The organism is Hydrogenophaga sp. GW456-12-10-14-TSB4 (assembly GCF_059424305.1).
The window spans coordinates 1-55,591 of record NZ_JBWKZH010000002.1 but is presented as its reverse complement, the minus strand read 5'-3'; the positions used below and the strand labels follow the sequence as shown (position 1 = coordinate 55,591).

At 67.9% G+C, this 55,591-nt stretch carries 53 protein-coding genes (1 of these 53 cut by a window edge); 16 read left to right on the top strand and 37 right to left on the bottom strand.

What is annotated here, in order from left to right; all coding sequences use genetic code 11:
• Positions 1 to 4 carry the start of a hypothetical protein gene (locus AC07ZS_RS01620; RefSeq protein WP_494796884.1) on the bottom strand. It extends 158 nt beyond the left edge of the window, so 4 of the gene's 162 nt are visible here — the first part of the coding sequence; the start codon lies at positions 2 to 4; its stop codon lies off the left edge, out of view.
• Positions 1 to 1,191 carry a glycosyltransferase family 4 protein gene (locus AC07ZS_RS01615; protein ID WP_494796883.1) on the bottom strand — a complete coding sequence of 397 codons (1,191 nt, stop codon included), beginning with the start codon at positions 1,189 to 1,191 and terminating at the stop codon, positions 1 to 3. The genes AC07ZS_RS01620 and AC07ZS_RS01615 overlap by 4 nt, the downstream gene beginning before the upstream one ends.
• A complete protein-coding gene (locus tag AC07ZS_RS01610; RefSeq protein ID WP_494796882.1) occupies positions 1,176 to 2,717 on the bottom strand; it encodes a glycosyltransferase family 39 protein in 1,542 nt (513 codons plus the stop codon). Before AC07ZS_RS01610 ends, AC07ZS_RS01615 begins: the two co-directional genes overlap by 16 nt.
• Positions 2,718 to 2,720: 3 nt before the next feature.
• On the bottom strand, positions 2,721 to 3,926 hold the full coding sequence (locus AC07ZS_RS01605; protein WP_494796881.1) for a glycosyltransferase family 4 protein: 1,206 nt from the start codon (positions 3,924 to 3,926) through the stop codon (positions 2,721 to 2,723).
• Between the two features lie 13 nt (positions 3,927 to 3,939).
• Positions 3,940 to 5,055 (bottom strand): glycosyltransferase, encoded by a 1,116-nt coding sequence (locus AC07ZS_RS01600; RefSeq protein ID WP_494796880.1) that lies wholly within the window; start codon positions 5,053 to 5,055, stop codon positions 3,940 to 3,942.
• Positions 5,052 to 7,163 carry an NAD-dependent epimerase/dehydratase family protein gene (locus AC07ZS_RS01595; protein WP_494796879.1) on the bottom strand — a complete coding sequence of 704 codons (2,112 nt, stop codon included), beginning with the start codon at positions 7,161 to 7,163 and terminating at the stop codon, positions 5,052 to 5,054. The genes AC07ZS_RS01600 and AC07ZS_RS01595 overlap by 4 nt, the downstream gene beginning before the upstream one ends.
• Before the next feature lie 31 nt (positions 7,164 to 7,194).
• Complete coding sequence (locus tag AC07ZS_RS01590; protein WP_494796878.1) at positions 7,195 to 9,102, bottom strand: XrtA/PEP-CTERM system amidotransferase; 1,908 nt, start codon at positions 9,100 to 9,102, stop codon at positions 7,195 to 7,197.
• Between the two features lies 1 nt (position 9,103).
• Positions 9,104 to 10,339, bottom strand: coding sequence for a TIGR03087 family PEP-CTERM/XrtA system glycosyltransferase (locus tag AC07ZS_RS01585; protein WP_494796877.1), 1,236 nt, complete (start codon positions 10,337 to 10,339; stop codon positions 9,104 to 9,106).
• Positions 10,340 to 10,361: 22 nt separating this feature from the next.
• Entirely contained in the window at positions 10,362 to 11,414 is a 1,053-nt protein-coding gene (locus AC07ZS_RS01580) for a FemAB family XrtA/PEP-CTERM system-associated protein (protein ID WP_494796876.1), read from the bottom strand.
• Positions 11,407 to 12,267, bottom strand: coding sequence for an XrtA system polysaccharide deacetylase (locus tag AC07ZS_RS01575; protein WP_494796875.1), 861 nt, complete (start codon positions 12,265 to 12,267; stop codon positions 11,407 to 11,409). Before AC07ZS_RS01575 ends, AC07ZS_RS01580 begins: the two co-directional genes overlap by 8 nt.
• A gap of 16 nt (positions 12,268 to 12,283) precedes the next feature.
• Positions 12,284 to 13,402, bottom strand: coding sequence for an XrtA/PEP-CTERM system-associated ATPase (locus AC07ZS_RS01570; RefSeq protein WP_494796874.1), 1,119 nt, complete (start codon positions 13,400 to 13,402; stop codon positions 12,284 to 12,286).
• A 3-nt stretch (positions 13,403 to 13,405) separates the two neighbouring features.
• Positions 13,406 to 14,986: a TIGR03016 family PEP-CTERM system-associated outer membrane protein gene (locus AC07ZS_RS01565; RefSeq protein ID WP_494796873.1), complete on the bottom strand. Its 1,581-nt coding sequence runs from the start codon at positions 14,984 to 14,986 to the stop codon at positions 13,406 to 13,408.
• A gap of 22 nt (positions 14,987 to 15,008) precedes the next feature.
• Complete coding sequence (locus AC07ZS_RS01560; protein WP_494796872.1) at positions 15,009 to 15,938, bottom strand: XrtA-associated tyrosine autokinase; 930 nt, start codon at positions 15,936 to 15,938, stop codon at positions 15,009 to 15,011.
• A gap of 15 nt (positions 15,939 to 15,953) precedes the next feature.
• Positions 15,954 to 17,510 carry an XrtA system polysaccharide chain length determinant gene (locus AC07ZS_RS01555; protein ID WP_494796871.1) on the bottom strand — a complete coding sequence of 519 codons (1,557 nt, stop codon included), beginning with the start codon at positions 17,508 to 17,510 and terminating at the stop codon, positions 15,954 to 15,956.
• A gap of 81 nt (positions 17,511 to 17,591) precedes the next feature.
• A complete protein-coding gene (locus AC07ZS_RS01550) occupies positions 17,592 to 18,227 on the bottom strand; it encodes an XrtA/PEP-CTERM system exopolysaccharide export protein (RefSeq protein ID WP_494796870.1) in 636 nt (211 codons plus the stop codon).
• A 255-nt stretch (positions 18,228 to 18,482) separates the two neighbouring features.
• On the opposite strand from AC07ZS_RS01550, the gene AC07ZS_RS01545 reads away from it, so the two are divergent.
• Entirely contained in the window at positions 18,483 to 19,679 is a 1,197-nt protein-coding gene (locus AC07ZS_RS01545; protein WP_494796869.1) for an amino acid aminotransferase, read from the top strand.
• Positions 19,680 to 19,740: 61 nt separating this feature from the next.
• Here AC07ZS_RS01545 and ygiD read toward each other — a convergent pair whose 3' ends face one another.
• Positions 19,741 to 20,607, bottom strand: coding sequence for a 4,5-DOPA-extradiol-dioxygenase (gene ygiD / locus AC07ZS_RS01540; protein WP_494796868.1), 867 nt, complete (start codon positions 20,605 to 20,607; stop codon positions 19,741 to 19,743).
• A gap of 130 nt (positions 20,608 to 20,737) precedes the next feature.
• On the opposite strand from ygiD, the gene AC07ZS_RS01535 reads away from it, so the two are divergent.
• On the top strand, positions 20,738 to 22,117 hold the full coding sequence (locus AC07ZS_RS01535) for a polyhydroxyalkanoate depolymerase (RefSeq protein WP_494796867.1): 1,380 nt from the start codon (positions 20,738 to 20,740) through the stop codon (positions 22,115 to 22,117).
• 43 nt (positions 22,118 to 22,160) lie between these two features.
• Positions 22,161 to 22,823, top strand: a complete 663-nt coding sequence (gene rsxB, locus AC07ZS_RS01530; protein ID WP_494796866.1) for an electron transport complex subunit RsxB — start codon at positions 22,161 to 22,163, stop codon at positions 22,821 to 22,823.
• Between the two features lies 1 nt (position 22,824).
• On the opposite strand, the gene AC07ZS_RS01525 is transcribed toward rsxB, so the two are convergent.
• The 8 genes from AC07ZS_RS01525 to scpA form a co-directional block, all read right to left on the bottom strand.
• Complete coding sequence (locus tag AC07ZS_RS01525) at positions 22,825 to 24,345, bottom strand: methyl-accepting chemotaxis protein (protein WP_494796865.1); 1,521 nt, start codon at positions 24,343 to 24,345, stop codon at positions 22,825 to 22,827.
• 24 nt (positions 24,346 to 24,369) lie between these two features.
• Positions 24,370 to 24,657, bottom strand: a complete 288-nt coding sequence (locus AC07ZS_RS01520; RefSeq protein WP_494796864.1) for a hypothetical protein — start codon at positions 24,655 to 24,657, stop codon at positions 24,370 to 24,372.
• A 148-nt stretch (positions 24,658 to 24,805) separates the two neighbouring features.
• The gene (locus AC07ZS_RS01515) at positions 24,806 to 25,297 is read right to left on the bottom strand and encodes a VOC family protein (protein WP_494796863.1); all 492 of its coding nucleotides are present in this window, start codon (positions 25,295 to 25,297) and stop codon (positions 24,806 to 24,808) included.
• 3 nt (positions 25,298 to 25,300) lie between these two features.
• Positions 25,301 to 25,888 carry a class I SAM-dependent methyltransferase gene (locus AC07ZS_RS01510; protein ID WP_494796862.1) on the bottom strand — a complete coding sequence of 196 codons (588 nt, stop codon included), beginning with the start codon at positions 25,886 to 25,888 and terminating at the stop codon, positions 25,301 to 25,303.
• An 83-nt stretch (positions 25,889 to 25,971) separates the two neighbouring features.
• Complete coding sequence (locus tag AC07ZS_RS01505; protein ID WP_494796861.1) at positions 25,972 to 28,020, bottom strand: acetyl-CoA carboxylase biotin carboxylase subunit; 2,049 nt, start codon at positions 28,018 to 28,020, stop codon at positions 25,972 to 25,974.
• Positions 28,021 to 28,039: 19 nt separating this feature from the next.
• Entirely contained in the window at positions 28,040 to 29,572 is a 1,533-nt protein-coding gene (locus AC07ZS_RS01500) for an acyl-CoA carboxylase subunit beta (RefSeq protein ID WP_494796860.1), read from the bottom strand.
• A gap of 26 nt (positions 29,573 to 29,598) precedes the next feature.
• Positions 29,599 to 30,603, bottom strand: a complete 1,005-nt coding sequence (gene meaB / locus AC07ZS_RS01495; protein ID WP_494796859.1) for a methylmalonyl Co-A mutase-associated GTPase MeaB — start codon at positions 30,601 to 30,603, stop codon at positions 29,599 to 29,601.
• The gene (gene scpA / locus AC07ZS_RS01490; RefSeq protein ID WP_494796858.1) at positions 30,600 to 32,756 is read right to left on the bottom strand and encodes a methylmalonyl-CoA mutase; all 2,157 of its coding nucleotides are present in this window, start codon (positions 32,754 to 32,756) and stop codon (positions 30,600 to 30,602) included. Before scpA ends, meaB begins: the two co-directional genes overlap by 4 nt.
• A 131-nt stretch (positions 32,757 to 32,887) precedes the next feature.
• Here scpA and AC07ZS_RS01485 point away from each other — a divergent pair, with 131 nt between their 5' ends.
• Together AC07ZS_RS01485 and AC07ZS_RS01480 are read left to right on the top strand one after the other, a co-directional pair.
• Positions 32,888 to 33,523 carry a GntR family transcriptional regulator gene (locus AC07ZS_RS01485; protein ID WP_494796857.1) on the top strand — a complete coding sequence of 212 codons (636 nt, stop codon included), beginning with the start codon at positions 32,888 to 32,890 and terminating at the stop codon, positions 33,521 to 33,523.
• 67 nt (positions 33,524 to 33,590) lie between these two features.
• Entirely contained in the window at positions 33,591 to 34,466 is an 876-nt protein-coding gene (locus tag AC07ZS_RS01480; protein WP_494796994.1) for a Dyp-type peroxidase, read from the top strand.
• A 3-nt stretch (positions 34,467 to 34,469) separates the two neighbouring features.
• Here AC07ZS_RS01480 and dusA read toward each other — a convergent pair whose 3' ends face one another.
• Entirely contained in the window at positions 34,470 to 35,480 is a 1,011-nt protein-coding gene (dusA, locus tag AC07ZS_RS01475) for a tRNA dihydrouridine(20/20a) synthase DusA (RefSeq protein WP_494796856.1), read from the bottom strand.
• Between the two features lie 229 nt (positions 35,481 to 35,709).
• On the opposite strand from dusA, the gene AC07ZS_RS01470 reads away from it, so the two are divergent.
• Positions 35,710 to 36,204, top strand: a complete 495-nt coding sequence (locus AC07ZS_RS01470; RefSeq protein WP_494796855.1) for a hypothetical protein — start codon at positions 35,710 to 35,712, stop codon at positions 36,202 to 36,204.
• Between the two features lie 125 nt (positions 36,205 to 36,329).
• On the opposite strand, the gene AC07ZS_RS01465 is transcribed toward AC07ZS_RS01470, so the two are convergent.
• From AC07ZS_RS01465 to AC07ZS_RS01445, 5 genes are all read right to left on the bottom strand, one after another.
• Positions 36,330 to 37,268, bottom strand: a complete 939-nt coding sequence (locus AC07ZS_RS01465) for a hypothetical protein (RefSeq protein ID WP_494796854.1) — start codon at positions 37,266 to 37,268, stop codon at positions 36,330 to 36,332.
• A gap of 108 nt (positions 37,269 to 37,376) precedes the next feature.
• On the bottom strand, positions 37,377 to 39,095 hold the full coding sequence (locus AC07ZS_RS01460; RefSeq protein WP_494796853.1) for a cation:proton antiporter domain-containing protein: 1,719 nt from the start codon (positions 39,093 to 39,095) through the stop codon (positions 37,377 to 37,379).
• Positions 39,096 to 39,224: 129 nt separating this feature from the next.
• A complete protein-coding gene (phbB, locus tag AC07ZS_RS01455) occupies positions 39,225 to 39,962 on the bottom strand; it encodes an acetoacetyl-CoA reductase (protein ID WP_494796852.1) in 738 nt (245 codons plus the stop codon).
• Between the two features lie 84 nt (positions 39,963 to 40,046).
• Positions 40,047 to 41,225, bottom strand: a complete 1,179-nt coding sequence (locus tag AC07ZS_RS01450; RefSeq protein WP_494796851.1) for an acetyl-CoA C-acetyltransferase — start codon at positions 41,223 to 41,225, stop codon at positions 40,047 to 40,049.
• A gap of 35 nt (positions 41,226 to 41,260) precedes the next feature.
• The gene (locus AC07ZS_RS01445) at positions 41,261 to 43,105 is read right to left on the bottom strand and encodes a PHA/PHB synthase family protein (protein ID WP_494796850.1); all 1,845 of its coding nucleotides are present in this window, start codon (positions 43,103 to 43,105) and stop codon (positions 41,261 to 41,263) included.
• A gap of 131 nt (positions 43,106 to 43,236) precedes the next feature.
• On the opposite strand from AC07ZS_RS01445, the gene AC07ZS_RS01440 reads away from it, so the two are divergent.
• Positions 43,237 to 43,548 (top strand): hypothetical protein, encoded by a 312-nt coding sequence (locus AC07ZS_RS01440; RefSeq protein ID WP_494796849.1) that lies wholly within the window; start codon positions 43,237 to 43,239, stop codon positions 43,546 to 43,548.
• On the opposite strand, the gene pgeF is transcribed toward AC07ZS_RS01440, so the two are convergent.
• Both pgeF and maiA read right to left on the bottom strand, forming a co-directional pair.
• A complete protein-coding gene (pgeF, locus tag AC07ZS_RS01435; RefSeq protein WP_494796848.1) occupies positions 43,468 to 44,241 on the bottom strand; it encodes a peptidoglycan editing factor PgeF in 774 nt (257 codons plus the stop codon). The two genes, AC07ZS_RS01440 and pgeF, sit on opposite strands and share 81 nt — an antisense overlap.
• Entirely contained in the window at positions 44,241 to 44,882 is a 642-nt protein-coding gene (gene maiA, locus AC07ZS_RS01430; protein WP_494796847.1) for a maleylacetoacetate isomerase, read from the bottom strand. Before maiA ends, pgeF begins: the two co-directional genes overlap by 1 nt.
• Before the next feature lie 117 nt (positions 44,883 to 44,999).
• On the opposite strand from maiA, the gene AC07ZS_RS01425 reads away from it, so the two are divergent.
• Both AC07ZS_RS01425 and AC07ZS_RS01420 read left to right on the top strand, forming a co-directional pair.
• On the top strand, positions 45,000 to 45,542 hold the full coding sequence (locus tag AC07ZS_RS01425) for a hypothetical protein (RefSeq protein WP_494796846.1): 543 nt from the start codon (positions 45,000 to 45,002) through the stop codon (positions 45,540 to 45,542).
• An 11-nt stretch (positions 45,543 to 45,553) separates the two neighbouring features.
• Positions 45,554 to 46,144, top strand: a complete 591-nt coding sequence (locus AC07ZS_RS01420) for a hypothetical protein (RefSeq protein WP_494796845.1) — start codon at positions 45,554 to 45,556, stop codon at positions 46,142 to 46,144.
• 17 nt (positions 46,145 to 46,161) lie between these two features.
• On the opposite strand, the gene AC07ZS_RS01415 is transcribed toward AC07ZS_RS01420, so the two are convergent.
• Both AC07ZS_RS01415 and AC07ZS_RS01410 read right to left on the bottom strand, forming a co-directional pair.
• Positions 46,162 to 47,265, bottom strand: coding sequence for an alkene reductase (locus AC07ZS_RS01415; RefSeq protein ID WP_494796844.1), 1,104 nt, complete (start codon positions 47,263 to 47,265; stop codon positions 46,162 to 46,164).
• A 136-nt stretch (positions 47,266 to 47,401) separates the two neighbouring features.
• On the bottom strand, positions 47,402 to 48,121 hold the full coding sequence (locus tag AC07ZS_RS01410) for a GntR family transcriptional regulator (protein ID WP_494796843.1): 720 nt from the start codon (positions 48,119 to 48,121) through the stop codon (positions 47,402 to 47,404).
• 81 nt (positions 48,122 to 48,202) lie between these two features.
• On the opposite strand from AC07ZS_RS01410, the gene AC07ZS_RS01405 reads away from it, so the two are divergent.
• From AC07ZS_RS01405 to AC07ZS_RS01380, 6 genes are all read left to right on the top strand, one after another.
• Positions 48,203 to 49,582 (top strand): Rieske 2Fe-2S domain-containing protein, encoded by a 1,380-nt coding sequence (locus tag AC07ZS_RS01405; protein ID WP_494796842.1) that lies wholly within the window; start codon positions 48,203 to 48,205, stop codon positions 49,580 to 49,582.
• The gene (locus tag AC07ZS_RS01400; RefSeq protein ID WP_494796841.1) at positions 49,579 to 51,057 is read left to right on the top strand and encodes a glutamine synthetase family protein; all 1,479 of its coding nucleotides are present in this window, start codon (positions 49,579 to 49,581) and stop codon (positions 51,055 to 51,057) included. Before AC07ZS_RS01405 ends, AC07ZS_RS01400 begins: the two co-directional genes overlap by 4 nt.
• 8 nt (positions 51,058 to 51,065) lie before the next feature.
• Positions 51,066 to 51,389, top strand: coding sequence for a 2Fe-2S iron-sulfur cluster-binding protein (locus AC07ZS_RS01395; RefSeq protein WP_494796840.1), 324 nt, complete (start codon positions 51,066 to 51,068; stop codon positions 51,387 to 51,389).
• A 50-nt stretch (positions 51,390 to 51,439) separates the two neighbouring features.
• Entirely contained in the window at positions 51,440 to 52,144 is a 705-nt protein-coding gene (locus AC07ZS_RS01390) for a fumarylacetoacetate hydrolase family protein (protein WP_494796839.1), read from the top strand.
• Positions 52,145 to 52,250: 106 nt separating this feature from the next.
• Positions 52,251 to 53,297, top strand: coding sequence for a TRAP transporter substrate-binding protein (locus AC07ZS_RS01385; RefSeq protein WP_494796838.1), 1,047 nt, complete (start codon positions 52,251 to 52,253; stop codon positions 53,295 to 53,297).
• A 79-nt stretch (positions 53,298 to 53,376) separates the two neighbouring features.
• Positions 53,377 to 53,931 (top strand): NUDIX hydrolase, encoded by a 555-nt coding sequence (locus AC07ZS_RS01380; RefSeq protein ID WP_494796837.1) that lies wholly within the window; start codon positions 53,377 to 53,379, stop codon positions 53,929 to 53,931.
• Positions 53,932 to 53,935: 4 nt separating this feature from the next.
• On the opposite strand, the gene AC07ZS_RS01375 is transcribed toward AC07ZS_RS01380, so the two are convergent.
• Genes AC07ZS_RS01375 through AC07ZS_RS01365 form a run of 3 tightly spaced genes read right to left on the bottom strand, consistent with a single transcriptional unit; the run spans position 53,936 to position 55,257 of the window.
• Entirely contained in the window at positions 53,936 to 54,259 is a 324-nt protein-coding gene (locus AC07ZS_RS01375) for an ATPase with chaperone activity (RefSeq protein WP_494796836.1), read from the bottom strand.
• Between the two features lie 12 nt (positions 54,260 to 54,271).
• Positions 54,272 to 54,910 carry an ATPase gene (locus tag AC07ZS_RS01370; RefSeq protein ID WP_494796835.1) on the bottom strand — a complete coding sequence of 213 codons (639 nt, stop codon included), beginning with the start codon at positions 54,908 to 54,910 and terminating at the stop codon, positions 54,272 to 54,274.
• Entirely contained in the window at positions 54,907 to 55,257 is a 351-nt protein-coding gene (locus tag AC07ZS_RS01365; RefSeq protein WP_382158332.1) for a TA system antitoxin ParD family protein, read from the bottom strand. The genes AC07ZS_RS01370 and AC07ZS_RS01365 overlap by 4 nt, the downstream gene beginning before the upstream one ends.
• A gap of 91 nt (positions 55,258 to 55,348) precedes the next feature.
• On the opposite strand from AC07ZS_RS01365, the gene AC07ZS_RS01360 reads away from it, so the two are divergent.
• The coding region (locus AC07ZS_RS01360) for a cold shock domain-containing protein (RefSeq protein WP_494796834.1) at positions 55,349 to 55,591 on the top strand (243 nt) is incomplete at its 3' end.

Below are 55,591 nucleotides of genomic sequence, written 5' to 3'. Positions count from 1 at the left end.
TCATGCGAACCTCCTGAAGATGTCGAGTTGTCCCTGGGTGGTGGAGTCCCAGGAAAAGGTTTCCGCGTGCGCGCGCGTGGCGGCGCGCGTGGGCAGATCGCCCATCAACTGGCGCCAGGCCTGTGCCAGGGCGGGCCCGTCGCGGCGTTCCATGAGAAGGCCCGCCGCGGGCTGGCTGACCACCTCCGGCGTGCCCCAGATGTTGGTGGCGATCACCGGTGTGCCGCAGGCCATGGCCTCCAGCAGCACGTTGGCCCAGCCTTCGCGGCTGGAGCACAGGGCCAGCGCATCGGCCGCGCTGTACCACCACTTGAGTTCGGTCTGCGGCACCACGCCCACCCAGCGCACGCGCTCGGTCACGCCCAGGCGGGCGGCCAGCGCCTTCAGGGCGCCCTGCTCCGGCCCGCCCCCGGCCACCAGCAGCGTCACGCCCGGCAGGGCCGGCAGCGCCTCGATGGCGATGTGATGGCCCTTGCGTTCGATCAGGTGCCCCACCGACAGCAGGTACGGGCCCTGCCCGTCCAGGCCCAGGCGCTGCCTCGCGGCCTCGCGCGGCTCGGGGGTGAAGCGCTCGAGGTCGACGCCGTTGCGCAAGGTGTTGAGCTTGCCCGGGTCGGCACCCAGGGCGGCGAGCGAATCCATGAGCGCGCGGCACACGCCGATGGAGGCCTGCGCCTGTGCCGCGGTCTCGAGGATGAGCTTGCGCGGAAAGGGGTATTCGGGGATGAGGTTGAGGTCGGTGCCGCGCGCGGTCACGACGAAGGGCTTTTTCAGCCAGCGCGCCAGCAGCCCTGCGGCCACGCCGTCGGGGTAGTAGTAGTGGGCGTCGATCAGGTCGAAGTCGAAGCCCTGCTTCTGCAGGCGCCGCACCGTGGCCAGGGCCCCCAGGGCCATGGTGTAGGGCGCGAGGTTCATGCCGACCTTGGGCAGCAGCAGGTAGCGCGGGTGGTGCACCTCCAGCCCGTTGCGCTGCTCCCGGCGCGGCGTGGCGGCGAACTGCGCGTACTCGCCGAAGCGCGCGGACTTCAGTGGGAACCAGGGCACCGGCGCCACCACCTTGGCCTCGACCTGCCCGGTCTTGAGGAGCTCGCGCAGGCGGGTCTCGACGAAGATGCCGTGGATGGGCCGCACCTCGCTCGGGTACAGGCTGGAGAACAGCAGGATGCGAAGGGGCTTCAGGGATTTCTGCATTCAAACACCATCACACCTTCAAAACTTTGCCGGGCCGTCTCGCGCCCTTGCGGACAGGCCTGGGGTTTGTTGCGGTCGTTGTTGTCGCCCACGAGGTAGTAGCCGCGCGCCACCACCTCGTCGGGCAGCGGGCTGTAGCCGATCCACAGGCGGCCGTGGGGCGTGTCGATGAAACGCGCCGTGCCCTTCAGGTGCAGCCGCTCCAGCCAGGTGTCGCCCAGCTTCTGGTAGATGCGCCGCCAGGTATCGGAGTCGTCGATCTTCGCCGGGTCCTGGATCGCGAGCAGGCTGCCCCAGCCCGGGCCCTGGAGGTAACGGGCCATGGCCCAGTAGCGCACGTTCGAAGGCACGTAGATGTCGCGGCGCTCGGTGTTGTGCTGCGCGATGTGCCGGGCGACCTGGTGGAAGTCCATCTTGCGCGGGGTCTGCAACCGCTCCCAGCCGGCGCCGTAGAGCGCCCCGAAAGCCAGCAAGGCCACCAGCAGCGCCGCGCCCCACACCCGCAGGCGCGCGTCGGGCCGCAGGCGTTCGTGCAGGTGCACCGCCAGCGCCACGGCGAGGAAAGGCGCGGTGTAGGCCAGCGTGCGGTCCAGCCAGATCGGCCGCAGCACCAGCGAGATGGTGCCCACCACCAGCACCGGCATCACCACGAACGAGACCACGCAGGCCCTCACGTAGGCCGAGCCGAACACCAGCAGGTAGAGCACCAGGGCCAGCACCAGGGCGGCGGCCACGGCGTACTGCGTGGTCGAGGCGCCGGGAAAGTAACCGAGCAGCCAGCCGCCGATGGTCTGGGCCACGTTGTCCACGTTCGGCAGGCGGGTGTGCGAGACCGAGCGGAAGCTGGCGTTCGCCAGCCAGGGCAGCAGCAGCACACCCGAAATACCGATGAACCCCAGCAGGGGCTTGAGGCGGTGGCGCTCGCCGGCCACCCAGCAGCGGATCAGCGTGTAGCACAGCACCGAACCCACGGCGATGAAAGCGATGCTGTGCAGCATGGACAGCGAGAGCACCAGCAGGCACATGGCCCACCAGTGGCCGCGCCGGCCGTGCAGCAGCCATTGGTCGACGCAGTACCAGAGCAGCAGCACGTTGCAGCCCAGCATGGCGTACATGCGCAGGTCGGAGGCGTAGTAGATCTCGCTGCCCAGCAGCGCCGTGAAGGCCGCGCCCAGCAGCGCGGCGCTGCGGCCGGCCCGCGCGGCCACGCCGAGGTAGACCACCCCGATCGACGCCAGGCTCCAGAACACCGAGTTCAGGAGCAGCCAGGTGTCCTGTTTCGAGAACACGCCCCAGGCGTTGAGCTGCAGGTAGTACAGCGGCGGATGGATGTCGAAGCGCATCACCGCGACCACCACGTCCAGCGGATTCAGGTTGACGTAGCTCGCGCCGAAGACTTCATCGAACCACAGGCCGCCATCGGCCCGGATCGCCAGGAAGCGCAGGCCGAACGCGATCAGCATCACCAGCAACAGGCCGCCCAGGGCCGCCTTGCTCGAGAGAGAGTCGGTGCTTCGCGTCGTCATGGTTCACCTCGTCGGGGAAGCCTGGGCCAGGGAAGTCGACAGCGCCACCACCCGCCGGGCGTTGCCCGTCCAGGTGAGGCTGAGGCGGTCGATGGTGTCGTGCGCCGCGACAGCCAGCCGCTCGCGCAGGCCGTCGTCGGTGCAAAGCCGCGTCAGCGCGTCCTGCATGCCGGTGGGCACGGCCTCGTCGAACAGCAGGGCGTTGTCCTCGTGGGTCAGCACTTCGCGCAGGTTGGGGGTGGCGGGCGCGACGACGGCCTTGCCCAGCACCAGGTACTCCATCAGCTTCAGCGGCGACGCATAGGGCGTCACGGCAGGCTGCAGGGCGACATCGAAGGCGGCCACGTGCGCGGGCACCCGGTCGCGGTGGATCACACCGGTGAAGGTCACGCGGTCGGCCAGGCCCAGGCGCCGGGCCTGCTGTTCGAGCGCCTCGCGCACCGGGCCGTCGCCCACCACCAGCAGGTGGGTGTGCGAAGGCGCCTGGGGCGACGCCATCCAGTCGACGATGCGGTCCACGCCATGCCAGTCGCGCACGAAGCCGGTGAAGCCCAGCACCAGGCGGCCCTGCAGGCCCAGCTGCGCCTTGGCGGCGGCCTGGGTCGGCGCCTGGGCGAAGTGGGCGCGGTTGATGCCGTTGGGAATGACCTGGATGCGCGACTCGGGCACGCCCCGGGCGCGCACGTGGTCGGCCAGCACGTTGGTCACCGGCAGCACGCAGTCCGCGCCGCGCCAGGCCACGCCCTCGGCCCAGCGGGCCAGCGCCTTCAGGGCCAGGCCGCCGCTGTGCTGGGAGCGCTCGAACACCAGCGGCGAGTTCACCTCCAGCAGCAGGGGGATGCCCAGGCGCTTCTTGGCCATCAGCCCGCTGAGCAGGAAGAGGTTGTAGCGCTCGTAGATGACGTCGGGCTGGAAATCGCGCGCGGCCTTCATCAGCTTGCGGTAGGCCAGCAGGCTGTAGGCCAGCTCCATGAGTTCGTACACGGCCTTGGGCATCAGGGCCTTGAGGCGGTGCACCCAGCCCATGTCGCTGCCCATCTGGCCGTTGCCACCGCCCTGCCCCGGCGTCGCGCCGGCCTCGGGCTCGTCGCCGGCCGGGCTGACCACGCGCACCTCGTGCCCTTCGCCGCGCAGGGCCTCGATCATCTCTTCGATGTGGACGGCCTGGCCGTCCTTGGACGCCGTGCGGTGGTGGTACAGGATTTTCATGGGTCGAGCGGCCTCAGGCCGCCGGGGATCGGTGAAGTTGGCCGTCGAACACCCGCTTCCAGTGGGCGGTCATGAGGTCCTTGGAGTACGACGCCTGCACCTTCGCACGGCCTGCCCCGGCCCAGGTCGGCCACATCGGCCGGCGCTCCAGGGCGAGGGACAAGGCAGCGGCGAACGGGCCATCCTTCGGCTCGCACAGGTTGTCGGGCGAGACGTCCGAAAGAATGTCGCCCACATCGCCCACGCGCGTGGCCACCACGGGCATGCCCACGGCCATGGCTTCGAGCAGCGCGATCGGCAGTTGCTCGGTGTCCGACGACAGGGCGAACAGGTCGAAGTCGCTCAGGCGAGCGGACGGGTCCTTGAGGTAGCCGGTGAACTCCACGTCGGCGGCCACGCCGAGCGCCTGCGCCAGCGCCTGCAGCTCGCCGCGCTGCGCGCCGTCGCCGACCACGATGAGGCGGGCCGGCCGCAGGGCGCGCACGCCCGCGAACGCGCGGATGAGCCGCGCGATGTTCTTCTCGGGCCGCAGCCCGGCCACCGTGCCGATGCGCACCGGCCGACCGGCGTCGTCGGCCGCGCGCGCGCCGGCGGGAATGTCCACACCATTCGGGATGAAGCTGACCTGCTTCGCCGGCAGCTTCCACACGCCGGTGGCCATGCGCTCCAGGTTGCGCGAAGCCACCACCACCGAGACCCGGTTCCAGCCCAGCAGCACGCGCCGCATCCAGACCCGGCGCGGCAGCTGGCGTGCCGCCTCCTCGGGCCCGAAACCGTCTTCCACGTGCACGTGCGGCACCACGCGCGGCAGGTTCGCCGCCGCCCATTCGATGGCACCCCAGTTGTAGGACAGCAGCAGGTCGGGCTTCAGGCGCTGGAGCAAGGCGCGAAAGGCGCCCCGGTTGGCCAGCGCACCGCCCTTGACCACCTCCAGCCGCATCGGCTCCCAGGACACCGACGGGTCCAGCCGTTCACCGGCGTCGAAGCAGTTGTCCATCGCCACGATGAGGTGGCGGTAGCCCGGCCCCAGGGCATTGGCCAGCTGCACGAAACGCGCCTGCGGCCCTCCGAGCTTGAAGGTCGAGAAGGCGTGCAGCAGCACGCGCACAGGGCGTGCGCCCTCGCTCATGCAGAACCGTCCCCGGCATGCACCGCCATGGCCTGGCGGTGGAATTCGGCCGGATCGGCCACGGGCTTCCAGCCCAGGTCGTGCTTGGCGTTGCTGCAATCGATGCGGGCCAGCAGGCCGCGCGACATCAGGTCGCGCTTGAAGGGCCGGGGCACGGCACGGCCGGTCACGCGTTTGATCAGCCACTTGCCCATCTCCACCAGCCACAGGCCCGTGGGCGAGGACGGCACGAACTTCAGCGGCCGGCCGACGGTGCGCGACAGGTCGGCGAGGTACTCGCGCGCGCTCGGGCGCACATCGCCCACCAGGTTGTAGGCCCGCCCCGGTGCGGTCGGCGCGTTGACCGCCGCCACGATGGCCGAAGCGCAATCGCCCACCAGCACCCAGGGCAGCGCGTTCTGGCCGCCGTTCCAGCCCACGCAGTGCTGGTCGTTGTTGAAGAAGCCCAGGCCGCTGTGGAACGGCGAGGTACCCGAACCGACCACGAGGCCGGGGCGCATCAGCACGATGGGGAAACCGGTCTGGTGGTGGATGTCCATCAGGGCCTGGTCAGCCAGGGTCTTGGCGCGCGCGTAGTCGGCGCGCGTCTCGGGCCGGGGGTCCGGCGGCGTGGTGCCGGTGATGGTCTCGCCCGCGTCACCGAGGAACAGGCTGGCGATGGAGCCCACGTGCACCATGCGCTTCACACCGGCCTCGCGGCACACGTTGGCGACCATGACGGCGGAGTCCACCATCGCCGCGCGGATGGCCTCGAAGTTGGCGCCGCCCCCGCCGTGCGCGAGGTTGACCACATAGGGGGCACCGGCGATCGCGCGCTCCAGATCGGCCTTGTTCTTGACGTCGCCGCGCACGATCTCCACGCCGGGCCGGCTGAAGACGGGCTGCAGGTTGCTCACGCCGCGCGCCATCACGCGCACGGGGTGGCCCTGGTCCAGCAGGGCCGCCACGGTGTGCGAACCGATGAAGCCGGTGCCACCCAGCACCACGACCAGCTCGCCCGTGGGCGCGACTTTGGGTGCCGGTGCGGCGCGCTCGGGCAGGGGCTTGAAGCCTTCGACCATCTGCTCGCACACCGAGACCAGCTCGGCGCCGAAGTCCAGGTCGATGCGGGGCTTGCCCTGGCTCTGCAGCTCCCGGTAGAAGGCCTGCAGGCTGCCTTTCATGCCGAGGTAGAAGGGGTCGGAGCGCGGCTTGAGCTTGGCGGTGGCCATGACGTAGTCGCGCAGCACGGAGAAGCCTTGCGACACCACCTGCTTGCCGGTGGCGCGCGCCGACAGCCAGGCGTCCACCGGCTCCATGTAGGCGGTGCGCTCCAGGGTGTGGAACTGGTTGGCGAACATGTCGGCCACGGCCACGCCGTCGTCGCAGACCACGGTCATGCGGCAGACGGTGAATTCGGCGCCCACGTGGAAGCGCATGTGGGCCGGCATGCGCTCGCAGCGCAGCGACACCTGGCAGGCGTTGTGCAGGCCCACACCGGGCGAGATCTCCACCGGGTCCTCGGCCAGCAGCGAGAGCTCGCGCACCGAGCCGGCCAGGTCGAGCACCTGGGACAGCGGGTGCACCGCCTGCTCCAGCAGGATGTTGAGCGGCTTGCGGAACATCCAGTGACCGAACTGGCGCGCGGCCAGCTGGCGCAGCGGCACTTCGTACACGTAGTCGAGGTAACGCGGCTTGCCCAGGCGGCCCGAGGCAATGGCCTCCTTGAGCTGCACGTAGGCCGGGTTGAACACCAGGTTCTGGTTGACGCCGATCACGGCGCCGGAGCGGGCGGCGGCCTCGCGCATCTGCTCGCACTCGGCGGTGCTCACACCCACCGGTTTTTCCAGCAGCACGGTCTTGCCCGCCGCAATGAACGGCATGGCCGAGGACAGGTGGAAGTCCGGCGGCGTCAGCACGTGCACGGTGTCGGCCTCCGACGCAGCGGCTTCCTCGATGGTGGGGAACACGCGGCCCGCGCCGAATTCCTTGGCCAGGCCCTGGGCGGTGGCGGCGTTCACGTCGAACACGCCGTACAGCTCCACATCCGGGATTTCGCGCAGCGCGGCCGCGTGGGTCTTGGCGATGTTGCCGGCGCCGACCAGCAGCACCTTCTTCTTGTTGCTCACAAACTTCCTCCTGAAATGAATTCTGGGCCCGTCAGTCGGGCGCGCGCTTCTCGTTCTGTCGCAGGAACGCGTCGAACATGATCAGCATCCACAAGGGCGTGGAATGGTCGGACTGGCCGCTCAGGTGTTCTTTCACCATGCGCTCCAGCACGGGGGCATTGAAGTAGCCCGAGTCCAGCATGCGCGGGCTCAGCACCGATTCGCGCATGCGCTGCGCCAGCGGCCCGCGCAGCCACTTGGCCAGCGGCACCGAGAAGCCCATCTTGGGCCGGTACAGCACGTCGTGCGGCAGCAGCGGCTCGAAGGCCTTCTTGAACACCGCCTTGCCCTCCCCGCCCTGGATCTTCAGATCGCTGGGCAGCGTGGCCAGCCATTCGATGAGCTGGTGGTCCATCAGCGGCTCGCGCACTTCCAGCGAGTGCGCCATGGCGGCGCGGTCCACCTTGGTGTTGATGTCGCCCACCAGCCAGGTCTTGTAGTCCAGGTACTGGATCAGGGCCAGCGGGTCGTCGGTCTGCGCGCGCTGGGCGTGCTCGCGGAACACCTCGATGGCGTTGTAGCCGCCCAGCTCGCGCTGGAAGGCGGGCGAGAACAGGCGCGCGCGCTGGTCGGCGCGCAGGTGCGACATGCTGTGGTGGTAGGCCTGCACGCTGTCCATGGCCATGGCCTGGAAGGTGGTCTTGGCGCGGAACATGCGCGGCGCCCAGTCGGCCTTGGGGTAGAGCCGGCCCAGCGTGCCGAACACCGGCTGGCGCAGGCCCTGGGGCAGGCGGTTGCGCACGCGCTCCTCGCCCAGGTGCATGCGGTAGCGCCGGTAGCCGCCCAGGCTCTCGTCGCCGCCGTCGCCCGAGAGCGCCACGGTGACGTGCTTGCGCGCCATCTCGCAGACGCGGTAGGTCGGGATGGCGGAGCTGTCGGCGTAGGGTTCGTCGTAGAGCCAGGCCAGGGTGTCGATCAGGTCGAAGTCGTCGCTCTTGACGATCTCCAGCCGGTGATCGGTCTTGTAGCGGTCGGCCACCTGCTGGGCGAATTCGGATTCGTTGAAGCGCGGGTCGTCGAAGCCGATCGCGCAGGTCTGCACCGGCGTGTCGGACAGGCCGGCCATGGTCGCGACCACGGCGCTGGAATCGACCCCGCCCGAGAGGAAGGCGCCCAGCGGCACGTCGGCGATCAGGCGCAGCTTCACAGACTCGCGCACGCGCTCGCGCAGCTCGACCTCGGCGTCGGCCTGGTCGATCGGGTTGTCGTTGGTGAACTGCACGTCCCAGTACGGCACGGGCGCCGGCTGCCCGGCCTCGCCCCGGTGCAGCAGCAGCGTGTGCGCCGCCGGCAGCTTGTGGGCGTTGCGGTAGATGCAGCGCGGGTCGGGCACGTAGCCGAACGAGAAGTAGTCCTCCACCGCCTTGGGGTCGATCTCGCGCACGAAACCGGGGTGGGCGGTGATCACCTTGAGCTCGGAGCCGAAGATGAAGCTGCCGTCGGGCAGCCAGGCGTAGTGCATGGGCTTGACGCCCATGCGGTCGCGCGCGAGGAACAGCGTCTGCTGCGCGCGGTCCCAGATGGCGAAGGCGAACATGCCGCGCAGCCGGTGCACGCAGGCCGTGCCCCAGGCGGACCAGGCATGCACGATCACCTCGGTGTCGCTGCGCGTGCGAAACACATAGCCCAGGGCCTTGAGCTCGGGCACGAGCTCCTGGAAGTTGTAGATCTCGCCGTTGAACACGATGCCCACGCTGGCGTCGGCGTTGAACTGCGGCTGCTGGCCCGTGGCCAGGTCGATCACCGACAGGCGCCGGTGCCCCAGGGCAAGGCCGGGTTCGAGGTGCAGGTCGTCCTCGTCCGGGCCCCGGTGGGCCTGGATGTTGTTGATGCGGGAGACCAGCGCGCGGTCGTAGCTGCGCAGGCCCTGGGTGTCGAACAGGCCGGAAATGCCGCACATGTCAGTGCGCCTCCTGCACGGTGGCGTTGAGGTTGTGGGGATCGTCGAGGCAGGCGTCGATGCCGCTCAGGTGGGCCTGCCAGCTGAAGCCCTGCAGCACGAAGCGGCGGGCCTCGCGGCCAAGCGCGGCGGCCTGCGCCAGCGGCGCGTCGAGCAGTTGCTGGAGCGCCTGAAGGAAACCGTCGGCGTCCTCGGCACGCAGCAGGCCCTGCGCGCTGCTCGCGCCGATGGCCTCGGCGCACGAAGGCACGGTGATCACCGCCTGCTCCATGGCCATGGCTTCGAGGATCTTGTTCTGGATGCCGCGCGCCACGCGCAGCGGTGCCACCACGGCGGCGGCGTGCTGCAGGTAGGGCCGCACGTCGGGCACGGTGCCGGTGACCACCACGTGCTCGCCGGCCAGCGCCTGCACCTGTGGCGAGGGGCTGCGGCCCACGATGTAGAAGCGCGCCCGCGGCCAGTGCGCGCGCAGGCGCGCCAGCATGTCCGAGACGAACCAGCTCACGCCGTCGATGTTGGGCCAGTAGTCCATGGCGCCGGTGAACACGATCGCCTGCTCGTTGGCCGCGAACGGGTTGGTGCGCGCAGGGTCCGGGGCGAAGAAATCGGCGTCCACGCCGTTGCTGAGCGACTGCACCTGGCCTTGCGCCTCGGGTGCGTGCGAGAGAAACAGCGCGGTCTCGTTCGGGGTGACGAAAAACGAGCGGCGCGCCTGCGCGGCCACTTCGCGTTCGTAGGCCAGCAGGCGTTCGCCCTCGCGCCGGTACACGGCGGACATCGGCCAGCGGTGCGCGGGCGCGTACTGCGTCCACTTGGCCGAATCGACGTCGACGAAATCGACCAGCATCGGCACGTCCGGCGCCAGCGGCTGGGCGTACTGCGCCATGGCGCCGGAGAACACCACGCTGGCCTGCAGCTCGTGGGACCGGGCCACCTGCTCGACCCAGCGGCGCATGCCGGCGTTGCGGTAGTAGGCCAGCGTGAGCGCCTCGCCGCGCAGCAGGCCGGTGGCGCTCATGAGTTTGGCCTGGCGCGGCGCGATGCGCTCGACGTGCAGGTCCGGGCACAGGGTCTTCAGGGTGGGCAGGTGCTGCTCGTCATCGGGGTCGTCGATGAAGGTGCCCAGGAACACGCGGTGCTTCTGCAGCAGGTGGCGCAACAGGTGGTACGAGCGCACCTTGTCGCCCTTGTTGGGCGGGTACGGCAGTCGGTGAACAAGGTACAGCAGGTTGGCCATGGTGCGTCAAGGTGGCGTTCGGTCAGCCCAGATTGCGCACGATGAAAGGTCCCAGCCAGTTGGCCACGCCGATGGGCAGGCGCCGCCAGGTGGCGATCAGCAGCTTGTACTTGGCGTTCGCTGGGTTGTTCTGCGGAATGGCCTCGCGCTTGTACAGGCGGTACTCGTAGTTCAGCGGCGTGGGCTCGAAACCCCAGTTCTTCTTGAACGCATAGGGACCCGTGCCCTCCTTGCTGCGCCCGTAGTCGAACACCTTGAGCCCGCGCGCGCAGGCCAGGCGCATGAGCTCCCAGTACTTGAAGTCGTTGGCGGCCAGGTCGCGGGCAGCTTCGTCGTCGCCGGCGTAGTACGGCAGCACCTCATCACGGAAGTAGAAGCTGAGCACGCTGGACAGCGGGCGGCCCTCGGCCGAACACACGGTCAGCACCTCGGCGTCGGCGCCGAAGGTCTTGAGCAGGGTCGCGAAGTAGCGCTTGGGCATGGCCGGCGTGCCGTGGCGGTGCACGTTGTCGGCATACAAGGCGAAGAAGCGGTCGACGGTCGGGTCGATGTGCGAGGTCAGCGCGTTCTTGATGCCCTTGCGCACCATGGCGCGCTGCTTGCGCGGGATGGCCAGCATGTTGTCCTCTTCCTTGGGCAGGATCGCCTTGCGGAAGGTGACGTAGAGCTCCTGCACCGGCCAGTCGCTGTGGCGGCGCTCGATGTGGCGCAGCTCCAGGTGGTCCGTGCCCAGCTCGACGGCCAGGCGCTGGGCCTCGGCTTCGAGCGCGGCGGCGGCTTCGGGCGTGGCCGCGGCCGCACCGCCGTACACCGCGAACGGCAAGCCGGTCAGCGCATTGCCGAACAGGCGGCTGTTGACGTGCGCCAGCGGCAGCACGCCCTGGATCTCGCCGCCGGACTCGGCGTAGAGAAAGTAGGTGTCGTGGCGGAAGACATCGCGGATGACCGTCTGCCAGCCCGCGCGGTGGAAGAACGTGGCCTGCGGCTGCGCCAGGACGAAGGCGTCCCAGCGGGCGACGAGATCGGCTTGGGCGCTGTCGAGGCGGTGGATGCGCAGAGGAGCAGACTCAGACAACGGGCACCTCTTTGCGGTCACCCATGAAAATCTGGTCCATGCGGCCCCATTGGAAATCGTCCAGCAGGCGCGCGAGGCGCTGTTCGGTGCGGCCGATGTTGACGTAGTGGCGGAAGCGCGTCTTCAGGTCGATGCCGGCCACCCGCGGCTGGCCGGGGTCGATCTCCCAGGGGTGGAAGTAGAAGATGGCGGATTGCGCGTCCTGCCGGTTCACCTGCCGCAGCATCCAGCGAGACAGCGCATAGGGCATGAGGCGGAAGTAGCCACCGCCGCTGGACGGCAGGTTGCGGTTGAACAGGCGCAGCGTGGTCGGAGGCACTTCCATCATGCCGCCACGGGTTTCGTACGCGAAGCGCGGCGCGTCGGGCATGCCGTAGTGGTCGTGCTTGACCGGGTAGATGCTGGAGCTGTAGCGGTAGCCCGCCCGCTTCAGCGTGTCGAGCGCCCACAGGTTGTTCGCACCGATCGAGAAACTCGGCGCCCGGTAGCCCAGGACGGCCTGGCCGCCCAGGTCTTCCAGCAGGCGCTTGGAGCGCGTGATGTCGTCGAAGAACTCGGCCTCGGTGAGGTCGCTCACCCGCTGGTGCCCGTAGCCGTGGCTGGCCAGCTCGTGGCCCTCGCGCACGATGCGGCGCACCATGTCGGGGTAGCGCTCGGCGATCCAGCCCAGGGTGAAGAAGGTCGCATGGGTGTTCTTCGCCGCCAGCAGTTGCAGGATGCGGTCGATGTTGTGTTCGACCCGGCACTCGCAGCGGTCCCAGTCGGCGCGGTTGATGTAGGGCGCCATGGCCGAGACCTGGAAGTAGTCCTCGACGTCGATGGTCAACGCGTTGATGGGTGCTTGGGATGGCATGAAAAACCCCTTGGGATCAGTTGCTGCCGTTGTTGCGGGACTTGCGGGTCGCCGCGACGATCTTCTTCAAGGCGCCGAGGATTTCCAGGCTGACCCGCTCCTGGCGCAGCACGCTGCGCTCCATGCGCAGCAGGCGCGTGCTCAGCTGCTCGGCCGACACGCGGGTGAGTTCCTCGCCGATGCCGTCCACCACGTCGGCGTCGAGCTCCAGGTCTTCGGGACCGATGCCGTCGACCAGGGACGGTCGTTCGGCGGTGCCCGCCCCTGCCCTGGGCAGGTGCGCCCAGCGATCGTCGGTGGCGGGCGCCTCTGGCACAGGCGCCGCGTTCTCCGCGTGCATTTCGGTGACCACCTCGTTGAGCGCCTCCAGCGTCAGGGTGGGCGCTTCAGACAGGAAGCCTTGCAGCAGCAGGCGGTCGCACAGCGTGTTGATGCGGCGCGGAATGCCGCCGCTGTGCTGGAAGATGCCGGCAAACACCGCCGGCTCGAAGACCGGCTTGTCCACCGCGCCGGCGCATTTGAGCCGGTGCTCGATGTAAGCGCGGGTGTCCTCCTCGTCCAGCGGACCGAGGTGGCAGCGCGCGGTCACGCGCTGGCGCAGCTGCAGCATGCCCGGGCCCTGCAGGATGGTGCGGAACTCGGGTTGCCCGACCAGGAAGGTCTGCAGCAAGGCCTGCTCGCCGAACTGGAAGTTGGAGAGCATGCGCAGCTCTTCGACCGCCTGCGGCTGCAGGTTCTGCGCCTCGTCCACGATCAGCAGGCAGCGCTTGCCCTGGGTCGTCTGCGTGATGAAGAAGGCCTCCAGCGCCATCAGCATGTCGGCCTTGCCGGTGCCGCGCACCGGCACGCCGAACGCCGCGCAGACCAGCTTGAGCGCGTCTTCGGCCCCCAGTTGCGTGCTCACCAGGTGGGCCGCGACCACCGAGCCGTTTTCCAGGCTGTCGAGCAGGTCGCGCACGATGGTGGTCTTGCCGGCCCCCACCTCGCCGGTGATGACGATGAAGCCCTCACCACGCATGACGCCATACACCAGGTACGAGCGCGCGCGCCGGTGCGGCTTGCTGCTGTAATAGAAACGGGGGTCCGGGTTGAGTTGGAAGGGTTTGCTGGTCAACCCGTAATAGGCTTCGTACATGAATCAGAACCGGTGGGTGACAACGCCCAGGACGGCGGTTTCCGTGTAGGGGGCGGTGCCGCTGTAGGACGAGCGCCGGACTTGCACGGTGGCGCTGGTGCGGGCGGCCAGGCGCGTGCTGGCACCCAGCGTCAAGGTCTTCAGGGTGTTGCTGAACGAGGTGTTGATGCCCTCGTTGGTCTGCCGGATGAAGGACACGTTGACCGAGGTCAGGGGCGTCATGCGGTGGGCGTAGGTGACGCGCCAGGCTTTCTCGCGGATGTCGGTGGCGATGCTGAAGTCGTCACTGAGGGTGATCAGGGGATTGAGGCGGCGCCCGGCGTTGCGCGCCACGGCAAAGACCAGCGCGTCGCGCGGAGCGAACAGGCCCAGCGAGAGCTCCTGCAGGCGCTGCACCGACGCCGACGACGTGAGGAAGCCCGGGTTGAGCTGGAAGTCGGCCGGCAGGCCCAGGCGCTGCAACTCCGCATTCACCTGCTGCGCGCGGCGCACCGGATCGGGCTCGTTGGAGAGCGCATCGATCATGCCGTACAGCGAACCCTGGGAAGCACCCGCGGCATCGAGCTGGTTGGTGACCACGTCACGGGAGTCCGTGTAGCGCCAGATGGCGCGCCGGCTGCGGTACTCGACCTCGACGTTGTGGCCGTTGCCGAAATACCGGTTGGTGCGCTCGGCGAAGATGCGCGTGCGCTCGGAGGGCCGCCACTCGAAGCCCAGCCCGGTGGAGCGGTAGGACTTCATTTCCGTCGTGAGCAGGTCGTTGGACTCCACGCCCACCAGCGCCGACAGGGTCAGCGTCGGGTTCAGGGCGTAGTACAGGCGCCCGGTCACTGCGTCCAGGGTTTGCCGCTGCCCGAAGCTGTAGTCGAGCTGCGTGCGCCCGGCTTCGAGCGTCCAGCCCAGCGATTGCCCGGTGACCTGACGCGACAGCCGTGCCAGGCCTTCTTCGGACGTGATGTCCGAACGCAGCCGCGAGTCGGTGCGGGTGCTCTGCCAGCTGTAGCGCAGCTCGTAGTCCACCGAGCCCGTCAGGTTGCCGCGCAGGTAAGGCGAGATGCGGAAGCTGGAGGTCTCGGACAGGTTGTCGTTGCCCAGGGAATCCACGGTCGGCGACTCGAACGCCGAAATGGCCTGCTGGCCGATGAGCCCCGAGAAATCGATGAAGGCCCGGTTGTCCCAGGCCTCGAAGGTGCCGTTGGTGTTCAGGGACTGCTGGATGTTGTCCTGCACCGTGTCGCGCGCGTCGTAGATGCCGCGCAGCGAGTAGTCGAAAAAGCCCTTGAGGCGCGGCTTGTTGACCACCACGCCGATGCCGGGGCTGATCTCGGTGATCTGTTCGGACTCGCGGTTCTGGGTCGTCAGGCCGCCGTTGTTGGAAAAGCCCTGGCTGATGGAAATGCGGGGCGTCACCCAGATGGGCGGCGGCGGCCCCACCGGCTGCTCGACCGGCACCCCGTCCGCCACGGCTGGCAGTTCCTGCGCCTTCACCTGGGCATGCAGCGACAGCACGAGAAGGCCCGACAAGGCCTGCACCAGCGTGGCCACCGGGAAGGAGGCCGGCCGATGGGATGATCGATGTGTCACAGGGAAACCTCCGTGATCCGGGTCAAGCCGGCGTGGCCTCTGAGGCTTGGGCTTCGCTCGACGCACCATGCCCGTAACCGTAGCCATAACCATAGGCGTCCTGGTCCCCGCCGTGCACCTGGTTGAGCACCATGAGCTTGATGGGGCACGACTCGATGGTCGTCAGCGCATGCCGGACCTGGGATTGCAGCGTCTTCTCGGCCTGCACCACCACCACGATCTGGCCCATGTGCGTGGCCAGCACGCGCGACTCGGTGGTCAGCAGCAGGGGCGGCGAATCGAAGATGATGATGCGGTCGGGATAACGGTGGCCCATCTCTTCGATGAGATCGGTCATGGCGTCGCTGGCCAGCAGCTCCGTGGCGCGCGGATGCGGCGTGCCGCTGGGCAGCAGGCTGAGCTTGTCCACGTTGGTGCGCAGCAGCGTGTCCGACATCTCCATCTGCTTGTTGGTCAGCAGGTCCAGCAGGCCGGGGCCGGGTGGCAGGCCCAGCGTCTTCATGATCGAGGGGCGCGACACGTCGGCATCAACCAGCAGGACGGTGTAGTCCAGCTCCATGGCGATGCTCATCGCCAGGTTGATGGCCGTGAAGCTCTTGCCTTCGCCGGGCATGGCGCTGGTCACCATGATGCGGTTGCCATGCTGCACCACCGACGCGCCCTTGCCGGTGGCGTTCGCGATCAGGGGGCGCTTGATGACGCGGTACTGGTCGGCGATGACGGCGCGCGGCGCGTTCGGCGTGACGAAGCCCGCCTCGGTGAGCGCGGCGAGGTCAAGGCGGACGGCCTTGGAAACGGTCTTGGGCGCCTCCTTCACGGGCGCCGGCCGGGCGGCTGCGGGCGCCGGTGCGGCGACCTCGGGTGCGGTGGCCTCGGGCGCCGCGGGCATGTCGGCACCGGCCTGTCGCAGTTGCTCAAGCCGCTGGGCTGCCTTTTCAATCAAGCTGGACATGTTTTCAGATCACCTTCAAAGGCTCGATCGGTACGACAGGGTCACCATACCGATGAGGAACAACACGACCAAGGCCATGATGGCCAGCAGGAAACGCCGCAGACTTCGGGACTCGCGCCGGCGCATGGCGTCGTTCTTGACCAGGGTCACCACGCCCAGCAGGGGCAGCTCGGTGACGCCGCGCAAGGCCGAGGCATCGAAGAACACGGGGCGCAGCTGGCTGACCAGGAAGGTCACGCCGACGCCGGCGGCCAGCGCGGCCAGCAGGGCCACCGGCAACAGCAGGGCCCGGTTGGGCGCCACCGGGCGGCGGGACACCTGCGGCGGTTCGACCACCCGGAAATCGGCCAGGTTGGACGTGCTTTCCAGCTCGCCGCTCATCAGCACGGTTTCGCGGCGCGACACCAGGTCCTGGTAGTTCTTGCGGTGGATTTCGTAGTCGCGGTTGAGCTGGGCCAGCTCGGCTTCCATCTGCGGCGCCACCTTGAGCTGCTCGCGCAGGCGGGCGGCACGGCCTTCGTACTCACCGACGCGGGCACGCAGGGACGCCACCTGCACTTCGGCAGAGGCCAGCGTGCGGGTGATTTCGACGATGGCGGGGTTGTTCTCGATCACCGGCGAGGTGGGGGATGCCGCCGCCGCACGGCGCAGCTCGGCCACCTCACGGCGCTTCTGGTCTTCCAGTTCCTTGATCAGGCGGCGGGTGTTGAGCACGTCCGGGTGCTGATCCGTGAAGCGCTGCAGCAAGGCATCGAGGCTGCGCCGCAGCGCGTCGATGCGGGAATCCAGATCGGGCGTGGCCAGGTTCAGCGACGAGGTGTCGGGTGCGGTCCGCGCCATGCTGCGCGCCTGCTCCAGCTGCTTGCGCGCGGCCTCGCGGGCGCTCTCGGCTTCGCGCAGTTCCAGGCGGGCCTGGCTGAGCGTGCTCAGCATCTCGGCCATGCGGCCGGCCACGTCGAGCCCGCCCTGGGCCTGCATGTCCAGGTTGCGCAGGCGGAAATCCTTCAGACGGGCTTCCGCTTCCGAGAGCTTGTTCTCGTAGTTCTTGATCTGCTCTTCGATGAACTTGCGCGCGTTGTCGGAATCGGTGCCGGCGGCGCCCTTGCCGGATTCGACAAAGATCGTCAGCAGCGACTTCACCACCCGCAGCGAGCGCTCGGGGTTTTCGTCGCGGTACGACAGGGTGTAGAGGTTGTCGCGGCCGGTGGAGCGGATGGCGAGCGACTTGAACAGGTTGTCCACCAGGGCGTCGCGCTGGGCCTTGGTCTGGCCGGCGGTTTCCAGCTGCGCCATCTGCATGAGCTTTTCCACCGTCGGCCGGTTGATCAGCGTGCGGCTGAGCATGGCCACCTGCTGCTCGACATCGGGCTGGATCGCCAGGCCGGTCATGAGCGGGCGCAGGATCGACTGGGTGTCGACGTACACCCGCGAAGTCGCTTCGTAGCGATCGGGAATCATCAACACGCCCGCGGCCCCCACGGCGGCGACGATCCAGGCGATCAACACCCCCAGCCGGCGGTACTTCCACATGCCCCGCAGGGTGGTGGAGATTTGGTTCAGGAGATCATGCATGCAGAAATCTGTGTGTGACAGCAGAACAGCAGGAGACTGGCTGGTCGCCCGACCACCCCGGAGGCCGATCGGACGGCGACCTTAGAACCAGCCTTGCGGGATGATGAGAATGTCGCCGGGCAGCATTTCCACGTTGGCGGAAATGTCGCCACGCTTGACCAGGTCCTGCAGCCGCACGCTGTAGCGCTTGTTGTTTTCGGAGGCGCGCACGATGGTGGCCTTGTTGCCGTCGGCGAAGTCGGTCAGCCCGCCCACCGCGATCATCACGTCCATCACCGTCATCTTCTGCTTGTAGGGCAGGAACTGCGGCTTGGTCGCCTCACCCACCACGCGGATCTGCTCGCTGTAAGGGCCGACGAAGTTGGTGACGATCACCGTCACCACGGGATCGCGCACGAACTTGCCCAGCGCCTTCTCGACGTCGCGGGCAATTTCGGAAGACGTCTTGCCCTGCGCCACCAGTTCATCGACCAGCGGTGCGGACACCTTGCCGTCAGGGCGCACGGGCACCGTCAGCGAAAGTTCGGGGTTGCGCCACACGGTGATGTTCAGCGTGTCGCCCGGTCCCACGAGGTAGTTGTAGCTGGCCGTGCTCGCCACCACGGGTGCCGGCGGCAGATTGCTGTTGCTCGCGCAGCCACTGACCCCCACCAACAACGCGGTTGCAGCAGCGCCAATGGCGATAACACGAACGAGACCAGAAGTATGTTTTCGCATGACCATTTCCTCCATGGAACGGTGAAATGTTAAGAAAAGTTAACGCCCTTTTGAATATACCGCAGACATGCGGCAACAGACCGCTTGTAAACGGTAACGAATACCCAAACCGCCCTCTGTCATGAGGAAGCGCACGGTTGAGGCGAAAACATGCGGGCGATGGGTTGCGGGCACACCGCATTTCACATCGGAAACACCCCAGGCCAGCCCGCTAAAATGCGCGTTGCTCCCGCCCCTCAACCCAGGAACTCCAGCATGTCCCTCTTCTCCGCCGTCGAAATGGCGCCGCGCGACCCGATTCTGGGTCTGAACGAACAGTTTGCCGCCGACACCAACCCCAACAAAGTCAACCTCGGCGTCGGTGTCTATTTCGACGACAACGGCAAGTTGCCCCTGCTGCAGTGCGTGCAGGCCGCCGAGAAGACCATGATGGACAAGCCCGCTGCGCGCGGCTATCTGCCCATCGACGGCATCGCCGCCTACGACGCCGCCGTCAAGAGCCTCGTGTTCGGCAACGACTCCGAACCCGTGAAGTCCGGCCGCGTGGCCACCGTGCAGGCCATCGGCGGCACCGGCGGCCTCAAGATCGGCGCCGACTTCCTCAAGCGCCTGAACCCCGACGCCAAGGTGCTGATCAGCGACCCGAGCTGGGAAAACCACCGCGCCCTCTTCACCAACGCCGGCTTCACGGTCGACAGCTACGCCTACTACGACGCCGAGAAGCGCGGCGTCAACTTCGACGGCATGCTGGCCAGCCTGAACGCCGCCCAGCCCGGCACCATCGCCGTGCTGCACGCCTGCTGCCACAACCCGACCGGCTACGACATCACCGCCGCCCAGTGGGACCAGGTGATCGCCGTCGTCAAGGCGCGCGGCCTCACGCCCTTCCTGGACATGGCCTACCAGGGCTTCGGCCACGGCATCGCCGAGGACGGCGCGGTCATCGCCAAGTTCGTCGCCGCCGGCCTGACCTTTTTCGTCTCGACCTCCTTCTCCAAGAGCTTCAGCCTGTACGGCGAGCGCGTGGGCGCCCTGTCGGTGCTGTGCGAGAACGCCGAAGAAGCTGCGCGCGTGCTGTCGCAGCTCAAGATCGTGATCCGCACCAACTATTCCAACCCGCCCATCCACGGCGGTGCGGTGGTGGCGGCCGTGCTCAACAACCCCGAGCTGCGCGCGGTGTGGGAAAAGGAACTGGGCGAGATGCGCGTGCGCATCAAGGCCATGCGCCAGAAGCTGGTGGACGGCCTCAAGGCCGCCGGCGTCAAGCAGGACATGGGCTTCATCACCAGCCAGATCGGCATGTTCAGCTACTCCGGCCTGAGCAAGGACCAGATGGTTCGCCTGCGCAGCGAGTTCGGCGTCTACGGCACCGACACCGGCCGCATGTGCGTGGCCGCGCTCAACAGCAAGAACATCGACTACGTCTGCCAGGCGATCGCCAAGGTGGTCTGAGTCCCGACCCGCACAAAAAAAGCCGCTCGATGAGCGGCTTTTTTCATGGGTCGGTGCCGGCTCAATTCCAGATGACCGAGCGCATGGAGATCGAAGCGCCCTGGAAGCCGTCGTTGAAGAAGCGCGGCTCCTCCTTGTCGCTCACCGCCCCCGCCGTGTACAGCAGCGGCAGGTAGTGCTCCCAGCTCGGGTGCGCCATCTGCGCCACGGCCCCCAGCTGCTGGAAGTCGTTGAGCGCTTCCAGCCGCCCCTGCGCGAGATGCTCGGCCGTGATGCGGTCGAACTCGATCGCCCATTCGTAGGCCTGGTTGTCGGCCGCATCGCGCCGCATGGTGCGCAGGTTGTGCACGATGTTGCCACTGCCCACGATCAGCACACCGCGCTCGCGCAGCTGTGCCAGCTGGCGGCCGACGGCGAAGTGCTCGGCGGCCGGCCGGCGGTAGTCCATGCTGAGCTGGATGACCGGGATCTTCGCGTCGGGAAACATGGGCTTGAGCACCGACCAGGTGCCATGGTCCAGACCCCATTCGTGCTCGTCCAGGTCCAGCGCACGGCCGGAGTCCGGCTGCCGCACCGCCCCGCTGATGGCCCGGGCCATCGCGGGAGAGCCCGGCGCGGGGTACTGCTGGTCGAACAACGCCTGGGGGAAACCGCCAAAGTCGTGGATGGTCGGCGGCTGGCTCATGGCGGTGAGCTGCCAGCCCGGGGTCAGCCAATGGGCCGAGATGCACAGGATCAGGCTGGGCTGCGTGCCCCGCGAGCGCAATTCCTCGCCCAGGGCCTGCCAGCTGCGGCGCCAGGTGTTGTCTTCGATCGCATTCATGGGGCTGCCATGCCCCAGGAACAGCACGGGCAGGCGCTCGGTGGCCGGCAGCGCGGCGGCCAGATCGGCCAGGCCGGCCGCGGCGGAGGTGGTCAAGGTGTTCATGCGGGTTCCGATTTCCAGGCGGATTCTTTCACGAAGGTGACAACTACACCCGGGGGTATAGTGTTTTCACCCTTATAGGGACTTGCACATGCTGCTATATTGCACTGCAACATAACCAGATTCGACGCCCATGCTGTACCAGATTTACGAAACCCAGCGCTCGATCATGGAGCCTTTCGCCGACCTGGCCGAGGTCGCGTCCAAGCTCTTCACCAACCCCATGCTGCCCCTGGCGCAGTTGCCGGGCGCCCAGCGCATTTCCGCTGGTTACGACCTCATGCACCGGCTGGGGAAGGACTACGAGAAGCCGGTGTTCGGCATCCACACCGTGGATGTGGACGGGGTGGACGTCGCGATCCACGAGCGCATCGAGATCGACAAGCCGTTCTGCGAGCTGCGCCGCTTCAAGCGCTTCTCGGACGACACCGACACGCTGGCCAAGCTCAAGGGCCAGCCGGTGGTGCTCATCGTCGCCCCGCTCTCGGGCCACTACGCCACGCTGCTGCGCGACACCGTGCGCACCATGCTCAAGGACCACAAGGTCTATATCACCGACTGGAAGAACGCCCGCCTCGTGCCGCTGGCCGACGGTGAGTTCCACCTCGACGATTACGTGAACTACATCCAGGCGTTCATCCGCTACCTGCAGGAAGGTTACGGCAACTGCCACGTGATGAGCGTCTGCCAGCCCACCGTGCCGGTGCTCGCGGCGGTCTCGCTCATGGCCAGCCGGGGCGAGACGACGCCGCTGTCCATGACGATGATGGGCGGCCCCATCGATGCCCGCAAGTCGCCCACCGCGGTGAACAACCTGGCCACGCAGCGCAGTTACGAGTGGTTCGAGAACAACGTGATCTACCGCGTGCCCGACAACTTCCCCGGTGCCGGCCGCCGGGTCTACCCGGGCTTCCTGCAGCACACCGGCTTCGTGGCCATGAACCCCGACCGCCATGCGTCGAGCCACTACGACTACTTCAAGGACCTGATCAAGGGCGACAACTCCAGCGCCGAGAGCCACCGCAAGTTCTACGACGAGTACAACGCGGTGCTCGACATGGACGCCGACTACTACCTCGAGACCATCGAAACGGTGTTCCAGGAGTTCAAGCTGGTCAACGGCACCTGGGACGTGAGGAACGAACAGGGCGAGCTGGAGCGTGTGCGCCCTCAGGACATCCAGCGCACCGCCCTGCTGACGGTCGAAGGTGAGCTCGACGACATCTCCGGCGCCGGGCAGACGGCCGCCGCGCATGACCTGTGCACCGGCATCGCCAAGACCCACCAGATGCACTACGAGGCACAGGGTGCCGGCCACTACGGCATCTTCAGCGGCCGGCGCTGGCGCGACATGGTGCATCCGGTGGTCAAGAGCTTCATCAAGGCACACCAGCCCGCCGTGGACGCCAAGCCCGCCGCCAAACCGGCCGCCAAGGTCGCGGCGCGCAAGCCCGCCGCGAAAGCACCGGCTCCCGCCCGCAAGACGACCGGCCGCAAGACCGCCAAGGCCTGAACGGCCACCACGGCGCCCTCGCGGCGCCGGTATATTCGCGGGCATGAACGACCTCGCCCGGCGCATCGACGCCGCCTTGCCGCAGACCCAGTGCACGCGTTGCGGTTACCCCGACTGCGCGAGCTATGCGCAGGCCATCGCGGCCGGCGAGGCGGGCATCAACCAGTGCCCGCCCGGCGGCGCCGAAGGCATCGAGCGACTCTCCGCCCTCACCGGCCAGCCCGTGCGGCCGCTGGACCACCGCTTCGGCATCGAGGGCCCGGTCACCGTGGCGGTGATCGACGAGGACTGGTGCATCGGCTGCACGCTGTGCATCCAGGCCTGCCCCACCGACGCCATCCTGGGCATCCACAAGCGCATGCACACCGTGGTGGAACCCCACTGCACCGGCTGCGAGCTGTGCCTGCCGGTCTGCCCGGTGGACTGCATCTCGCTGGAGATCGTCAGCGGCGAACGCACCGGCTGGCAGGCCTGGTCGGTCGAACAGGCCGCCCAGGGACGCGAGCGCTACACCTTGCGGCAGCAGCGCCTGGCGCGCGAGAAGCAGGAACACGAGCTGCGGCTGGAGACGAAAGCGCGCGAGAAGCTGGCCGATCTGGCCGCGCACTCGCAGATCACCGACGGGGCCGTGCTCGACAAGAAGCGCTCGGTGATCGAAGCCGCGCTGGCCCGCTCGCGCGCGCGGCGCGGCCAGAGCGGCGGCTGATTCAGGCGCCCTGGCGCGCGGCCACGGTCTTGTAGACGCCGCAGCCCACGTACAGGTCGTCGATCTTCATCACGTAGGACATCTTGGTCTGGATGGCGCCGGTGACCGGGTTGGCGATGTCGTACTCGACCCAGCCCTCCCCCGCCTCTCCCTGCGCGACGATGGCGTGAAGCAGGGCCTGGCCGTCGACGCCGGCGATGTCCTGCACCCGGCTGCCGACTTTCTCCGGCTTGCCGCCGAAGGCGCGGTAGACGCCCGCGCTGTCGAGCGCGAAGACGTACATGTCGCGGTCGTGGAAGCCGCCCGAGGGCTCGGTGATTGCGCGCGCGAAGGCCTCGCGCCCACCGTGCCGGCGCTGGGTCTGCGCACGGCTCACCAGCTGCATGGCCTCGTCGGCCGTGCCCTGCTGCAGCATGAAGGACGACACCGCCTTCGACAGGTGGGCCGCGCGCTGCTCCAGCTGGTTGGCCTGCGCCACCGCGCGCTCCACCATCTGGGCGTTGTGCTGCGTGATCTGGTCGAGCTGGGTCACCGCCGCCGAGATTTCGTTCAGGCCGGTGCTCTGTTCGGCGCTCGACGCCGAGATCAGCGACATGTTGGCCGCCACCCCGCGCACGCCGGAGACGATCTGGCCGATGCTGTTGCCGGCCGTGCGGATCTGGGCCACGCCCGCCTCCACCTGGCTGCGCGAGGCTTCGATCAGCTCGCGGATTTCCTTCGCCGACGCGGACGAGCGCTGCGCGAGCGTGCGCACCTCGGCCGCCACCACCGCGAATCCCCGGCCCTGCTCGCCCGCGCGTGCGGCTTCCACCGCCGCGTTCAGCGCAAGGATGTTGGTCTGGAACGCGATGCTGTCGATCACGCCGATGATCTCGTTCATCTGCTGCGCGCTTTTCTGGATGCCCTCGACCGATTCGACCGCATGGCCCATGAACTTCGCGCCCGACTCGGCCACATCGCGCACCTGCGCGGCCTGCTGGTCGGATTCGCTGGCGGTGCGGGCGTTCTGCTGCACCGTGCCCGAGAGCTCGCTCACGCTGGCCGCCGTCTGCTCCAGGTTGGCGGCCTGCTGTTCGGTGCGGTCGGCCAGGTCGCGGTTGCCCATCGCCAGGCTCTTGCCGGCGTGCGCCACCAGGGCCGAATTGCTGCGCACCTCGGCCACCATGGCCGAGAGGTTGCCGATCGTGCGGTCCAGCAGGCGGGCCAGTTCGGCCAGCTCGTCATCGCCCTGCACACGAACCGTGGTCCGCAGGTTGCCCGACACCGTCTGCCCCATGGCACCGAGCACCTGCTGGAAATCGGCGGTGAAGCTGACGTAGAAAGAGAGCATCAGGTAGGCCAGCAGGGCCAGGCCTGCGACCGCGACCATCAGGGCACGGCCCTGCAAACCGTCAGGGCCTTGCAAGGCCCAGGCCAGCAGCAGAGGCAGGACCGACGACGCCGCGAGCAGCAACAGCTTGCCGCGCAGGCGGAACCGGCGCATCAGGGCGACGCCGGGCAACAGCGGATGGAATCCGGACATGGGTGGACCGCTCCTCGGTGGGGCTCAATGCAGGCCGGCGATGCCGGACTGGCGGGCTTCGAAGTGCCGGAACAGCTGCACGGCCATCACCCGCAGCGCGTCGTCGGCCATGTTGTGGGCGTGCGCGAGCTGCTCCAGCGCGTAGCGGCGGTCGCAGATCATCAGCGCCCGGCTCACGCACATGCCCTGCGACGACATGCGCAGGCAGAACGACTCCAGCAGCTCGACGGGCCAGGCAGGCGCCATCTCGCGCGCGAGCCAGCTGGCGGTGCTGGAAAGGTCTCTCGAAGGTTGGCCGGGGAACGGGTTCATGCTGAACTCCTGCGACAAGGGGTGGGCCGTGCCACCGTCGGCACAGCCTTCACAGGTCACAAGATTAAGTTCAGGGCCCGTCCCGCGGTGCACCGAACAGGGCCCGAAAAGGCGCCCTGCTCCGGCGTTCCGCCGTCCGTCCCGGGAATCAGGCCGGCTGGGCGGCCAGGCGCGCGAAGGCGCTCACCACCTCGGGGGGCGCCTGCACCAGCTCGATCAGCACGCCCTCGCCTGCGATGGGGAATTCCTCATTGGCCTTGGGGTGCAGGAAGGTGATGTCGAAGCCCGCCGCGCCCTTGCGGATGCCGCCCGGGGCAAAACGCACGCCCTGTTCGCCGAGCCACTGCACTGCGGTGGGCAGGTCGTCGATCCACAGGCCGATGTGGTTGAGCGGTGTGGCGTGCACCGCCGGTTTCTTCTCGGGGTCCAGCGGCTGCATCAGGTCGACCTCGACCTTGAACGGGCCGGTGCCGATGGCGCAGATGTCCTCGTCCACGTTCTCGCGCTCGCTGCGGAAGGTGCCGGTGACCTCCAGGCCCAGCATGTCGACCCAGAGGGTCTGCAGGCGCTGCTTGTCGGGGCCGCCGATGGCGATCTGCTGGATGCCCAGCACTTTGAAAGGACGTGAGGAGGAAGGCATGCGTCAATGAACTCCGTTGAGGGAACCGGGCGAGCGCTCCAGCGCCCACACCGTGGCGGGTGGCAGGTTGGCCCAGACCGAGGCCGAGCGCCGCCAGCGCCAGCCCGGGGGAATGCCGTTGAAGGGCCGCAGGTGCGGCGCGGCGTAGGTGTACTGGATGAGGCGCGAGCCCGGCTGGCGGCCGATCAGCGCCAGCATCGCGTTCACGCACTCGCGGGCCTCGTCACGCGGCATGGACAGCAGCGGCAGCGACGACACCAGGGTGACGGGCGAGCGCGCTTCGATCGAGAGCTGGTTCACGTCGGAAGCGCAATGGTTGAGCACCTCGGCCAGCGGGAAGGCATGGCGCAGCAGGCGGGCGAAATCGGGGTCGCGCTCGATCACCACGAAGCGGTCCAGCGCCGCGAACGACGCGGCCAGCTCGCGCGTGATGGCGCCGGTGCCCGCGCCCACCTCGATCAGCACGCCGGGGTGGCTGCGCCAGACCTCGCTCACGATGGCCCGGGCCAATGCCCGGGAAGCCGGTGCAATGGCACCCATGCGGCGCGGATCGCGCAGACATCCCAGGGCAAAGGCCAGACCATGCTTCATGCGAATCCTTCAGAGCCGGATGGCTTTGAAGGTTAGCGCATTTCACCGCCCGCTGTCCGTATCCAATGGTGCTCAACGGCGCCTCAGCCGAACTCGACAATGGGCTGGTCCACCACCAGCGACTCGCCCACCTTGGCCAGGACCTTGGACACCACGCCGTCGGCGGCGGCGAACAGCACGTTCTCCATCTTCATGGCCTCGATCACGGCCACGCGCTCGCCGGCCTGCACCTTCTGGCCCGGCTGCACCGCCACGTCCACCAGCAGGCCCGGCATCGGCGAGAGCACGTATTTGCTCATGTCGGCCGGGGCCTTGAAAGGCATCAGCGCGTGCAGCTCGGCCATGCGCGGCGACACCACCATGGTCTCGATGCGGGTGCCGTTGTGCTGCACCACCAGGGCCAGCGGGTTGCGCGGGGTCCCGCGCTCGATCTGCGCCGTGTAGGGCTGGCCGTTGCAGGTGCCGATCACGCAGATGTCGTTCAGGCGCGAGGGGCTGGACATCGCATAGCGCTTGCCGTCCACCGTCACCACGGCGGCACCGATCTCACCCACCACCTCGTCCACATGCACCGGCTTGTAGCTGTGCTTGCCCTGGGCGTCGAGCACGATCACCGAGTAGTCATGCCCCACCTTCACACCGTAGCCGGGCAGCTGGCCCGACAGGCCGGCCGCGCGCTCGCGCGACTTGCGCCGCACGAAGGCGGCCAGGGCGACGAGAAAGTCGGGGTCGCTGTGCGGCACGTCTTCGGCGCGAAAGCCCTGGCCGTAGTGCTCGGCGATGAAACCGGTGTTGAAGTCCCCCGCCACAAACTTCGGGTGCGCCAGCAAGGCGGCCTGGAACGGGATGTTGCTGCTGATGCCCCGGATCACGAAGCCGTTGAGCGCCTCGCGCATCTTGGCGATGGCATCCGAGCGGTCCTTGCCGTGCACGATGAGCTTGGCGATCATCGAGTCGTAGAACATCGGGATCTCGCCGCCGTCCTGCACGCCGGTGTCCACGCGCACGCCGAGCAGATCGGCGGTGTTGCCCTGGAACATGCTCTGCGCGGGCGGCGCGAAACGCACCAGGCGGCCGGTGCTGGGCAGGAAGTTGCGGAACGGGTCTTCGGCGTTGATGCGGCACTCGATGGCCCAGCCCTCGCGCTTGACCTGGTCCTGCGTCAATGGCAGCTTCTCGCCGGCCGCCACGCGGATCATCAGCTCCACCAGGTCCAGGCCGGTGATGCACTCCGTCACCGGGTGCTCGACCTGCAGGCGCGTGTTCATCTCCAGGAAGTAGAAGTCCTGGTTCTTGCCGACCACGAACTCCACCGTGCCCGCACTCTGGTACTTCACCGCCTTGGCCAGGGCCACGGCCTGCTCGCCCATGGCCTTGCGCGTGGCGTCCGAGATGAAGGGCGACGGCGCCTCCTCGATCACCTTCTGGTGGCGGCGCTGGATCGAGCACTCGCGCTCGTTCAGGTAGATCACGTTGCCGTGCGAATCGCCCAGCACCTGGATCTCGATGTGGCGCGGCTCCTGCACGAACTTCTCGATGAAGATGCGGTCGTCGCCGAAGCTGTTGCGCGCCTCGTTGCGGCAGCTGGTGAAGCCTTCCAGGGCTTCCTTGTCGTTGAAGGCCACGCGCAGGCCCTTGCCGCCGCCGCCCGCGCTCGCCTTGATCATCACGGGGTAGCCGATGTCGCGCGCGATCTCCACCGCGCGCTCGGCGGATTCGATGGCGTCGTTCCAGCCCGGGATGGTGTTGACCTTGGCCTCGTTGGCCAGCTTCTTCGAGGCGATCTTGTCGCCCATGGCGGCGATGCTGAAATGGCGCGGGCCGATGAAGGCCATGCCCTCGTCCTCCACGCGCTTGGCGAAGGCCTCGTTCTCCGACAGGAAGCCGTAGCCCGGGTGGATGGCCTGGGCGCCGGTCTTCTTCGCGGCCTCGATGATCTTGTCGGCGACCAGGTAGGACTCGCGCGAAGGCGCCGGGCCGAGCAGCACGGCCTCGTCGGCCAGCTGCACGTGGCGCGCTTCCTTGTCGGCCTCGGAGTACACCGCCACGGTGGCGATGCCCATCTTCTTCGCGGTGGCAATGACGCGGCAGGCGATCTCGCCGCGGTTGGCAATCAGGATCTTGGTAAACATCTTGTTGTTCTCCTCGGGCTCACAGCGGAATGTTGCCGTGCTTGCGCCACGGGTTCTCGAGCTTCTTGTCTTTCAGCATCACCAGACTGCGGCAGATGCGCTTGCGCGTCTCGTGCGGCAGGATGACGTCGTCGATGAAGCCGCGCGCGCCCGCCACGAAGGGGTTGGCGAAACGGGCCTTGTACTCGGCCTCGCGCTGCGCGAGCTTGACCGGGTCCTTCTTCTCTTCGCGGAAGATGATCTCCACCGCGCCCTTGGCGCCCATCACCGCGATCTCGGCGTTGGGCCAGGCGAAGTTCACGTCGCCGCGCAGGTGCTTGGAGCTCATCACGTCGTAGGCGCCGCCGTAGGCCTTGCGCGTGATCACGGTGATCTTGGGCACGGTGCATTCGGCGTACGCGTAGAGCAGCTTGGCGCCGTGCTTGATGATGCCGCCGTACTCCTGCGAGGTGCCGGGCATGAAACCGGGCACGTCGACAAAGGTCACCACCGGGATGTTGAAGGCATCGCAGAAGCGCACGAAGCGCGCGGCCTTGATGGAGCTCTTGATGTCCAGGCAACCCGCCAGCACGAGGGGCTGGTTGGCCACGATGCCCACGGTCTGGCCGTCCATGCGGGCAAAGCCGATCAGGATGTTCTTGGCGTACTCGGGCTGCAGCTCGAAGAAGTCGCCGTCGTCCACCGTCTTGACGATGAGCTCCTTCATGTCGTAGGGCTTGTTCGGGTTCTCGGGCACCAGCGAGTCCAGGCTCAGATCCATGCGGTCGATCGGGTCGCCGCTGGGGCGCACCGGGGCCTTCTCGCGGTTGTTGAGCGGCAGGTAGTTGTAGAGGCGGCGCAGCATCAGCAGCGCTTCCACGTCGTTCTCGAAGGCCAGATCGGCCACGCCGCTCTTGGTGGTGTGCGTGATGGCGCCGCCCAGTTCCTCGGACGTCACCTCCTCGTGCGTCACCGTCTTCACCACCTCGGGGCCGGTGACGAACATGTAGCTCGAGTCCTTGACCATGAAGATGAAGTCGGTCATGGCCGGCGAATACACCGCGCCGCCGGCCGAGGGGCCCATGATCATGCTGATCTGCGGCACCACGCCCGAGGCCATCACGTTGCGCTGAAACACGTCCGCATAGCCGCCGAGGGAGGCCACACCTTCCTGGATGCGCGCACCGCCCGAGTCGTTCAGGCCGATCACCGGCGCACCGACCTTCATCGCCTGGTCCATCACCTTGCAGATCTTCTCCGCGTGCGCTTCGGACAGCGCGCCGCCGAAGACGGTGAAGTCCTGGCTGAACACGAACACCAGGCGGCCGTTGATCATGCCGTAGCCGGTGACGACGCCGTCGCCGGGAATCTTGTTGTCCTGCATGCCGAAATCGGTGCAGCGGTGCTCGACGAACATGTCCCATTCCTCGAAGGTGCCCTCGTCGAGCAGCACCTCCAGCCGCTCGCGCGCGCTCAGTTTGCCTTTGGCGTGTTGCGCGGCGATGCGCTTCTCGCCGCCGCCCAGCCGCGCGGCCGCGCGCTTGCGTTCGAGTTGTTCAAGGATGTCCTGCATGGTGGTTCTCCGGAGGAAACGGTCGGTCAGTCAAAGAGGTCGAGCAGCTGGCGCGCCGCGGTGGACGGCGGCAGTTCGCCCGCCAGCACGCGGCGGGTGGTCTCGTCGAGGTCGGCACGCACCTGCGGGTGCGCGCGGAAGCGTTGTTTGAGGCCGGCATCGATGCGCTCCCACATCCAGGCGCGGGCCTGCTGCTGGCGGCGCTGGGCGAGCTGGCCGTTGGCCGTCTGCAGCGCGCGAAAGCGCGACACCTCGGCCCAGAAGGCGTCCACGCCCCGCGCCTGAAGGGCGCTGAGCTGGATCACCTGCGGGTGCCAGAGGCCATCGTTGTGGTGGGCGTGCTCGGGGTGGCCGTGCAGGCCGAGCAGGCGCAGCGACGAGGTGATCTGGGCGCGCGCGCGCGTGGCGGCATCGGGGTCGAGGTCGGCCTTGTTGATGACCACCAGGTCGGCCAGCTCCATCACGCCTTTCTTGATCGCCTGCAGGTCGTCGCCCGCGTTGGGCAGCTGCAGCAGGACGAACATGTCGGTCATGCCGCTCACCGCCGTCTCGCTCTGGCCCACGCCCACGGTCTCGACGATCACGATGTCATGACCGGCCGCCTCGCAGACCATCATGGCCTCGCGCGTCTTCTCGGCCACGCCGCCCAGCGTGCCGCTGCTCGGGCTGGGGCGGATGTAGGCCTGGTCGTGCACCGAGAGCTTTTCCATGCGCGTCTTGTCGCCCAGGATCGAGCCGCCCGAGACGGACGAGGACGGATCGATGGTGAGCACCGCCACGCGGTGCCCGTGCCCGATCAGGTACAGGCCCAGCGCCTCGATGAAGGTGCTCTTGCCCACGCCCGGCACGCCGCTGATGCCCAGGCGCAGCGCGTTGCCGGTGTGCGGCAGCAAGGCGGTGAGCAGCTCGTCGCCCTGGGCGCGGTGGTCCGCGCGGGTGGACTCCAGCAGCGTGATCGCCTTGGCCATGGCGCGGCGCTGCGCGGCGGGTTCGCCACGCACGATGCCTTCAAGCAATGCCTGAGGGGTCACCCCTGAGCCTTCCGGATCTGTTCCAGAACATCCTTGGCGCTCGCAGGGATCGGCGTGCCCGGGCCGTAGATGCCCTTCACGCCCGACTCATACAGGAAGTCGTAGTCCTGCCGGGGAATCACACCGCCCACGAACACGATGATGTCGTCCGCGCCCTGCTTCTTCAGCTCGGCGATGATGGCCGGCACCAGGGTCTTGTGGCCGGCGGCCAGGGTGGAGACGCCCACGGCGTGCACGTCGTTCTCGATCGCCTGGCGCGCGCACTCCTCGGGGGTCTGGAACAGCGGGCCCATGTCGACGTCGAAACCGAGGTCGGCGAACGCCGTGGCCACCACCTTGGCGCCCCGGTCGTGGCCGTCCTGCCCGAGCTTGCTGATCATCACGCGAGGCCGGCGGCCCGCTTCTTCGGCGAAGGCGTTGATCTCGGTCTTGAGGGCGTCCCAGCCCTCGGCGGAATCGTAGGCAGCTGCGTACACACCGGTCACCTTTTGCGTGTCGGCGCGGTGGCGCCCATAAACCTTCTCCAGCGCGTCGCTCACCTCGCCCACCGTGGCGCGCAGGCGGATGGCCTGGATCGAGAGATTCAGCAGGTTGCCCTCGCCGCTGTCGGCGGCGGCGGTCAGGGCCTCCAGCGCGGCCTGCACCTTCGCCGCGTCGCGCGTGGCCTTGATCTTTTGGAGGCGGGCGATCTGCCCGTCGCGCACCGCCACGTTGTCGATGTCGCGCGCCTCGATCGGGTCTTCCTGCTTGAGCTTGTACTTGTTGACGCCGACGATCACGTCCTTGCCGGAGTCGATGCGCGCCTGTTTCTCGGCGGCGGCGGCTTCGATCTTGAGCTTGGCCCAGCCGCTGTCCACCGCCTTGGTCATGCCGCCCATGGCTTCCACTTCCTCGATGATGGCCCAGGCCTTGTCGGCCATCTCCTGCGTGAGGCTCTCCATCATGTAGCTGCCGGCCCAGGGGTCCACCACGTTGGTGATGTGGGTCTCTTCCTGGATGATGAGCTGCGTGTTGCGCGCGATGCGTGCGCTGAACTCGGTGGGCAGCGCGATGGCTTCGTCGAACGAGTTGGTGTGCAGCGACTGCGTGCCGCCGAACACCGCGGCCATGGCCTCGATGGCGGTGCGCACCACGTTGTTGTACGGGTCCTGCTCGGTGAGCGACCAGCCCGAGGTCTGGCAGTGCGTGCGCAGCATCAGGCTCTTGGGGTTCTTCGCGTGGAAGCCCTTCATGATGCGCGTCCACAGCAGGCGGGCCGCGCGCATCTTGGCGATCTCCAGGTAGAAGTTCATGCCGATCGCCCAGAAGAAGGACAGGCGCCCGGCGAAGTCGTCCACGTCCATGCCCTTGGCGATCGCGGTCTTCACGTACTCCTTGCCGTCGGCCAGCGTGAAGGCCAGCTCCAGCGCCTGGTTGGCGCCGGCTTCCTGCATGTGGTAACCCGAGATCGAGATCGAGTTGAACTTCGGCATGTGCTGCGCCGTGTACTCGATGATGTCGCCGATGATCTTCATCGACGGCTCGGGCGGGAAGATGTAGGTGTTGCGGACCATGAACTCCTTGAGGATGTCGTTCTGGATGGTCCCGCTGAGCTTGTCCTGCCCCACGCCCTGCTCTTCAGCCGCCACCACGTAGCCCGCCAGCACCGGCAGCACCGCCCCGTTCATGGTCATGGACACGCTCACCTTGTCCAGCGGGATCTGGTCGAACAGGATCTTCATATCCTCCACGCTGTCGATCGCCACGCCGGCCTTGCCCACGTCGCCCGTCACACGCGGGTGGTCGCTGTCGTAGCCCCGGTGGGTGGCCAGGTCGAACGCGACCGAGACGCCCTGCCCGCCCGCAGCCAGGGCCTTGCGGTAGAAGGCGTTGCTTTCTTCGGCGGTGGAGAAACCCGCGTACTGGCGGATGGTCCACGGCCGCACCGCGTACATGGTGGCCTGCGGGCCGCGGATGAAGGGCTCGAAGCCCGGCAAGGTGTTGGTGTGCGGCAGACCCGCCGTGTCCTCGGCGGTGTACAGCGGCTTGACGCGGATGCCGTCGGGCGTGACCCAGTCCAGCGCGGAAACATCGCCACCGGGTGCGGACTTGCGGGCGGCCTGCGCCCAGGCTTCCAGGGTGGCGGGGTTGAATTCGGGCTGTTTCTGGCTCATGGCGAAAACTCGGTTGGACGGGATCAAGACCGCCGGGATTTTACATGATTCATAATTATTGATGCAAAATATTCCTATTGGCTTACAATGCCGGCCTGTCTTCCACCTCGCTGATCGCCCCGCCCCCGACCATGTCCGCCCTGTCGCTTTCGCCCCGCGCCCTGTACGAAGAAGTCGCTGAGCTGCTGCGCCAGCGCATCTTCCGCCGCGAGCTCGAACCCGGCAGCTGGATCGACGAACTCAAACTCGCCGAGGAATACGGCATCAGCCGCACCCCGCTGCGCGAAGCGCTCAAGGTGCTGGCGGCCGAAGGCCTGGTGACGATGAAGGTGCGGCGCGGCGCCTACGTCACCGAAGTGTCCGAGAAAGACCTTGCGGATGTCTACCACCTGCTCGCCCTGCTGGAGTCGGACGCCGCCGGCGTGGTGGCCGCGCGCGCCAGCGACGCCGACCTGGCCAGCCTGCAAAACCTGCACCAGGAGCTGGAAGCCGCCGTGGGCGACCGCGACCGCTTCTTCGCCATCAACGAACAGTTCCACATGCGGGTGCTGGAACTCGCCAGCAACCGCTGGCGCGAGCAGATGGTGGCCGACCTGCGCAAGGTCATGAAGCTCAACCGCCACAACTCGCTGCTCAAGAGCGGGCGCATCGAAGAATCGCTGACCGAGCACCGCGCCATCATGGCCGCGCTCACGCAACGCGATGCCGCGCTGACGGTGCAGCGCATGCGCGAGCACTTCGAGAACGGCCTGGAAGCGGCCGGCTGAGCGGGCCCGCCAGGGCGCTGGTAAAGTCCCGCGTGCCCCCACCCGCACGCGAAGAACAATGCCCGCTCTGCTCCCTGCCCAACCCGGCATCCTCCAGCCCATTCCCACCCAGGCCCGTTACCTCAGCTGCCAATTGCGCCTCGGCGCCGCACCGCAGACCGTGCTGCGCGAACTGGCCGCCTTCGCCGACGGTGAAGCCACCGTTGTCGGCCTGGGCGAATCGCTGGTGCGCGCGCTCGGCGCGCAGATCCCCGGCCTCCGGAGCTTCCCCCAGATCGAGGGCGCGCTCGTCAAACTGCCGGCGACGCCGATCGACCTGCTGATCTGGCTGCGCGGCGGTGACCGCGGCGAACTCCTGCTGCGCAGCCGCCAGCTGGAAGCCCTGCTGGCCCCGGCCTTCGAGCTGCGCGCCATCACCGACACCTTCAGCCACCGCAGCAACCGCGACCTCAGCGGCTACGAGGATGGCACCGAAAACCCCCAGGGCGACGACGCGCTCGCCGCGGCACTGGTCGCGCAAGGCCCGCTGGCCGGCAGCAGCTTTCTGGCCGTGCAGCGCTGGCGCCACCAGTTGAGCCATTTCGCCGCCATGCCCGAGCAGCAACGCGACCACACCTTCGGCCGCGCCCACCACAACAACGAAGAACTCGACGACGCGCCGGCCTCGGCCCACGTGAAGCGCACCGCCCAGGAAGACTTCGAGCCGCCGGCCTTCGTGCTGCGCCGGGCCATGCCCTGGGCCGAGGGCAACGAGGGCGGCTCCATGTTCACCGCCTTCGGCCGTTCGTTCGATGCCTATGAAGCCCTGCTGCGCCGCATGTCGGGCGCGGAAGACGGCGTGACCGACGCCCTCTTCTCCTTCACCGAACCGGAAACCGGCGCCTACTTCTGGTGCCCGCCCCTGCACCAGGGCCGCATCGACCTGCGCGCCGTGGGGCTCTGAGCCTCAGGCGGCTTCGGCTTCCAGGCCCACGTGGGCCTGCGCCATCGCCCACACCTCGCGCGGGGGCAGCGGCTTCAAGCGGTGATCGCTCCAGATCTGGCGCCAGCGCCGGGCACCGCGCAAACCGTGCCGCAGGCCGAGCATGTGGCGCGCGATCGCGTACCAGGGGCAGCCGTCCTCCAGGAAGGCGCGCTCCATGTAGGCCACCATCTGTTCCTCCACCGCTTCGCGCGTGATGGTGGATGGCGCCGCGCCGAAGAAGGCCTCGTCCCAGCTGGTGAGCAACCAGGGGTTGTGGTACGCCTCGCGCCCGACCATCACGCCGTCGACCTCACGCAGCTGATCCGCGATCTGCGCATTGGTGGTGAAGCCACCGTTGATGCCGAAGGTGAGCTGCGGGAAGTCCTGCTTGAGGCGGTGCGCGAGCTCATAGCGCAGCGGCGGGATCTCGCGGTTTTCTTTCGGCGAGAGGCCGTCCAGCCAGGCATTGCGCGCGTGCACCAGGAACACGCTGCAGCCGGCCTCGCTCACGGTGCCCACAAAATCGCGCACGAAGTCGTAGCTCTCGATGCGGTCGATGCCGATGCGGTGCTTGACCGTGACCGGGATCGACACCGCGTCCACCATGGCCTTGACGCCGTCGGCCACGGTCTGCGGCTCGGCCATCAGGCAGGCGCCGAAAGCGCCGCGCTGCACGCGGTCGCTCGGGCAGCCGCAGTTGAGGTTGATCTCGTCGTAGCCCCATTGCTCGCCCAGGCGCGCGGCGGCGGCGAGGTCGGCAGGGTCGCTGCCCCCGAGCTGCAGGGCCACCGGATGCTCCTCGGCGTTGAAGCGCAGGTGGCGCTGCACGCTGCCGTGCGTGAGCGCACCCGTGGTCACCATCTCGGTGTACAGCAGGGTGTGCTTCGAGAGCAGGCGATGGAGGTAGCGGCAGTGGCGGTCGGTCCAGTCCATCATGGGCGCGACGGACAGGCGCCAGGGACTCGGACCTTGGAGGGAGGGATCTTGTTGCACCCCCGCATTTTCTCACCCAAAAGAAAACCCGCCGAAGCGGGTTGAAACTCCTGACGGAGGGAAGCTCGGGGGGATGGAGCCTCGGAGACATCGGGGTGTGACAGCGAAGCCAGTATCCGGGCGATGGCCCAGGCGCCTGTGTCGGACGACAGCCGACCGCCGTGTAGGACCTCAGGAGATTCGCCCCGCCGCCGGTACAGGCCGCCGTGTTCCGCGACCACAATGGCCCATGGACACACGCTCACCACACCCTCTTCTCCCCTGGATCTGCGCCCTGGCGCTCACGGGTTGCGCCACCGCCGAACAAAGGGTGGACCTGCAGCCGCCCGTGGCGGCCGATGCGGGCGTTCAGGTGCAGGACTCGCGCCGCGACACCGACCTGAAGGTTCGCACTGCCACGGGCGACCTCGCCATCGAGCTCCAGCCACCCATCGCGCAGGCGTTGCGCAACTGGGTAGCGGCGAGCTACAGCGGGCCTCGCCCGTTCTATGTGGGTGTGCAGCGCCTGGAGGTGCAGCACCAGGGCGGGCTGACGTCGGGCGACGAGCTCTCGTGCACGGTGGAATCGCAGGTGCGGGTGGGCGGTGAGGTGGGGCGCCCGGTGCGCACCCGGGTGCACAACACCGCCAGCCTCACACCCGATGCCACCAGCGCGGTCCAGCTGATCGTCTCGCAATGCCTGGAAGCCCACGCCAGGGACATCAACACGCCCGTCGGCAGATAGACCGCTCCCCCGCCCGATCAGAACAGCAGGGCGAGCAGGATGATGATGGGAATGGGGACACCAAGAAAGAACAGCAGCAGCGATTGCATGGAAGGCTCCTTGAAGGTCGAGGGGGTGTGCCGGGCTCAGGCGCGATCGCGCTGCCGACCACCGAAGGTCGCGGCCAGGCTGGCGAAGAAGGCGCCGATCAGCAGCGAGACGAACAGCCACAGCGCGCCATAGGCCGACGCCTTGCGGGCCTTGTCGGCGGCCTCGCGCGCGGCCGTTTCGGCTTCACGGGCCTGGATCTGCATCCGGGCGAAGGTGTCGTTCACGCGCTTCTGCGCATCCTGCGCGCTGATCCCGGTGCGCAAAGCCACCTGCTGGCCAAGGTAGCTGGCGTCCTCGGCCGGCAAGCTGCCGTTCTTCATCGCGGTCGCGAAGATGGCCGAGGCGTCAGCGGCGATCGCGGCGGGCGACGGGTTCACCATCAGCACCCCCGGTGCGCCGGCCGACGACGCGGCCGCCGCGTCGGTGCGGAACAGCGTGCCGACAAAGTAGTTCAGCCCGCCCTCCCCATCGACCTCACCGTCGCCCCGGGTGGCCACCTGTGCCACTTCCGCGCCCGCGGCATTCGCGCCGCCGGCCGCCACCGTGGCACCGGCGTTCACGCCGGTGCCCACGATCGCACCGATCACCGAGGTGAGCAGGGCCGCCGTGGCCAGTGTCGCAACGGCCCAGGCCAGGAACCCGTGCGCGGTGTCGCGGAAGTAGACCTCTTCGGGCTGCGTCCCGGCCCAGCGTGTGCGCAGCCGGCCCGCCAGATAACCGCCCATGCCCGAGGCCACCAGTTGCGTGAAGGAAATCCAGAGGATGGTCGACACACCGAAGGTGGCGGCGCCGATGCCTTGCTGCACCCAGGGCGAGACCGATGCCAAGCCCAGCCCGGTGCCCAGGATGAGCAGGATCAGCGAGAGCGCGGCCGCACCGGCCGCGCCGGCAAACACCGCCGGCCAGGACACCGCGTGCCCGGGTGCGGGTGCCAAGGCGATGTCATCGAAAACGGGGGAATGGATCGCTGCCATGAGGGGCCTCCTTTGGAAGTGCAACCCATCATGAAAGGCATCCTCACCGGCCGCTGTCGGACGGCGGCGCGAAGGCGTGTAGGAGCGGCCCTGGCGCCGACCCGAGGCTCAGGCGGCGGCGCGCGCCCCAGCGTTGGCCACGCGGGAGTGCTCCAGCACGTAGCGCGTCATCGACTGCGCCAGCTCTTCCTCGCCGAGGAACACCTTGCCGGCGACCTCTTTTTCGAGCAGGCTGGCTTCTTCCTCGCTGTGCGTGCGCACCACGGTCTGGATGTCCGGGTTGAGCGTGCGGGCGGTCGCGATCATCTGCCGCACGTTGAGGGTGTCGGGCGTGGCGATCACCAGCATGCCGGCGCGCGCGATGTGGGCCTGGATCAGCACCGCCGGGTCCGCCGCGTCGCCGAACACGGCGGCAATGCCCCGTTCGCGCAGCCGTTCCACGATGTCGCGGTTCTCTTCGGCCACCACATAGGGCAGGTTCTGCTCTTCCAGCGCGGCGGCGATGCGCCGCCCCACCCGACCGTAGCCCACCAGCACCACCTGGCGAGAGAGGAATTTCTCGTGCGTGGTCATGGGCAGCTCGGCCAGCGGGTCGTCGCGCTGTTCCAGCTTGCGGGCGAACTCGGAGTTCTTGCGCAGCCATTCCTGCAGCGGGTTGATGGCCTTGAACCAGAGCGGGTTGGTGGCGATGGAGATGAGCGCACCGGCCAGCACCAGGCTTTGCCCCTCGGGCGGCAGCAGACCCAGCGAGGCCCCCAGGCCCACCAGGATGAACGAGAACTCGCCGATCTGCGCCAGGCTGGCGGAGACGGTGAGCGCGGTGTTGAGCGGGTAGCGCATCGCCACCACCAGCGCAGCGGCGGCCACCGACTTGCCCACGATGATGATCAGCACCACGCCCAGCACCTGTAACGGGCGCTCGATCAGCACGGCCGGGTTGAACAGCATGCCCACCGAGACGAAGAACAGGACCGCGAAAGCGTCGCGCAGCGGCAGCGACTCTTCGGCTGCGCGGTGGCTGAACTCGGATTCGCGCAACACCATGCCGGCAAAGAAGGCACCGAGCGCAAACGACACGCCGAACAGCGCCGCCGACGCGAACGCGATGCTCACCGCCGCCGCCACCACGCACAGCGTGAACAGCTCGCGCGAACCGGTGCGGGCAACCTGCCAGAGCAGCCAGGGAAACACGCGGCGCCCCACCACCAGCATCAGGGCCACGAAACCGCCCACTTGCAGCAGGGTGAAACCGAGCGCGCGCCAGATCGAGTCCAGGTCGCTGTCCGACCCCGTGCCGCCCAGAAAGCCGGCCAGCGGCGGCAGCAGCACCAGCACCAGCACCATGGCCAGGTCTTCCACCACCAGCCAGCCCACCGCAATGCGGCCGGTGAACGAGTCCAGGATGCCCAGGCTCTCCAGCGCCCGCAGCAGCACCACGGTGCTGGCCACCGAGAGCGAGATGCCGAACACCAGCGCCGAGCCGAAGCTCCAGTCCCACCACCACATGGCCATGCCGACGCCCATCAGCGTGGCCACCGCCATCTGCACCACCGCACCGGGCAAGGCGATCTTGCGCACCGAGAGCAGGTCGTCCAGGGAGAAATGCAGGCCCACGCCGAACATCAGCAGCATCACGCCGATCTCGGCGAGCTGCGCGGCGATGCCCGCGTCGGCGACGAAGCCGGGCGTGAAAGGGCCGATGATCACACCCGCCAGCAGGTACCCCACCAGCGCAGGCAGGCGCACCTTGGCCGCCAGGAAACCGAGGATCAGTGCCAGACCCAGGCCCGCAGCGATGGTGTTGATCAGTGAAATGCTGTGCGGCATCGGCCGGAAACTCCTTGGGCAGAAACGGGGGTGGGGGTGCGGTCGAATTTACACCACGCTTCCGCAGGAACCATGCCTGCAACAAAAAACCCGCCGAAGCGGGTTTTTCCTGGAACGCGGGGCGCTCGCTCAGCCCATGTGCAGGCCGCCGTTGACGGAGAAGTCCGCACCCGTGGCGTAACCGCCCTCCTCGCTGGCCAGCCAGGCGATGATGGAGGCGATCTCGCTCGGTTCGCCCAGGCGCTTGACCGGCACCGTGGCGACGATCTTGTCCAGCACGTCGGGGCGGATGGCCTTGACCATGTCGGTGCCGATGTAGCCCGGGCTCACGGTGTTGACCGTCACGCCCTTGGTCGCCAGTTCCTGCGCCAGCGCCATCGAGAAGCCGTGCATGCCGGCCTTGGCGGCGGAGTAGTTGGTCTGGCCGGCCTGGCCCTTCTCACCGTTGACCGACGAGATGTTGATGATGCGGCCCCAGCCTTTTTCCACCATGTCGGCCACGACCTGCTTGGTCACGTTGAACATGGAGTTCAGGTTGGTTTCGATCACCGCATCCCAGTCGTCGCGCGACATCTTCAGGAACATGCGGTCGCGGGTGATGCCCGCGTTGTTCACCAGCACGTCGATCGTGCCGTGTTCGGCCTTGGTCTTGGTGAAGGCTTCCACGGTGGAGTCCCAGTCGCCGACATTGCCGACCGAGGCGTGGAAGCTGTAGCCCTGAGCCTTCTGCTCGTCCAGCCACTTCTTGAAGTCGCGCGTGGGGCCGCAGCCCGCAATAACCGTGAATCCTTCTTTGTGCAGGCGTTGGCAGATGGCCGTTCCGATGCCACCCATGCCGCCTGTGACGTACGCGACTTTCTTGCTCATCTCTTGTGCTCCTTGTGCCGTTGGGCGATGGAATGACCGGAAGGCCCTCCCCTCCGATCACCCGTTGTAGATTTAACCGTGAATTCAGCGTTCGACCGCGAGGGAAACCCCCATGCCGCCGCCGATGCAGAGGGCCGCAAGACCCTTCTTGGCGTCGCGGCGCTGCATCTCGTTGAGCAAGGTCACGAGAATGCGGCAGCCGGAGGCACCGATGGGGTGGCCGATGGCGATCGCACCGCCGTTGACGTTCACGCGCGCCGGGTCGATGTCGAGCGCCTTGTTGACGGCGCAAGCCTGCGCGGCGAAGGCCTCATTCAGCTCGAACAGGTCCACGTCGGCGGCTTTCCAGCCCGCGCGGGCCAGGGCTTTGCGCGAGGCCGGCACCGGCCCCATGCCCATGGTCGCGGGGTCCAGGCCGCTGGTGCCGAACGCAGCGATGCGCGCCAGGGGCTTGAGGCCCAGCGCAGCCGCCTTCTTGGCGCTCATGACCATCACGGCAGCGGCGCCGTCGTTGATGCCCGAGGCGTTGCCCGCCGTCACCGTGCCGGTCTTGTCGAAGGCCGGGCGCAGGCCGGCCAGGGCTTCGGCGTTGGTCTTCTTGTTGATGAACTCGTCGGCGTCGAAGACGACGGGGTCGCCCTTGCGCTGGGGAATGCTCACGCCGACGATCTCGTCCTTGAACTTGCCCGCGTCCTGCGCGGCGCTGGCCTTCTGCTGGCTGGCCAGGGCGAGCGCGTCCTGCGCGTCGCGGCTGATGCCATGCTCCTTGGCCACGTTCTCGGCGGTGATGCCCATGTGGTACTGGTTGTACACGTCCCACAGGCCGTCGACGATCATGGTGTCGGTCATCTTCCAGTCGCCCATGCGCTGGCCGTCGCGGCTGCCGTTGAGCACGTGGGGCGAGGCGCTCATGTTCTCCTGGCCGCCGGCGATCACGATCTCGCTGTCGCCCCAGGCCACGGCCTGCGCCGCCAGCATCACGGCCTTGAGACCGGAGCCGCAGACGGCGTTGATGGTCAGTGCCGGCGTTTCCTTCGCCACGCCGGCCTTCATCATGGCCTGGCGCGCCGGGTTCTGGCCCACGCCGGCCGCCAGCACCTGGCCCATGATCACCTCACCGATGGCGTCGGCCGGCAGGCCGGTGCGTTCCAGCAAGGCCTTGATGACGATGCTGCCCAGCTCGGTGGCCGGCGTCTTGGCGAGCGAGCCGCCGAACTTGCCCACAGCGGTGCGGGCGGCTGAAACGATGACGATGTCTTCCATGCAATGTCTCCAGGAGGTTCAGAAAAAAAACGGTGTCAGGCCTTGGCTTTCACATAGCGGCCGGGCGCGGGTTCGATGGCGGTGTAACGCTTGGCCTTTCCGTAGGCCTTGGGCGCAGCAATTTGCTTGCCAGCCAGGGGCTTGAGCCAGGCGGACCAGTCGGTCCACCAGCTCCCGGGGTGCTCGGTGGCGCCGGCAACCCAGTCCTTCACGTCGGCCGGGAACTTGCCCGCCGGGCCGATCCAGTGGCTGCGCTTGTTCTTCGAGGCGGGGTTGATCACGCCGGCGATGTGGCCCGAGGCCCCCATCACGAAGCGCTTCTTGCCCGGGAAGATCTGCGTGCTGCCGTAGGCGCCGCCGATGGGCACGATGTGGTCTTCGCGCGATCCATAGATGTACACCGGCAGCTTGACCTGGCGGAAGTCGATCTTCTCGCCACACACCGTGGTCTTGCCCGGCTTGATCAGGTTGTTCTCCAGGTACATCTGGCGCAGGTACCAGGCGTAGTACGGTCCCGGCAGGTTGGTGCTGTCCGAGTTCCAGTACAGCAGGTCGAACGGCGGCGGGGTCTCGCCCTTGAGGTAGTTGCCCACCACGTAGTTCCACACCAGGTCGTTCGGGCGCAGGAAGCTGAAAGTGGTGGCCAGGTCGCGACCGGGCATGAGGCCGCCGTCGGCGAACTGCATCTCGCGGAACTTGACGAAGTTCTCGTCGATGAACACGTCCAGGATGCCGGTGTCGCTGAAGTCGAGCAGCGTGGTCAGCAGCGTGACGCTGTTCACCGGCTCCTCGCCCCGCGCGGCCAGCACGGCCAGCGCGGTGCCCAGCATGGTGCCGCCCACGCAGAAACCCAGGGCGTTGATGGTCTCGGCGCCGGTGACGTCCTGCGTGACCGCGATGGCCTTGATGACCGCGTCCTCGATGTACTCGTCCCAGGTCTTGTGCGACAGAGACTCGTCGGGGTTGCGCCAGCTCACCACGAAGGTGCGGTGACCCTGCTCCACGCAGTAGCGGATCAGCGAGTTCTCGGGCTGCAGGTCGAGGATGTAGAACTTGTTGATGCAGGGCGGCACCAGCAGGAAGGGCCGCTCGTACACCTTGGCGGTCAGGGGCTTGTATTCGATGAGCTGGAACAGCTCGTTCTCGAACACCACGGCGCCTTCGGTGGTGGCAACGTTCTTGCCGACCTCGAACACGCTCTCGTCCGTCATGGACACATGGCCCTGCTTCATGTCGTGCAGCAGGTTGGCCACGCCCTTGGCGATGCTCTCGCCCTGCGTCTCGATCGCCTTCTTCTGCGCTTCGGCGTTGAACGCCAGGAAGTTGCTCGGTGCGCTGGCGTCGATCCACTGCTGCACGGCAAAACGAACGCGCGTTCGCGCCTTGGCATCGCCCTGCACCGCCTCGGCCATGGCCATGAGTGTGCGGGCGTTGAGCAGGTAGGCGGCGGCCGCGAAGGCGGCCATGGGGTTGCTGGCCCAGGCGTCGGACGCAAAGCGCCGATCGCCCGCGGGCTTCACGTTCGGCCCCTGGTTCCACAGGCCGGCCAGTTCCTTGAGGTAGGTGTTCTGGATTTCCAGCAGCTGGGCCGGGTCGAAGCTGACCGCCTGGCCCTGGCTGGCCTGGCTGAAGATGTCGCCCACGGCGGGCATGCCGGGGAAGGCGGCGGTGCCGGTGGGCATGGCCATGCCGAAGGGGTTCGCGGCGCCCGCTTTCGGCATGAACGCCTTGAACGCGGCAAAAGGGTCGCTGGCGGCAGATGGTGGGGCGGAAGCCCCGGGAAAGGCCTGGGCCATCTGCGTCCACTGTTGAACGAGGTTCTGCTGGAACTGTTGCGCGGTTTCCAGCCAGTCTGAAGAGGGGGTCTTGCCCGATGTCATGCTGGTCTCCTAGGGTGTTGCCTGCGACTTATCATGGGCAGCCCTCGGGGGAGAGATTCCGGATCTTCCCCAGGTTTTTCGTATCAGCATCCAGCAGGCTGACACGGGTGGTCCGGGCTGCAAGGAATGTTGTGTATCTGGTGGTGATCGGTTGGATGTACGTGGTGCTCATGATGTCGGTGGCCGAAGCGACCAACACCACAGGCTCTGTGCTGGGAGCCATTGTGACCTTTTTTCTTTACGGTTTGCTGCCGGTCGCACTGGTGGTTTACCTGATGCTCACACCGCAAAGGCGCAAAGCGATCAAGGCACGCGAGGCTGCAGAGCTCGAAGCCCGGCAGGCCGCGGCAGCCGCCACCCCCTCAGTCGATCCAGATGCAGGCGGCCATGCGCCCGGTGCTGCCGAGGCGGACGGCGTCGCGCCGATGCGAAAAGAACCGTGAAGCCTGCGTGACGGTGCACCAGGCGTCGCTGCCGTCGTTGCCGTGCAACTGCACAACACCCGCGCCCTGAAGCCGGCGCCGCGCCAGCGCGGGCAGGTTCGCCCAATATTTGCCGTCTTGCCCATGAAACCGGAAATGCGAGGCGGCGTCGGCATCGACAGCCAGGAACGCCTCGCGCACTTCGGCCCCCACTTCAAAAGCGGACGGCCCGATGCAGGGGCCAAGCCAGGCGATCACCTCGCCCTCGCCCGCCGTCTCGCGCAAGGCACGCAACGTGGTTTCGAGCACGCCGCCGGCCAGCCCGCGCCAGCCCGCGTGCGCGGCGGCCACGGCCCGGCCCGAGGCATGGGCGAACAGCACCGGCAGGCAATCGGCCACCATGATGGTGGCGACCTGACCGGGTCCGTGCGCCACGCAACCGTCGGCCTGGGTGCCGTGCGGCGTCGCGTGGTCCAGATGCACCACGCCGGTGCCGTGCACCTGCTGCAGGAACACCGGGCGCGCGGGCGCGGTCAGTGCGGCCAGACGGGCGCGGTTCTCCGCCACGGCATGCGGCTCGTCCCGCACGTGATCGCCCAGGTTGAAGCTGTCGAAAGGCGCGATCGACACCCCACCGTCCCGCGTGGTGAACAGGGCCCGCACACCCGGCGGCGCGGGCCAGTCGGGAACGAGGCTGTCCGGGGATCGGGGCATCAGGCCTCGGCGTCGGGGCAGGCCGAAGGCTGCGCCTGCTGGAACGCAGGCAAGGCCATGCAGGCCTCGAAGGCCGCCATGGTGCGCGGCAGGCCGCTGAAGTCGGTGTTGAACCGCTGGCCGTTGAAGATCTGGGGCACCAGGCAGCAATCGGCCATGGTGGGCGTTTCACCGGCGCAGTAGGTGGACTTGGGCTGCAGCGCCAGCTGGCGCTCGAAGGACTCCAGGCCGCTGCGCACCCAGTGGCGGTACCACACGTTCTTGGGCTCTTCTTCCACCTTCAATTCCTTGGTCAGGTACTTGAGCACCCGCAGGTTGTTGATGGGGTGGATCTCGCAGGCCACGATCTGCGACAGGGCGCGCACGCGCGCGCGGCCCAGCGCGTCGGCCGGCAGCAGCGCGGGTGCGGGCTGCACCTCGTCCAGGTACTCGATGATCGCCATCGACTGGGTGAGGCGCGTGCCGTCGTCCAGCTCCAGCAGGGGCACCAGGCCTTCGACCGCCTTGTCGGTGAAGGCCGGCAGTTTGTGGTCGCCGCGCGCGATGTGCACGGGCACGTAGTCGTAAGAGATGCCCTTGAGCGCGAGCGCGATGCGCACGCGGAACGAGGCCGAGGAGCGGAAGTAGTTGTAGAGCTTCATGGGCCCCGAGGATAAACCGCTCACACCACGATAGCACCAGAACCAGTGTGGATATAGTTCGCAGCGGTGCATCCGCACTGATCAAGAGGAGACAAGGAAATGAAAAGAAGCTGGGCCATGCTGGCCTGCATTGCCGTGTTAACGACAGGCTGCGCCTCGCTCGTCGCCCCCACCTACAGCCCCGACTACCCCAGCCTCGACCGGCTCAAGGCCGGCAAACTGGACAAAGTCGCTGTAGGAGCCTTTCAGCCGCGCGATCCGCAGGCGCCCGTCAACAAGATCACCCTGCGAGGGGCGAGCCTGGCGACACCGCAAGGCAACTTCGCGGAGTACCTAGAAAGCGCGATGCGCTCCGACCTGAACGAACTGCGCGTGCTGGACCCGGCCGCGCAGACACGCATCGACGCGGTTCTGCTGAAGAACGACATCGACGTCTCCGGCTTCAGCACAGGTACGGGCATCCTGGTGGTTGCGCTGAAGGTCAGCAAACGCGGAGCGACCGTGCTGGAGAAGACCTACACCGCCAACACGCAATTCGAGTCGAGTTTTGCCGGCGCCGTCGCGATCCCGAAGGGCATGAACGAGTACCCCATCCTCGTGCGCACGCTGCTGCAAAACATCTACACAGACACCGCCTTCATCAACGCCATCAAACCCTGAGCGACGATTCCATGAGCATTTCATCCTTCTGGCGGATTCCCGCCGCCGCCCTTCTGCTGGCCCTGCTGGGCGCATGCGCACACCCCATCACGCTCGCTCCACTGGAGACACCGCAGCGTGTCGACGCGAAGCTGAACCCCAAGAAAGCCGCCTACGTCATGACCGACGCCGACCGCAACCTGGAGGTCACCACGCCCGGCGGTGGTGGCGACAAGGTCAATTACAAGCCCTACCGGGATCTGGAAAAGGCGATCCGCGACGCCCTGCGAGCGGTCTACAGCGAGGTCATCGCGGTCACCTCGGCCAATGACCAGGAAGCCTTCCGCACACACGGCGTGAACCATGTGTTCTCTCCTCGCATCACCACCACCAGCGATTCGCCGTCACCCTTCACCTGGCCGCCGACGAAATTCGGCATCGAGATGACCAGCCAGGTCAGCGACGCCAGTGGCACCCCCATCACGACCATCCGCACGCAGAGTCAAGGCGCGGCAGAGTTCGACGAGTTCAAACACGACCTCAGCCTCTCCGCCCGGCGGGCCGCCACCCAGTTGTCCGAGCAGTTCCGGCAACAGGTCGCGACCGATCCGCTCCTGCGCTGAGGCGCTCGGCGCGGCGCTCAGGCCGCCAGCGCCGGGTAGTCGGTATAGCCCTTCGCGCCACCGCCATAGAAGGTGGCACGATCGGGCTCATTGAACGGACCGCCTTGCTTGAGCCGCGCGACGAGGTCAGGGTTGGCGATGTAGGTTCGGCCGAAAGCCACCAGGTCGGCGCCGTCGTCCAGGGCCTTCTGCGCCAGCGAGAGGTCGTAGCCGTTGTTGACCATCCAGGCCGCGCGACCGCCGGCCGCGCGATAGGCTTCGCGCAGGGCTGCGTAGTCGAAGGGACGATCCGGCAGGTCGCGCGGCCCGCCCGTCGCACCTTCGATGACGTGCACATAGGCCAGGTTGAAGGCCGCGAGCCCGCGCAGCACGTGCTCGAACAAGGGTTGTGGATCGGCATCGACCACGTCGTTGGCCGGCGTCACGGGCGAAAGGCGGATGCCGGTGCGGCCAGCCCCGATGGCGCCCGCGATGGCCCCCACCACCTCGAGCAGAAAGCGCGCCCGGTTCTCGATCCCGCCGCCATAGGCGTCGGTGCGTTGGTTGCTGCCGGTCTTGAGGAACTGGTCGAGCAGGTAGCCGTTCGCGGCGTGGATCTCCACCCCGTCGAAGCCGGCCTCGATGGCGGCCAGCGCCGCCTTGCGGTAGTCCTCGACGATGCCGGGCAGTTCGGCCGCGTCGAGCGCGCGCGGCACCGAGGTTTCCACGAAGGTGGGCACGCCGTCCTTGATCAGCACCGTCTTGGTCTTGGCGGCGATGGCCGAAGGGGCCACGGGTGCAGCGCCGCCGGGCTGCAGGTCGGTGTGCGACACGCGGCCCACATGCCAGAGCTGGGTGACGATCTTGCCGCCGGCGGCGTGCACGGCCGCCGTCACGGGCTTCCAGGCCTCGACCTGCTCGGGCGCGTACAGGCCCGGCACGTCGGCATAGCCCTGCCCCTGGTGGCTGATCGCCGTGCCCTCCGTGACCAGCAGGCCAGCGGTGGCGCGCTGCTGGTAGTAAGTGACCATGAGGGGCGTGGGCACGGCGTTCGGCGCGCGGTTGCGCGTGAGCGGCGCCATGGCAATGCGGTTGGACAGCGAGAGTTCGCCAGCGGTGGTGGGTTCAAAAAGGCGGGTCATGGGCATGGGGAAACGGAATGAACGATGGCCCATTTTGCGCAGCCACCCGCATCGTTTCCCCGAAGGACGTGCAATTCCCCAGGCCCGAAAGGTCGTTGCGGCGGACCCTGCAGACCCGCCGCGCTTGTGATGGGCCTCAGCCCACCACCAGCCGGATACCGGGCAGCACCTGCTCCGACTCGGCGCGCCGCTCCAGCGCCAGGCGCATGTTCATCTGCGCCACCTCCGTGTGCTCCACCGCCAGCGCCTGGGCCCGCGCGCCTTCGCCCCGCCGCAGGGCGTCGAACAGCATGTGGTGCTGGCGGTGGGCGTACAGCATCCAGTCGCGGTCCATGGTCACCGTGCCCTGCATGGGCAGCATGGCCGACGCCGGTGCGAACGGCAGCTTGTCGTTGAGCTCCACCGAGCGCTGCAAGGCCCGGTTGCCGCAGGCATCCAGGATCAGGGCGTGGAAGCGGTCGTTCATCAGCGCATAGGCCGCATAGCTTTCGATGGTGAGCGGGTTGTCCGCCAGCAGGCGATCGCCCTCGTCGAGCACGGTCTGCAGCTGGCCCTGCAACTGGCGCGACACGCCGTGCTCGGCCACCAGCCGCGCGGCCATGCCTTCGAGGTGGCCGCGCACCGCAATGGCGTCGATCACCTCCTGCGCGGTGAACTGGCGCACCAGGTACTTGCCGGTCTCGTTGGCCTGCACCAGGCCCTCTTGCTCCAGCGTGACCAGCGCGGCCCGCACCGGCGTGCGCGAGGCCCCCAGGCGCTCGGCCAGCTGCTGCTCGGCCAGGCGATGACCAGGTTCAAACTGACCGCTCAGGATCAGGTCGCGCAATTGCATCAAAACGGTTTCTTGCAGGCTCATGGCACAAAATGTACACCGAATTTAAAAAACGGTATACCATTTCGATACCCCACCCCGTTTAATTGCTGGAGATCTCCCCCCATGAAAGCCGAACTCAATCAACGCATGACCCAGGTCGGACCCGGCACGCCCGGCGGCGAGCTGCTGCGCCGCTACTGGCAACCGGTGGCGCTGATGGACGAATTCGACCCCGCGCTGGCCCCGCAGATGGCGGTGCGCCCGGTGAAGGCCGTGCGCGTGCTGGGGCAGAACTTCGTGCTGTTCCGCAACGCCCAGGGTGAGTTCGGCCTGCTGGACCGCGATTGCCCGCACCGCGGCGCCGACCTCGCCTTCGGCCGCAACGAGGGCGACGGCCTGCGCTGCCCGTTCCACGGCTGGAAGTTCGACACCACCGGCCAGTGCATCGAAACCCCGGCCGAGCCCGCTGGCAGCAAGATGTGCTCGCGCATCAAGCAGCGCAGCTACCCGCTGGTGCAACGCAGCGGCGTGCTGTTCGGCTGGTTCGGCCCCGAAGACCAGACGCCCCCGCCCTTCCCCGAGCTCGACTGCTTCACCGCACCCGAAAGCCACACCTTCGCGTTCAAGGGCCTGTGGCATTGCAACTGGCTGCAGTCGCTGGAAGTGGGCATCGATCCGGCGCACGCCTCCTACCTGCACCGCTTTTTCAACGACGGCTCGCTCGAAGACAGCTACGGCAAGCAGTTTCGCGGCGCCAGCGCCGGTGACGTGGGCGGCGAGCGCTGGCCCATGACGCGCGTGATGCGCGAGTTCGACCAGCCCCTGATCAGCTTCGAGTCCAAGCCCTACGGCCTGCAGCTCACCGCGCTGCGCCCCATGACCGACGAGCTGACCCACGTGCGCGTGACCAACAGCGTGTTCCCGCAGACCTTCGTGATCCCGCTGTCGGAGACCATGACCATCACGCAGATGCACGTGCCGGTGGACGACACCCACAACTACTGGTACGCCTTCTTCACCAGCTTCACCGGCCCGGTGGACAAGGACGCCATGCGCACGCCGCGCCTGCAGGCCGTGACCCTGCCCGACTACATCCCGAAGTCGGGCCGCCACAACAACTGGGGCTTCAACGCCGAAGAGCAGCAGACCCGCACCTACCTCGGCATGGGTGAAGACGACATCAACGTGCACGACCAGTGGGCCTGCGAGAGCATGGGCCCGATCCAGGACCGCACGCGCGAACACCTGGGCACCACCGACAAGGTGGTGATGGCCAACCGCCGCATGTTGCTGCAGGCCATCGACGCCGTGGAACAGGGCGGCACGGCCCCGGGCGTGGCCGACCCGGCCCAGCACGGTGCGATCTCCGGCCCCGACACGGTGGACGGCATCGCCCCCGCCCAGGGCTGGGAAACCTGGTGGCAGGACGCGGTGCGCGACAAGCGCGAAGGCGCCCCCTGGCACGCAAAGGCCTCCGCCGCGGAAACGGCGGGCGCCAAATGACGTCGTTCGCCCAACGCTGCGGCCTCGAATCCCCCGAGCGCGACGCCGAATGCCGGCGCGTGGCCCAACTCATTGAAGCCAGCGGCATCGAGCTGGTGCGCTTTGGCTGGTGCGACGCCCACGGCATGCTGCGCGGCAAGACCCTCACCGCCAAGGCGGCGCTGCGCGCGCTGAACGACGGCGTGGGCATGGTGGGCACGCTGATGCTCAAGGACACCGCCGACCGCACGGCCTGGAAGGTGTTCGAGCCCGGCGGCGCGGACAGCCCGCCCGGCTTCGCCGGCGCGGCCAACCTGATGCTCGTGCCCGATCCGCAGAGCTTCACCGTGCTGCCCTGGCTGGAGCGCACCGGCTGGCTGCGCTGCCAGCCCTGGTTCGCCGACGGCACGCCGGTGCCGCTGGACGCGCGCGGCATGCTGCAGACCGCGCTGGCGAAACTGGGCCAGGCCGGTTACGGTCTCAAGACCGGGCTGGAGGTGGAGTTCCACATTTACCGCATCACCGACACCCGCCCTCAGCTCGACCCCGAGCTCGCGGCCTGGCCCGGCCTGCCCCCGGCGGTGGAGATGATCCACCCCGGCTACAACCTGCAGGCCGAAGCCATGGGCGACATGAGCGATGAGCCGCTGCGCATCGTGCAGCGCACCGCGCAGGCCCTGGGCCTGCCGCTGCAGTCGCTGGAAATCGAACTCGGCCCGAGCCAGGTGGAAGCGGTGTTCGACGCCACCGACGCACTGACCGCCGCCGACCAGATGGTGCAGTTCCGCAACGGCGTGCGCCAGGCGCTGCGCCGCGCGGGTTACCACGCCACCTTCATGTGCCGCCCGCCGTTCCCCAACATCATGTCCAGCGGCTGGCACCTGCACCAGTCGCTGGTGGACCTGAAGACCGGCCGCAACGCCTGCGTGCGCGACACCCCCGCGCCCGGCACCGGCCGCACCGACGCCACGCACACGCTGTCCGAGGCGGGCGCGCACTGGCTGGCCGGCCTGCTGTCGCACGCGCGCGGCATGACGGTGCTGTGCACCCCCACCATCAACGGCTTCGCCCGCTTCCGGCCCAACGCACTGGCACCGCAGGCCGCGCTGTGGGGGCAGGACAACCGGGGCGCCATGCTGCGCGTGGTGGGTGCGGCCGGCGACAACGCCACCCGCATCGAGAACCGCGTGGGCGAGCCCGCCGCCAACCCCTACCTGTACATGGCCGCGCAGATCCACGCCGGGCTCGACGGCCTGGCCCGTACCGCGCTGCCGCCGCCCGCGAGCGAATCGCCCTACGCCGCCGACAACCAGAAGCTGCCCTCGTCGCTCGGCGAAGGCCTGGACGCGCTGCGCGCCGACAGCGCGCTGTGCGCGGCCCTGGGCGAGGACTTCGTGCGCTACTTCTGCCGCATCAAGCAAAGCGAGATCGACCGCCACGCGCAAGCCGAAGACAAGACGGATTTCGAGCGGCGCGAGTACTTCGCCCGCACCTGAGCCCGCCCATGATCTCGATCCGGTTCATCCGCCCCGACGGTTCAACGCAGGTTCTCCAGGCCGAATCCGGCCAGAGCCTGATGAAGGCCGCCGTGGACGCCAACCTCCAGGGCATTGAGGCCGACTGCGGCGGCAGCCTCACCTGCGCCACCTGCCACGTGATGATCGGCGCGCCCTGGGCCGCGATGCTGAGCGCGCCGGTGCCCGACGAGATCGACATGCTGGACTTCGCGTCCAGCCCGGTGACGGCCGACAGCCGCCTGAGTTGCCAGGTCAAGCTCACGCCGGCGCTGGACGGCATGGAGGTCCGGCTGCCCGCGTCCCAGCACTGAAAGCGCCCGTGGCACACTGGCGATCTTCGATGTCAAACCCTTCATCCGCCATGCCAGACACCACTTACCTCTTCGCCCCCCCGGCCACCGTGAGCGTGCCCGTGGTGGGGCGCGCCGAGCGCTTCCCTGTGCACCGCATCTACTGCGTGGGCCGCAACTACGAGGAACACGCCAAGGAGATGGGTTTCACCGGCCGTGAACCGCCCTTCTTCTTCCTCAAGCCGGCCGATGCCATCGTGGTCGCCGACGCAGGCCAGACCGCGGACATGCCCTACCCCAGCCTCACCGGCAACCTGCACCACGAAATCGAACTCGTGGTGGCCATCGGTGTGGGTGGCAGGAACATCAAGGCCGCCGACGCCGCGAAGCACATCTACGGCTATGCCGTGGGCCTGGACATGACGCGCCGCGACCTGCAGAACGACATGAAGAAGCAGGGCCGCCCCTGGTGCATCGGCAAGGCCTACGACCAGTCCGCGCCCATCGGCCCCATCACCCCGGCTGCGCAGGCCGGCCAGGTGAACGAGGCGCCGATCTGGCTGCAGGTCAACGGCGCCGACCGCCAGCGCAGCACCGTGGCCAAGCTGATCTGGAACGTGGCCGAGACCATCGAACACCTGTCGGCCGCCTGGGAACTGCAACCCGGCGACCTGATCTACACCGGCACGCCCGAAGGCGTGGCGGCGGTGGTGAAGGGCGACACCCTGCACGGCGGTGTGGACGGCCTCACCCCCATTTCGGTGCGCGTGGCCTGAACGAGAACGTGACGGAGGTCGCACCCGAGGGTAAGACCTCTCACGGAAACGACCTGGCCTGACATATGCTTTTCCCGTTTTTCTTTGACCCCAGGAGACTTTCAACATGATTCAACGCAGAACCCTGCTTCAGTCCGGTGCGGCCGTGGCCCTCGGCGCACCCGCGCTCACAGGCTTCGCCCAACAAAGCGTCACGCTCAAGTTCCACACGTTCATGGCGCCGCAGTCCAACGTGTACATCAACATGCACAAGGCATGGATGGACAAGGTTGAAAAGGAATCCGGCGGCCGGATCAAGTTTGAAGGTTATCCCGCCATGCAGCTGGGCGGCACGCCCGTGCAGCTGTTCGACCAGGCCCGCGACGGCGTGGTGGACATCGTCTGGACCCTGCCGGGCAACACCCCGGGCCGCTTCCCGCGCACCGAAGTGTTCGAGCTGCCGTTCATGATGAACAACGCCGAAGCCACGTCCAAGGCCTTCTGGGAATACATCACCACGATGGCTCCCGATGAGTACAAGGAAGTGCAGCCCATCGCCCTGCAGGTGCACGGCCCCGGCATGTTCCACATGCGCAGCAAGCAGATCAAGACCGCAGAAGACTTGCGCGGCTCCAAGGTGCGCGGCCCGACCCGCCAGATCACCAAGATGCTGGGCTACCTCGGTGCCATCCCCGTGGGCATGCCCCTGCCGCAGATTCCCGACGCCCTGTCCAAGGGTGTGATCGACGGCTGCGTGATCCCCTGGGAAGTGGTGCCCTCGGTCAAGGTGCACGAGCTCACCAAGTTCCACAGCGAATTCGACCCCGCCGGCGGCGCGCTCTACACCACCACCTTCGTGATGGGCATGAACCGCAACAAGTACGCCTCGCTGCCGCCCGACCTCAAGGCCATCATCGACAAGAACTCGGGCATGGAAACCTCGGGCTGGCTGGGCAAGGTGCAGCAGGCCGGCGACGGGCCGGGCCGCGAAGCCGCCGTCAAGCAAGGCAACACCATCTACACCATCCCCTCGGCCGAAGCGCAGGAGTTCAAGCGCAAGGCGCGCCTGGTGGAAGTGGAATGGGTGCAGGACATGGACAAGCGCGGCTTCGACGGCAAGAAGCTGCTCGAAACCGCCAAGGCCCTGATCGCCAAGCACGGCAAGAAGGCCTGAGGGTTCTCCCGCTGAGCAAAAGGTACCGGGCTCTGGCCCGGTATTTTTTTGTCCACCCACGCCCCGCTAAACTGCTTCGATGCTGCGCACACCTCCCAAACACTGCCGCAACTGCGGCACCGCCGTCGACATGCGCCTGCCCGACGACGGCGACACCAAGATCCGTGCCGTCTGCCCGTCCTGCCACACGGTGCACTACGAGAACCCGCTCAACGTCGTCGGCACCGTGCCGGTGTGGGGCGAGGCGGGCGAATACGTGCTGCTCTGCAAGCGCAACATCGAACCGCGCTGGGGCAAATGGACGCTGCCCGCCGGCTTCATGGAGCTGAACGAAACCACAGCCGAAGGCGCGGCCCGAGAGACCACCGAAGAAGCCGGCGCCCAGTTCGAGCTGGGCGAGATCTTCACGCTGATGAACGTGGCGCGCGTGGGCCAGGTGCACATCTACTACCGCGCCCGCCTGCTGAGCGACCGCTTCGACCCGGGCCACGAGACCATCGAGGCGCGGCTGTTCACCGAAGACCAGATTCCCTGGGACGAGATTGCCTTTCGCACCGTCAAGGAAACCCTGGAGCACTATTTCGCCGACCGCCGCCTGGGCCGCTTCGGCTTCCACGCCTTCGACATCGCCTGAATCGTCAGGCCTGCGGCGCGCCGCCCTCGGGCGCCTTCCAGTCCAGCAGTTCGGCCAGGCGGCGCACCACCCACACCGACTCGGCCTCGCTCACCACCGCCGGCTCCACCTGCAAGCCCTGCAGGCAGCGCGCCAGCACGTCGGCCTCGGTGATGCCCAGACCGAACTCCATGTTGCGCGCGGTCTCGGTGAGCATCTGCGCCATGTCCTCGCACAGCTCGTAGCGCGCGGCCAGTTCGTCGCGCGGCAGGCTCGGTTTCTGGCGGCCGGGCGCCACGTACAGCGCCAGGAAGGACGGGGGGATTTCGATCTGCGATTCGTCGGACATGCCGCACTGTAATCAATGCGCAGCGGCCGGTGGGCCTTCAGGCACATCGGCGAGCAGGTGCCCGGCCCAGGCCGGCCAGCGCACCGGGTTCTTCCACAGCACGCGCCCGGCACGGCAGCGCGCCACCAGGCGCGGCGGCTGCACCACGCGGTTGCGCGGGCCCGAGGTGTCGTACAGCAAGGCCAGGTCGGCGAGCGGAATGGCCTTGGCGAGGTTGGCCAGCGTGCGGGGGTAACGCGCGAGGATGCGCTCGGGCGGCACGCTGTGGCCACCCTCGTGCTCGCGCTGCCGCACGCGCGCGAGCAGTTGGCGGGGTTCGTCCACACAGACCACCAGCAGCACGACCGCGAAACCGGCCTGTCGGGCCGCCGCCAGCAGGTCGAGCTTGGACGGGTGCGAGAACACGGTTTCGCTCACGAAGGACTCGCCGGCGGCCAGGCAGGCCGCGCGCTGCTGGTCCGCCCATTGCCGCGCCATCTGCGAGCGCTTCACCGGGTGGGCGATGTGCTGCAGGTGCGCAGCCTCGTGCAGGTCGGCGTTGACGAACTCGGCCTCGGGCGGGATCAGGCCCGTGGCCAGCGCGGCCCGGTACAGCGTGGACTTGCCAGCGCCGTTGGGGCCGGCCAGCAGGTAGAAGACCGGTTGCGTCACGCGGCGCGGCGGGCCGCCGGTGCCTTGCTGCGGTTGTCGAGCACGGTCTGGCGCACCGCCTGCGCCAGGCGGCCGCTGGATTCGGCGGCCAGGAAACGGGCCTCGATCGCGTCGACCGGATCGGCCGCCGCCTCGGCGTGGCGGGCGGCGGCGTCGTACCGGGCAATGGCTTCACGCGCTTCCTGCACGGTCAGCCCCGTTTCTTCGGCGATGCGGCCCAGCGTGGCCCAGTACTCGATCTGGCCGGCGACCGAGCGGCGCTGAGGCTGCGCGGCCTCACGCGCCTGCCGGACCAGGCCGGCGGGCAACTTGACCGAGGAAAATGCGCTGCTACTGGAAGACGACATGACAAAATCTCCTGGATGGCGCATTTTGCGCCATTTGGGATACCATGGCAACCGGGCGGACTTTCAACCCCAGACCTTTGTACAGGCCATCATGAAAAAACAGGGAACCGTGGTGCGCTGGGACAGCGAGAAGGCCTTCGGCTTCATCCGCTGCCCGCAGATCCCCGCCGACGTCTTCTTCCACCTGCGCGACTACAGCGGCCCGGCCAAGCCCAGCGAAGGCTTGAAGGTGATGTTCGACGACATCCACGTGGGCGGCAAGGGCCCGCGCGCACTGTCGGTCGAGCCGGCGCGCAACACCATCGTCGCGGAAGCGCCCTCCCCACCCCCACCG

Excerpts from the sequence above, each read along its gene's own strand:
- AC07ZS_RS01590 (WP_494796878.1), bottom strand. The coding sequence starts at position 9,102 with ATGTGCGGCATTTCCGGCCTGTTCGACACCCAGGGCCTGCGCAGCTAC.
- AC07ZS_RS01465 (WP_494796854.1), bottom strand. The coding sequence starts at position 37,268 with ATGGCAGCGATCCATTCCCCCGTTTTCGATGACATCGCCTTGGCACCC.
- AC07ZS_RS01610 (WP_494796882.1), bottom strand. The coding sequence starts at position 2,717 with ATGACGACGCGAAGCACCGACTCTCTCTCGAGCAAGGCGGCCCTGGGC.
- ygiD (WP_494796868.1), bottom strand. The coding sequence starts at position 20,607 with ATGAACACCTTGACCACCTCCGCCGCGGCCGGCCTGGCCGATCTGGCC.
- AC07ZS_RS01555 (WP_494796871.1), bottom strand. The coding sequence starts at position 17,510 with ATGCATGATCTCCTGAACCAAATCTCCACCACCCTGCGGGGCATGTGG.
- AC07ZS_RS01560 (WP_494796872.1), bottom strand. The coding sequence starts at position 15,938 with ATGTCCAGCTTGATTGAAAAGGCAGCCCAGCGGCTTGAGCAACTGCGA.
- AC07ZS_RS01395 (WP_494796840.1), top strand. The coding sequence starts at position 51,066 with ATGATCTCGATCCGGTTCATCCGCCCCGACGGTTCAACGCAGGTTCTC.
- AC07ZS_RS01485 (WP_494796857.1), top strand. The coding sequence starts at position 32,888 with ATGTCCGCCCTGTCGCTTTCGCCCCGCGCCCTGTACGAAGAAGTCGCT.
- AC07ZS_RS01575 (WP_494796875.1), bottom strand. The coding sequence starts at position 12,267 with ATGCCATCCCAAGCACCCATCAACGCGTTGACCATCGACGTCGAGGAC.
- AC07ZS_RS01405 (WP_494796842.1), top strand. The coding sequence starts at position 48,203 with ATGAAAGCCGAACTCAATCAACGCATGACCCAGGTCGGACCCGGCACG.
- AC07ZS_RS01525 (WP_494796865.1), bottom strand. The coding sequence starts at position 24,345 with ATGTCCGGATTCCATCCGCTGTTGCCCGGCGTCGCCCTGATGCGCCGG.
- AC07ZS_RS01450 (WP_494796851.1), bottom strand. The coding sequence starts at position 41,225 with ATGGAAGACATCGTCATCGTTTCAGCCGCCCGCACCGCTGTGGGCAAG.
- AC07ZS_RS01365 (WP_382158332.1), bottom strand. The coding sequence starts at position 55,257 with ATGTCGTCTTCCAGTAGCAGCGCATTTTCCTCGGTCAAGTTGCCCGCC.
- AC07ZS_RS01460 (WP_494796853.1), bottom strand. The coding sequence starts at position 39,095 with ATGCCGCACAGCATTTCACTGATCAACACCATCGCTGCGGGCCTGGGT.
- AC07ZS_RS01510 (WP_494796862.1), bottom strand. The coding sequence starts at position 25,888 with ATGAAGCATGGTCTGGCCTTTGCCCTGGGATGTCTGCGCGATCCGCGC.
- AC07ZS_RS01380 (WP_494796837.1), top strand. The coding sequence starts at position 53,377 with ATGCTGCGCACACCTCCCAAACACTGCCGCAACTGCGGCACCGCCGTC.
- AC07ZS_RS01570 (WP_494796874.1), bottom strand. The coding sequence starts at position 13,402 with ATGTACGAAGCCTATTACGGGTTGACCAGCAAACCCTTCCAACTCAAC.
- AC07ZS_RS01420 (WP_494796845.1), top strand. The coding sequence starts at position 45,554 with ATGAGCATTTCATCCTTCTGGCGGATTCCCGCCGCCGCCCTTCTGCTG.
- AC07ZS_RS01470 (WP_494796855.1), top strand. The coding sequence starts at position 35,710 with ATGGACACACGCTCACCACACCCTCTTCTCCCCTGGATCTGCGCCCTG.
- rsxB (WP_494796866.1), top strand. The coding sequence starts at position 22,161 with ATGAACGACCTCGCCCGGCGCATCGACGCCGCCTTGCCGCAGACCCAG.
- AC07ZS_RS01410 (WP_494796843.1), bottom strand. The coding sequence starts at position 48,121 with ATGAGCCTGCAAGAAACCGTTTTGATGCAATTGCGCGACCTGATCCTG.
- pgeF (WP_494796848.1), bottom strand. The coding sequence starts at position 44,241 with ATGCCCCGATCCCCGGACAGCCTCGTTCCCGACTGGCCCGCGCCGCCG.
- scpA (WP_494796858.1), bottom strand. The coding sequence starts at position 32,756 with ATGAGCCAGAAACAGCCCGAATTCAACCCCGCCACCCTGGAAGCCTGG.
- AC07ZS_RS01505 (WP_494796861.1), bottom strand. The coding sequence starts at position 28,020 with ATGTTTACCAAGATCCTGATTGCCAACCGCGGCGAGATCGCCTGCCGC.
- phbB (WP_494796852.1), bottom strand. The coding sequence starts at position 39,962 with ATGAGCAAGAAAGTCGCGTACGTCACAGGCGGCATGGGTGGCATCGGA.
- AC07ZS_RS01390 (WP_494796839.1), top strand. The coding sequence starts at position 51,440 with ATGCCAGACACCACTTACCTCTTCGCCCCCCCGGCCACCGTGAGCGTG.
- AC07ZS_RS01615 (WP_494796883.1), bottom strand. The coding sequence starts at position 1,191 with ATGCAGAAATCCCTGAAGCCCCTTCGCATCCTGCTGTTCTCCAGCCTG.
- AC07ZS_RS01400 (WP_494796841.1), top strand. The coding sequence starts at position 49,579 with ATGACGTCGTTCGCCCAACGCTGCGGCCTCGAATCCCCCGAGCGCGAC.
- AC07ZS_RS01535 (WP_494796867.1), top strand. The coding sequence starts at position 20,738 with ATGCTGTACCAGATTTACGAAACCCAGCGCTCGATCATGGAGCCTTTC.
- AC07ZS_RS01520 (WP_494796864.1), bottom strand. The coding sequence starts at position 24,657 with ATGAACCCGTTCCCCGGCCAACCTTCGAGAGACCTTTCCAGCACCGCC.
- AC07ZS_RS01425 (WP_494796846.1), top strand. The coding sequence starts at position 45,000 with ATGCTGGCCTGCATTGCCGTGTTAACGACAGGCTGCGCCTCGCTCGTC.
- AC07ZS_RS01605 (WP_494796881.1), bottom strand. The coding sequence starts at position 3,926 with ATGAAAATCCTGTACCACCACCGCACGGCGTCCAAGGACGGCCAGGCC.
- AC07ZS_RS01500 (WP_494796860.1), bottom strand. The coding sequence starts at position 29,572 with ATGCAGGACATCCTTGAACAACTCGAACGCAAGCGCGCGGCCGCGCGG.
- maiA (WP_494796847.1), bottom strand. The coding sequence starts at position 44,882 with ATGAAGCTCTACAACTACTTCCGCTCCTCGGCCTCGTTCCGCGTGCGC.
- AC07ZS_RS01550 (WP_494796870.1), bottom strand. The coding sequence starts at position 18,227 with ATGCGAAAACATACTTCTGGTCTCGTTCGTGTTATCGCCATTGGCGCT.
- AC07ZS_RS01545 (WP_494796869.1), top strand. The coding sequence starts at position 18,483 with ATGTCCCTCTTCTCCGCCGTCGAAATGGCGCCGCGCGACCCGATTCTG.
- AC07ZS_RS01585 (WP_494796877.1), bottom strand. The coding sequence starts at position 10,339 with ATGGCCAACCTGCTGTACCTTGTTCACCGACTGCCGTACCCGCCCAAC.
- AC07ZS_RS01415 (WP_494796844.1), bottom strand. The coding sequence starts at position 47,265 with ATGACCCGCCTTTTTGAACCCACCACCGCTGGCGAACTCTCGCTGTCC.
- AC07ZS_RS01375 (WP_494796836.1), bottom strand. The coding sequence starts at position 54,259 with ATGTCCGACGAATCGCAGATCGAAATCCCCCCGTCCTTCCTGGCGCTG.
- AC07ZS_RS01600 (WP_494796880.1), bottom strand. The coding sequence starts at position 5,055 with ATGAGCGAGGGCGCACGCCCTGTGCGCGTGCTGCTGCACGCCTTCTCG.
- AC07ZS_RS01445 (WP_494796850.1), bottom strand. The coding sequence starts at position 43,105 with ATGACATCGGGCAAGACCCCCTCTTCAGACTGGCTGGAAACCGCGCAA.
- AC07ZS_RS01385 (WP_494796838.1), top strand. The coding sequence starts at position 52,251 with ATGATTCAACGCAGAACCCTGCTTCAGTCCGGTGCGGCCGTGGCCCTC.
- AC07ZS_RS01515 (WP_494796863.1), bottom strand. The coding sequence starts at position 25,297 with ATGCCTTCCTCCTCACGTCCTTTCAAAGTGCTGGGCATCCAGCAGATC.